Source organism: Mycobacterium scrofulaceum (assembly GCF_002086735.1).
Classification (GTDB): domain Bacteria; phylum Actinomycetota; class Actinomycetes; order Mycobacteriales; family Mycobacteriaceae; genus Mycobacterium; species Mycobacterium scrofulaceum.
On record NZ_MVIJ01000021.1, the window covers coordinates 56,983 to 98,580 of the forward strand.

At 68.7% G+C, this 41,598-nt stretch carries 40 protein-coding genes and 2 pseudogenes (1 of these 42 only partly in view); 9 read left to right on the forward strand and 33 right to left on the reverse strand.

What is annotated here, in order from left to right:
• The 3 genes in view from BST44_RS15275 to BST44_RS15285 are tightly spaced (each overlapping or abutting the next) and all read left to right on the forward strand, a layout consistent with a single transcriptional unit that may run on beyond the window.
• Positions 1-246: the 3' portion of a helix-turn-helix domain-containing protein gene (locus BST44_RS15275; RefSeq protein WP_083177948.1), read on the forward strand. Its footprint begins 231 nt before the window's first position; only the last 246 of its 477 coding nucleotides appear in the window; the start codon falls outside the window, past its left edge; the stop codon is at positions 244-246.
• The gene (locus tag BST44_RS15280; RefSeq protein WP_083177949.1) at positions 233-724 is read left to right on the forward strand and encodes a hypothetical protein; all 492 of its coding nucleotides are present in this window, start codon (positions 233-235) and stop codon (positions 722-724) included. Before BST44_RS15275 ends, BST44_RS15280 begins: the two co-directional genes overlap by 14 nt.
• The gene (locus tag BST44_RS15285) at positions 721-1,923 is read left to right on the forward strand and encodes a DUF6545 domain-containing protein (RefSeq protein ID WP_083177950.1); all 1,203 of its coding nucleotides are present in this window, start codon (positions 721-723) and stop codon (positions 1,921-1,923) included. The genes BST44_RS15280 and BST44_RS15285 overlap by 4 nt, the downstream gene beginning before the upstream one ends.
• Positions 1,924-2,001: 78 nt before the next feature.
• Here BST44_RS15285 and nuoN read toward each other — a convergent pair whose 3' ends face one another.
• The 27 genes and pseudogenes from nuoN to BST44_RS15415 form a co-directional block, all read right to left on the reverse strand.
• Positions 2,002-3,591 carry an NADH-quinone oxidoreductase subunit NuoN gene (gene nuoN, locus BST44_RS15290; RefSeq protein ID WP_083177951.1) on the reverse strand — a complete coding sequence of 530 codons (1,590 nt, stop codon included), beginning with the start codon at positions 3,589-3,591 and terminating at the stop codon, positions 2,002-2,004.
• Positions 3,591-5,165: an NADH-quinone oxidoreductase subunit M gene (locus BST44_RS15295; protein WP_167380208.1), complete on the reverse strand. Its 1,575-nt coding sequence runs from the start codon at positions 5,163-5,165 to the stop codon at positions 3,591-3,593. The genes nuoN and BST44_RS15295 overlap by 1 nt, the downstream gene beginning before the upstream one ends.
• The gene (gene nuoL / locus BST44_RS15300) at positions 5,162-7,048 is read right to left on the reverse strand and encodes an NADH-quinone oxidoreductase subunit L (RefSeq protein WP_083177953.1); all 1,887 of its coding nucleotides are present in this window, start codon (positions 7,046-7,048) and stop codon (positions 5,162-5,164) included. The genes BST44_RS15295 and nuoL overlap by 4 nt, the downstream gene beginning before the upstream one ends.
• Before the next feature lie 21 nt (positions 7,049-7,069).
• Positions 7,070-7,369, reverse strand: a complete 300-nt coding sequence (nuoK, locus tag BST44_RS15305; protein ID WP_007168303.1) for an NADH-quinone oxidoreductase subunit NuoK — start codon at positions 7,367-7,369, stop codon at positions 7,070-7,072.
• On the reverse strand, positions 7,366-8,148 hold the full coding sequence (locus BST44_RS15310; RefSeq protein WP_142274513.1) for an NADH-quinone oxidoreductase subunit J: 783 nt from the start codon (positions 8,146-8,148) through the stop codon (positions 7,366-7,368). The genes nuoK and BST44_RS15310 overlap by 4 nt, the downstream gene beginning before the upstream one ends.
• A 44-nt stretch (positions 8,149-8,192) precedes the next feature.
• Positions 8,193-8,747, reverse strand: a pseudogene (gene nuoI / locus BST44_RS15315) (NADH-quinone oxidoreductase subunit NuoI); the annotation flags it as partial.
• Positions 8,731-9,993, reverse strand: coding sequence for an NADH-quinone oxidoreductase subunit NuoH (nuoH, locus tag BST44_RS15320; RefSeq protein ID WP_167380211.1), 1,263 nt, complete (start codon positions 9,991-9,993; stop codon positions 8,731-8,733). The gene nuoH and the pseudogene nuoI, both read right to left, overlap by 17 nt.
• 8 nt (positions 9,994-10,001) lie before the next feature.
• Positions 10,002-12,365, reverse strand: coding sequence for an NADH-quinone oxidoreductase subunit G (locus BST44_RS15325; RefSeq protein WP_142274514.1), 2,364 nt, complete (start codon positions 12,363-12,365; stop codon positions 10,002-10,004).
• A gap of 79 nt (positions 12,366-12,444) precedes the next feature.
• Entirely contained in the window at positions 12,445-13,767 is a 1,323-nt protein-coding gene (gene nuoF / locus BST44_RS15330; RefSeq protein ID WP_083177958.1) for an NADH-quinone oxidoreductase subunit NuoF, read from the reverse strand.
• Positions 13,764-14,522 (reverse strand): NADH-quinone oxidoreductase subunit NuoE, encoded by a 759-nt coding sequence (nuoE, locus tag BST44_RS15335; RefSeq protein ID WP_083177959.1) that lies wholly within the window; start codon positions 14,520-14,522, stop codon positions 13,764-13,766. The genes nuoF and nuoE overlap by 4 nt, the downstream gene beginning before the upstream one ends.
• Entirely contained in the window at positions 14,519-15,856 is a 1,338-nt protein-coding gene (gene nuoD / locus BST44_RS15340; RefSeq protein WP_083177960.1) for an NADH dehydrogenase (quinone) subunit D, read from the reverse strand. Before nuoD ends, nuoE begins: the two co-directional genes overlap by 4 nt.
• A complete protein-coding gene (locus BST44_RS15345; RefSeq protein ID WP_083177961.1) occupies positions 15,856-16,563 on the reverse strand; it encodes an NADH-quinone oxidoreductase subunit C in 708 nt (235 codons plus the stop codon). Before BST44_RS15345 ends, nuoD begins: the two co-directional genes overlap by 1 nt.
• Entirely contained in the window at positions 16,560-17,114 is a 555-nt protein-coding gene (locus BST44_RS15350) for a NuoB/complex I 20 kDa subunit family protein (protein WP_083177962.1), read from the reverse strand. Before BST44_RS15350 ends, BST44_RS15345 begins: the two co-directional genes overlap by 4 nt.
• A gap of 7 nt (positions 17,115-17,121) precedes the next feature.
• A complete protein-coding gene (locus tag BST44_RS15355; RefSeq protein WP_083177963.1) occupies positions 17,122-17,499 on the reverse strand; it encodes an NADH-quinone oxidoreductase subunit A in 378 nt (125 codons plus the stop codon).
• A gap of 237 nt (positions 17,500-17,736) precedes the next feature.
• Complete coding sequence (locus BST44_RS15360) at positions 17,737-18,150, reverse strand: Rv3143 family two-component system response regulator (RefSeq protein ID WP_083177964.1); 414 nt, start codon at positions 18,148-18,150, stop codon at positions 17,737-17,739.
• Between the two features lie 30 nt (positions 18,151-18,180).
• Complete coding sequence (locus BST44_RS15365; RefSeq protein WP_208619806.1) at positions 18,181-18,717, reverse strand: YceI family protein; 537 nt, start codon at positions 18,715-18,717, stop codon at positions 18,181-18,183.
• Positions 18,718-18,762: 45 nt separating this feature from the next.
• A complete protein-coding gene (locus tag BST44_RS15370) occupies positions 18,763-19,152 on the reverse strand; it encodes a nuclear transport factor 2 family protein (RefSeq protein WP_083177966.1) in 390 nt (129 codons plus the stop codon).
• Between the two features lie 55 nt (positions 19,153-19,207).
• A complete protein-coding gene (locus BST44_RS30940; RefSeq protein WP_244184826.1) occupies positions 19,208-19,546 on the reverse strand; it encodes a DUF6285 domain-containing protein in 339 nt (112 codons plus the stop codon).
• Entirely contained in the window at positions 19,543-20,589 is a 1,047-nt protein-coding gene (locus BST44_RS15375; protein ID WP_244184827.1) for a phosphotransferase family protein, read from the reverse strand. The genes BST44_RS30940 and BST44_RS15375 overlap by 4 nt, the downstream gene beginning before the upstream one ends.
• Positions 20,586-21,821, reverse strand: coding sequence for an acyl-CoA dehydrogenase family protein (locus BST44_RS15380; protein ID WP_083177967.1), 1,236 nt, complete (start codon positions 21,819-21,821; stop codon positions 20,586-20,588). The genes BST44_RS15375 and BST44_RS15380 overlap by 4 nt, the downstream gene beginning before the upstream one ends.
• A gap of 23 nt (positions 21,822-21,844) precedes the next feature.
• Complete coding sequence (locus BST44_RS15385; RefSeq protein ID WP_083177968.1) at positions 21,845-22,459, reverse strand: TetR/AcrR family transcriptional regulator; 615 nt, start codon at positions 22,457-22,459, stop codon at positions 21,845-21,847.
• Entirely contained in the window at positions 22,459-23,355 is an 897-nt protein-coding gene (locus BST44_RS15390; RefSeq protein WP_208619807.1) for a hydroxymethylglutaryl-CoA lyase, read from the reverse strand. Before BST44_RS15390 ends, BST44_RS15385 begins: the two co-directional genes overlap by 1 nt.
• 5 nt (positions 23,356-23,360) lie before the next feature.
• Positions 23,361-24,569 carry a CaiB/BaiF CoA transferase family protein gene (locus tag BST44_RS15395; protein ID WP_083177970.1) on the reverse strand — a complete coding sequence of 403 codons (1,209 nt, stop codon included), beginning with the start codon at positions 24,567-24,569 and terminating at the stop codon, positions 23,361-23,363.
• Complete coding sequence (locus BST44_RS15400) at positions 24,566-25,747, reverse strand: alpha/beta hydrolase family protein (RefSeq protein WP_083177971.1); 1,182 nt, start codon at positions 25,745-25,747, stop codon at positions 24,566-24,568. The genes BST44_RS15395 and BST44_RS15400 overlap by 4 nt, the downstream gene beginning before the upstream one ends.
• Before the next feature lie 2 nt (positions 25,748-25,749).
• Positions 25,750-26,841, reverse strand: coding sequence for a homogentisate 1,2-dioxygenase (locus BST44_RS15405; protein ID WP_083177972.1), 1,092 nt, complete (start codon positions 26,839-26,841; stop codon positions 25,750-25,752).
• 179 nt (positions 26,842-27,020) lie between these two features.
• On the reverse strand, positions 27,021-27,992 hold the full coding sequence (locus BST44_RS15410; protein ID WP_083177973.1) for an NADPH:quinone oxidoreductase family protein: 972 nt from the start codon (positions 27,990-27,992) through the stop codon (positions 27,021-27,023).
• Positions 27,993-28,014: 22 nt separating this feature from the next.
• On the reverse strand, positions 28,015-29,013 hold the full coding sequence (locus BST44_RS15415) for an acrylyl-CoA reductase family protein (protein ID WP_083177974.1): 999 nt from the start codon (positions 29,011-29,013) through the stop codon (positions 28,015-28,017).
• Positions 29,014-29,035: 22 nt separating this feature from the next.
• On the opposite strand from BST44_RS15415, the gene BST44_RS15420 reads away from it, so the two are divergent.
• The gene (locus BST44_RS15420) at positions 29,036-29,893 is read left to right on the forward strand and encodes an oxidoreductase (RefSeq protein WP_083177975.1); all 858 of its coding nucleotides are present in this window, start codon (positions 29,036-29,038) and stop codon (positions 29,891-29,893) included.
• Positions 29,894-29,979: 86 nt separating this feature from the next.
• Here BST44_RS15420 and BST44_RS15425 read toward each other — a convergent pair whose 3' ends face one another.
• The 3 genes from BST44_RS15425 to hisN all read right to left on the reverse strand — a co-directional run bounded on the left by BST44_RS15425 (position 29,980) and on the right by hisN (position 33,491).
• Complete coding sequence (locus BST44_RS15425; RefSeq protein ID WP_083177976.1) at positions 29,980-31,185, reverse strand: acyl-CoA dehydrogenase family protein; 1,206 nt, start codon at positions 31,183-31,185, stop codon at positions 29,980-29,982.
• A gap of 32 nt (positions 31,186-31,217) precedes the next feature.
• Positions 31,218-32,627, reverse strand: a complete 1,410-nt coding sequence (locus BST44_RS15430) for an acyl-CoA dehydrogenase family protein (RefSeq protein ID WP_083177977.1) — start codon at positions 32,625-32,627, stop codon at positions 31,218-31,220.
• 84 nt (positions 32,628-32,711) lie between these two features.
• Positions 32,712-33,491 (reverse strand): histidinol-phosphatase, encoded by a 780-nt coding sequence (hisN, locus tag BST44_RS15435; protein WP_083177978.1) that lies wholly within the window; start codon positions 33,489-33,491, stop codon positions 32,712-32,714.
• A gap of 22 nt (positions 33,492-33,513) precedes the next feature.
• On the opposite strand from hisN, the gene BST44_RS15440 reads away from it, so the two are divergent.
• Entirely contained in the window at positions 33,514-33,852 is a 339-nt protein-coding gene (locus BST44_RS15440; RefSeq protein WP_083177979.1) for a hypothetical protein, read from the forward strand.
• A 6-nt stretch (positions 33,853-33,858) separates the two neighbouring features.
• Here the strand turns inward: BST44_RS15440 and BST44_RS15445 are convergent, their stop codons facing one another.
• Both BST44_RS15445 and BST44_RS15450 read right to left on the reverse strand, forming a co-directional pair.
• A complete protein-coding gene (locus tag BST44_RS15445; protein WP_083177980.1) occupies positions 33,859-34,980 on the reverse strand; it encodes a PPE family protein in 1,122 nt (373 codons plus the stop codon).
• A gap of 149 nt (positions 34,981-35,129) precedes the next feature.
• Positions 35,130-36,275, reverse strand: coding sequence for a PPE family protein (locus tag BST44_RS15450; protein ID WP_083177981.1), 1,146 nt, complete (start codon positions 36,273-36,275; stop codon positions 35,130-35,132).
• Between the two features lie 503 nt (positions 36,276-36,778).
• On the opposite strand from BST44_RS15450, the gene BST44_RS15455 reads away from it, so the two are divergent.
• A complete protein-coding gene (locus tag BST44_RS15455) occupies positions 36,779-37,576 on the forward strand; it encodes a universal stress protein (protein ID WP_083177982.1) in 798 nt (265 codons plus the stop codon).
• 30 nt (positions 37,577-37,606) lie between these two features.
• On the opposite strand, the gene BST44_RS15460 is transcribed toward BST44_RS15455, so the two are convergent.
• Positions 37,607-38,971: an FAD-dependent oxidoreductase gene (locus BST44_RS15460; protein ID WP_083177983.1), complete on the reverse strand. Its 1,365-nt coding sequence runs from the start codon at positions 38,969-38,971 to the stop codon at positions 37,607-37,609.
• A gap of 171 nt (positions 38,972-39,142) precedes the next feature.
• Here BST44_RS15460 and prfB point away from each other — a divergent pair, with 171 nt between their 5' ends.
• The 3 genes and pseudogenes from prfB to BST44_RS15475 form a co-directional block, all read left to right on the forward strand.
• A complete protein-coding gene (gene prfB / locus BST44_RS15465; RefSeq protein ID WP_083177984.1) occupies positions 39,143-40,264 on the forward strand; it encodes a peptide chain release factor 2 in 1,122 nt (373 codons plus the stop codon).
• Entirely contained in the window at positions 40,254-41,249 is a 996-nt protein-coding gene (locus tag BST44_RS15470; protein WP_083177985.1) for a mechanosensitive ion channel family protein, read from the forward strand. Before prfB ends, BST44_RS15470 begins: the two co-directional genes overlap by 11 nt.
• Positions 41,246-41,512: pseudogene (locus BST44_RS15475) on the forward strand (Rv3103c family proline-rich protein); the annotation flags it as partial. The gene BST44_RS15470 and the pseudogene BST44_RS15475, both read left to right, overlap by 4 nt.
• Positions 41,513-41,598 lie beyond the last annotated feature (86 nt).

Here is a 41,598-nt window from a genome sequence, read left to right on the forward strand (position 1 = left end):
ATCGCGGAGTTTTTCGGAGTGTCCGCGTCATATTTGATCGATGCCGAGGTTGATGAACACCTCGAAGCGCAGCTGGAATTGTTGCAAGCACTGCGCGACGCGGGGGTGCGGGATTTGGCGATGCGTGCTTCCGGGCTGACGGACGCTGCCCTCGCTAATCTGGTGGCGATGGTCGACCATGTCCGCGAGCTGGAGAAGTTGCCTCCGCTCGCGCCGGCGCCCGGGGGCGGAGATGACCACTCCTGACGACGAATTGGAGGCGCTGGTTCGCCGGATGCCGATCCCTGTCCCGTGGGACCGCCACCAGTTTGTCGACAACGTGGCGCGGATGCGGCGCCGACCGATCCGGCTAATACCGACGCCCACACCGCTGGCCGGTAGCCCATGCGGGTTGTGGTTAAAGCGCGACACCGACGACATCATCGTCCACGACATCGGCACCTCGGAGTACCACATGGACCAGATCGTCTGCCATGAAATCGGGCACATGGTGCTCGGCCACGACCAGTCCTACACCAGCGGGCCTCTCGGCTCTAGCCACCTGTGCGCCACACTGCTGCCAGACCTGGACCCGGCCGCCGTTCGCGCGGTGTTAGGCCGCACCGATTACGCCAGTGCCCAGGAACGCGACGCCGAGACGTTCGCCTCGATGCTCGTGATTGCCGCCGCCGACGCCGGTGCGCAGCGCTCGGTCATGCGCAGCGTGTTCTTCCGCGCCCGATGACCAGCACCGTACCTCCCGCGGTCGCTTGGCCGCTGATCCTGTTCATGGTGATCGTCGTGGTCACGCGCTACGTGGGTTTCAACGCGAATTTTTTTGACACCCATCTCAACAACACGCTGGCGATGTTGCTGACGGCACAGCTACTGCGCGAACACGCTGTCCAACAACTGCTGTCGGACGCTGCGCTGATCACCGTCACCACAGCACAGCAACTGGCGGCGGTGGTCCTGATCTTTGGCAGCGTGGAATTCATCGGTTTCACCATGATGTGGTCGGGACTATCTGAACCAGTCATCCGTCGCCGCCACCGCTACTACCGATGTGCGGCAGCACTATTGGTCATCGGTTATCTCGTCGCGGCAACGCGGGCCCGACTCGAGGCAAAGCCCGTCGAAGTTGCCGGCGGGTGGGACGGAGTGCTCGCCTATGGTTTCTATTCGACGATGTTCCTCGTGTTGGTCGTTCAGCTGATGCGATTGAGCATCGGGGAGCTGACCCGTCCAGGGGCGCCGCGCCGCGAACGCATCGTCGCTGCCCTTGGGGTGGCATTGGCACTGGCGATCGGATGGGTCACCGTGGAATCGTTGGTACTGCTGGTGTTTGAACAACTCGGATGGTCACACACCGGCACGTACCGGGCCGAGGTCCACGGCGTGTACTTTTTCTGGGAGGCCGTCGGATGCAGCGCGCTCGCCGCAGTCCCGTGCGTGTTCGCGATTATCGCCCGTGGCGGGCTGGATCCCGTCAGCCGACAATGGCGAAAGCTGCAGCCACTGCGGGATAATCTGCGACAGGCCGCGCCGGCAAACACTTTCGACTTGCAGCAAGATGGTGCCCGGCACCGGAAAACTACGCTGCAACTCCACCAGACCGTCGTCGAAATACGGGATCTTATTTTGCAGCTAAGACCCTACTTTCGCGACATCCCCCCGGAACAGGTCGCCCAATTCGTCGCGGCGCATTCCATCCGCTCCGCTGATCGCGACACTGCGATCTTGGCCCTGCAATTAGCCCACGCAGCCGATGCCAAAGCATCAGGAGCCCCGCAACGACTCGATGCAACCCGCGTCGTCACGTCCCGGGCAACAACCCTCGAGCAGGAAACGTGCGAACTGGTGCAGCTGGCCAAGTGGTGGCTCCCCGCCGCGGCTGCAAGCCGATCGTCGGCAACCGGGCAGGTGACGACCCGTCCTGGCTGATCCTGTGGTATCGAAAGGGCAATGGGCGATCGACAATCACCGCCGCACACACGTGGGCCGTCGGCGGCATCGCCGGAGCTAGTGCAGCAGCTGGGCGGCCTGGTCGGCCAGGTCGAGCAGCGGCTGCGGGAAGATGCCCAGAAGCACGGTGACCAAGGCGCACACCGCGATCGCGGCCTTGCTCAGGATCCCCGGCGCCACCACGTGCGGAGTGTCGTCGGTGGCGTCGGTGAAGAACATCGACACGATCACCCGCACGTAGAAGTAGGCGGCGATGCCGCTGGCGACCACACCGACGATCACCAGCGGCGCCGCGCCGCCCTGGGCGGCGGCCTTGAACACGGCGAGCTTGCTGACGAAGCCGCTCGTCAGCGGGATACCGGCGAACGCCAGCAGGAACATCGAAAACATCACGCCCACAATGGGTGAGCGCTGCCCGAGGCCCGCCCAGTGCGACAGCGTGGCGTCCTCGACGCCGTCGGCGTCGCGGATCAGGCTCACGATGGCGAACGCGCCGACGGTGCTGAAGCTGTAGGCCAACAGGTAGAACAGCGTGGACGACAGCCCGGCCTGGTTGTCGGCGATCACGCCGGTGAGGATGAACCCGACGTGGGCGACCGATGAATAGGCCAGCATGCGTTTCACGTCGGTCTGGTTCACCGCCGTGATGGTGCCCACCGCCATGGTGAGGATCGAGATGGTCCACAGCACCGGCCGCCACTGGTCGTGCAGTGGCGGCAACGCGACGTAGACCACCCGCAGCAGCGCCCCGAAGGCCGCCACCTTGGTGGCCGCCGCCATGAACCCGGTGATGGGGGTGGGCGCTCCCTGGTAGACGTCCGGAATCCACGAATGGAACGGAACCGCACCCACTTTGAACAGCAGGCCGACGGCCAGCAGTGCGACGCCCACCAGCGCCATCGAGGTGTCCCCGTGCGCCGCCAGCGCATCCCGGATGCCGGTCAGCAGCAGCGTGCCCGTCGCGCCGTACAGCAGCGCCACCCCGTACAGGAAGAACGCCGACGAGAACGCACCCAGCAGGAAATACTTCATCGCCGCCTCCTGCGACAGCAGGCGCCGATGCCGGGCCAGGCCGCACATCAGGTAGAGGGGCAGCGAAAGAACCTCGAGCGCAACGAACATCGTCAGCAGGTCGTTGGATGCCGGGAAGACCATCATGCCGCCGACGGACAGCATCAGCAGCGGGAACAGCTCCGTCTGCGCGGCGCCGGCGCGCTCCGCGTCGCGTTCGGCGTCGCTGCCCGGCACAGCGGAGGCCTGTGGGGTGAAGGAATCCAGGCCGACTGACCCACCGGCCCCCACGCCCGCGGTGACCTTGCTGTCGGCCTTCGCCTGCGTGCGTTCGGCGACGAAGATGACCGCCAGCACCGCGACCAGCAGCACCGTCCCTTGCAGGTACAGGGTCGGCCGGTCGACGGCCATCGCGCCCAGCACCGCAGTGCGGCCCGAGGCCGGAATCGACTCGGCCACTTCCACGGTCGCCAGGAACGCCGCGACCAAACCGGCCAGCGCGAGCGTCACCTGGGCACCGTAACGAGCCCGCCTCGGCAGGAACGCCTCCGCGAGGACGCCGGCCACGGCGGCGCCGAACACGATGAGCGTCGGGCACAGCAGGAAGTACTCGATGCTGGGGGTGGGCAGGGTCATCATCGCGGTCCTTCGGCGGTCCGGGGTGCCTGGTTGACCGCCGGCACGCTCGGCGCGGGGTCGTGCTGGCCGATGGTGGTCATGGTGTTCTCGACGGCGGGGTTGATGATGTCGAGCACGGGCTTCGGGTAGACGCCGAGCACGAGCAACAGCGCGATCAAGGGGGCGACGACCAGCAGTTCGCGCGCCCGCAGGTCACCGATCTTCTCGTTGCCGGACGCCACGGGTCCGGTCATCACCCGCTGGTAAAGCCAGAGCATGTAGATGGCGGACAGCACCAGCGCGGTCACGCCGAACGCGGCGGCCAGCCAGTACCGGTTGAAAGTGCCCAGCAGGACCAGGAATTCGCTGATGAAGGGTGCCAGGCCGGGCAGCGAAAGGGTGGCCATGGCCGAGACGAGGAACGTCCCCGCCAGGATCGGCGCCACCTTCTGCACCCCGCCGTAGTCGGCGATCGCCCGGCTGCCGTGCCGGGATATCAGGAAGCCGGCGATCAGGAACACCGCCGCCGTGGACAGGCCGTGGTTGAGCATGTACAGCGTCGACCCGCTCTGCCCCTGGCTGGTCATCACGAAGATGCCCAGGATGATGAACCCGAAGTGCGAGATGGAGGTGTAGGCGATCAGGCGCATGATGTCGGTCTGCCCGATCGCCACGATCGCGCCGTAGATCACCCCGATGACGGCCAGCACGACGATCAAGGGGCGGAAATACGTTGACGCGCCGGGGAAGAGCTGCAGGCAGTAGCGCAGCATGCCGAAGGTGCCGACCTTGTCCATCACCGCCATCATCAACACCGCGGTCGCCGGGGTGGCCTCCACCGCGGCGTCGGGCAGCCAGCGGTGGAACGGCCACAGCGGCGCCTTGATGGCGAACGCGAACATGAAGCCGAGGAACAGCGCCTTGAACACGGCGGAGTCGGCGCCGTAGCGGCCGGACGCCACGCCCGCCACGATCTCGCGGAAGTCGAAGGTGCCCGAGCCGTGCTGGGCGGTCACCACGTACAGCCCGATCACCGCGGCCAGCATGATCAGCCCGCCGAAGAGGTTGTACAGCAGGAACTTCACCGCCGCGCGCGAGCGTCCGGTCCCACCGCCGAAGCCCCCGATCAGGAAGTACATCGGGATGAGCATGGCCTCGAAGAACACGTAGAACAACAACACGTCAAGCGCGACCACCGAGATCAGCACCATCGACTCGATGGCCAGCGTCAACGCGACGTAGGCCTGCACCCCGCGGTTGCGTTTCTCGCCGCCGTCGTTCCAGCCGGCGATCTGCAGGACCGGGATCAGCACGGCGGTCAGCAGCACCAGCACCACGGCGATGCCGTCCACACCGAGGGAGTAGGTTGCGCCGAACGCCGGTATCCAGGAATGGCTTTCGACGAACTGGTAGGTGCTGCCGCCGGTCTTGAAGCCCAGGGTGATGACGACCGCGACCGCCAGCGTCGCGACGCCGAAGACCAGGCCGGTCCACTTGGCGAGCCGGCGCAGCCCCGGCGGCAGCAGGATCACCAGCACCGAGCCGGCCAGGGGCACCAGCCACAGGATGCTCAGCCACGGAAGGGTATTCACCACAGTTTCACCGCCAGGATCAGCGCGACCACCAGGACCGCGCCCGTCAGCATCGACAATGCGTAGTTGCGGGCGAAGCCGGTCTGCAGCCCCCGCAGGCGATTCGAAGTCCAGCCCACCAGCGCGGCCAGCGCGTTGACCGAGCCGTCCACCCCCGCGTTGTCGACGTCGACAAGCGCCTCGGTGAGCTCGGCCCCGGGGCGCATGAACACTTCCTCGTTGAAGGCGTCGCCGTAGAAGTCCCTGCGCGCGGCCGTCGTCACCGGGGACACCGCAAGCGGGGCGACCCGGGGGATTTCCGCGTTCGCGTACAACCGGTAGGCCACCGCGATCCCGATGGCGACGACGCCCAGCGCCAGGGCCGTGCTGACCCAGACCGGGAACGCATGGGTCACCTCTTCGTGTTTCCCGACCACCGGCTCGAGCCAGCGCGCCAGGGTGCCGCGCCAGGCCAGCAGCCCACCGGAGAACACCGAGCCGAAGGCGAGCAGGATCATCGGCCACGTCATCAGGGCCGGCGCCTCGTGCGGATGGGTGCCTGGGGCCCAACGCTTCTTGCCGAAGAACGTCATCAGCATCACGCGGGTCATGTAGAACGCGGTGACCCCCGCGCCCAGCAGCGCGGCCCCGCCCAGCACGTAGCCGCGGGCGTCGCCGGCGCCGAGCGCGGCCTCGACGATGGCGTCCTTGGAGAAGAAGCCCGCGAACGGCGGCACGCCGATGATCGCCAGATACCCGAGGCCGAAGGTGGCGAAGGTGATCGGCAGCGCGGCGCGCAGGCCGCCGTAGCGGCGCATGTCCTGCTCCTCGTGCATCGCGTGGATCACCGCGCCGGACCCGAGGAACAACCCGGCCTTGAAGAACCCGTGGGTGAGCAGGTGCATGATCGCAAACGCGTAGCCGGCCGGGCCCAGGCCGGCGGCCAGCACCATGTAGCCGATCTGGCTCATGGTCGACGCGGCCAGCGCGCGCTTGATGTCGTCCTTGGCGCAGCCGATGAACGCGCCGAGCAACAGCGTGACGGCGCCGACGGCGACGACGGCCGTCTGCGCGTCGGGCGCCAGGTTGTAGAGCGGGTTGGACCGCACGATCAGGTACACGCCGGCGGTCACCATCGTGGCGGCGTGGATCAGCGCGGACACCGGGGTGGGGCCCTCCATGGCGTCACCCAACCAGGCCTGCAGCGGGACCTGAGCGGACTTGGCGCACGCGCCCAACAGCAGCAGCAAGCCCATCGCGGTCAGCGCGCCGCGGCCGGCGGCGGGCGCGCCGGCGAACACGCCCGCGTAGGACAGCGTGCCGAACGTGCTGAACATCAAGAACATTCCCAGCGCCAGCCCGGCGTCGCCGACGCGGTTCATCACGAACGCCTTCTTGGCCGCGGTGGCGGCAGTCGGCTTGTGGTACCAGAAGCCGATCAGCAGGTAGGACGCCAGGCCGACGCCCTCCCAGCCCACGTAGAGCACCACATAGTTGTCGGCGACCACCAGCAGCAGCATCGAGGCCAGGAACAGGTTGAGGTAGCCGAAGAACCGCCGGCGGTCCGGGTCGTCGGCCATGTAGGCGACCGAGTAGATGTGGATCAGCGAACCGACCCCGGAGATCAGCAGCACGAAACACACGGAGAGCTGGTCGATCTGCAGCCCGAGGTCCACCTGCAGCTGGCCGACCGGGATCCAGCTGAACACCCTCTGGTGGATGACCCGGTCGTCCGCGCCGCGGCCCAGCAGCTCGCTCAGCAGGCTCAGGCCGACGCCGAAGGCGGCCAGGGCGGTGGCGCAGCCCAGCCAGTGCCCCCAGGCGTCGGTGCGTCGCCCGCCGAACAACAGGATCGCGGCACCCGCCAGCGGCAGCGCCACCAGCAGCCAGGTGTAGTGAGTCATGTTGGCCCCATATTGGCGATGTCAGCCTTTGAGTAGGTTCGCGTCGTCGACCGACGCCGATTTGCGGGCACGGAAAATCGTCATGATGATCGCCAGGCCGACGACGACCTCGCACGCGGCCACCACCATCGTGAAGAACGCGATCATCTGCCCGTCCAGGTGGCCGTGCATCCGCGCGAACGTGACGAACGCCAGGTTGACCGCGTTCAGCATCAGCTCGACGCACATGAACATCACGATGGCGTTGCGCCGCAGCAGCACGCCGGAGGCCCCGATGGTGAACAGCAGGGCCGAAAGGTAGAGGTAATTGGCCGGATTCACGACGCACCGCCTTGGGACAAACTGGCCTGCCGGGAAGGAGTCTCTTTGCCGTCGGCGCCGCGGCTGCGCAGGATCGGCGACACCGACAGCTCGGAGTACGACCCGTCCGGCAGCAGCGCGGCCATGTCGACGGCGTTGTGGCGCGCGTAGACGCCGGGGCTGGGCATCGGGGTGGGGTGACCGCCGGGCTGGAATCGCTCCTGCGAGAGCTCCCGCTGCGTCCTGCGGCGCTCGAAGCGCTCGCGGTGGGCCAGCACCATCGCCCCGATCGCGGCGGTGATCAGCAGCGCGCTGGTGAGTTCGAACGCCCACACGTACCGCGAGAAGATCAGCGCGGCAAGCCCTTCCACGTTGCCGTTGGCGTTGGCGGCGGTCAGCCCCGCGAAGCCGCCCGTCGCGGCGGAGCCGATCGCGGCGATCAGCAGGACGCCGAAGCCGACGCCGGCCAGCACCGCGGCGATGCGCTGCCCGTGCAGCGTCTCCTTCAACGATTCCGCGGAGTCGACGCCGATCAGCATCAGCACGAACAAGAACAGCATCATCACCGCGCCGGTGTAGACCACGACTTGGACCACACCCAGAAACAGCGCGTCCTGGATCATGTAGAACACGGCGAGGATGATCATGGTCATCGCCAGGAACATGGCCGAGTACACGGCGTTGACCGACAGCACCACCCCGATCGCGCCGACCAGCGCGAGCGCGCCCAGCACCCAGAACGCGACGGCCTCGCCGGTGGAGGTCCGGACGATCGTCTCGGAAGCCAGATTGGTGGCCACATTGGAGGCGAAATTGGAGGCCAGGAGCTGACCCGCGAGCCCAGTCACCTGGACTCCCCAGCCTTTTCGGTCTGGCGCAGGCCGTCGGCCGTCACGTTACCCAGGTAGTAGTCCTTGTCGGTGGCGCCGGGTGCCCGGGGGTGCGGCGGCGCGAGCATGTCCTGCAGCAGCGGCGCGAGCAGCCGGTCCTTCTCGTAGATCAGGTCGGCGCGGTTGTCGTCGGCCATCTCGTAGTCGTTGGTCATCGTCAAGGCGCGGGTCGGGCAGGCCTCGATGCACAGGCCGCAGCCGATGCAGCGCAGGTAGTTGATCTGGTACACCCGGCCGTAGCGTTCGCCGGGCGAATACCTGAGCTCCTCGGTGTTGTCCGCACCCTCGACGTAGATGGCGTCGGCCGGGCACGCCCAGGCGCACAACTCGCAACCGATGCACTTCTCCAGCCCGTCCGGGTAGCGGTTGAGCTGGTGACGGCCGTGATAGCGCGGCGCGACGGGGCCCGGCTTCTCCGGATACTCCTCGGTGACGTTCCGTTTGAACATCGATCCGAAGGTCACTCCGAATCCGGCCACGGCGTCCAAAAACTTAGCCATGCGCTTTCTCCTTGCTCGCGGCCGCCAGGGACTTCATCGGCAGCGGCGGTGTCGGGAATACCGGTGTGGCGGTCTGTCCGGCCGGCAGTTGCTTGGCCTGGCGGCGGAGCTGTTTCTCCAGCGCCCGAATCCCGGGCGCCGCGAATGGCTTTCGCAACAGCAGCACCAGCGCCGTGGCGAACACGATGCTGCTGACCACCAGGATCGGGGTCCAGTGCGCGTACCCCTGGTTCTGCAACGTGCGGATCACCGCCGCGACCAACACCCAGACCAGCGAGGCCGGGATCAGCAGCTTCCAGCCCAGCCCCATGAACTGGTCGTAGCGCAGCCGGGGCAGCGAGGCCCGCAGCCAGAAGTAGATGAACAGGAAGGTCCACATCTTGGCGGTGAACCACAGCACCGGCCACCAGCCGGTGTTGGCGCCCGCCCACATGTTGATCGGCCAGGGCGCGTGCCAGCCGCCGAAGAACAGCACGGTGGCCAGCGAGGAGACCGTCATCATGTTGACGTACTCGGCCAGCATGAACATCGCGAACTTCAGCGACGAGTACTCGGTGTGGAATCCCGCGACCAGCTCGCCCTCGGCCTCGGGCAAATCGAAAGGCGCGCGGTTGGTTTCGCCCACCATCGAGATCAGGTAGATGACGAACGACGGCAACAGCAGGAACACGTACCAGACCCGGTCCTGCGCGGCGACGATCTGCGACGTCGACATGGAGCCGGCGTAGAGGAACACCGCCGCGAACGACAGCCCCATCGCCACCTCGTAGGAGATGACCTGGGCGGTGGAGCGCACCCCGCCCAACAGCGGGTAGGTGGACCCGGACGCCCAGCCGCCGAGCACGATGCCGTACACGCCGATCGCCGACAGGCCCAGGATGAAGAGCACCGCGACCGGAAGGTCGGTGAGCTGGAGCGGGGTGCGGTGGCCGAACACCGAGACCACCGGGCCGAACGGGATGAAGGCGAACGCGGTGAACGCGGGGATGGTCGAGATCACCGGCGCCGCGAAATAGACGAACTTGTCCACGCCGCCCGGCGTGATGGTTTCCTTGAGCGCCAGCTTGATTCCGTCGGCCAGGCTCTGCAGGGTGCCCCACGGTCCCGCCCGGTTGGGCCCGGGCCGCAGCTGCATCCAGCCGAGGATCTTGCGTTCGAGCAGGATCGCGACCAACACGTTGAGCATGAGGAACACGAAGATGGCCAGCGCCTTGCCCAGCACCAGCCACCAGGTGTCGTGTCCGAAGGCGGTCAAACCGGTCATCACGGCCCCACTCCGATTTTCACTGTGCTGCCCAGGGTTACGCCAAGCCGCCGGTGCACCGCCGAACCGGGCGAGTTCAGCGGCAGCCACACCACCCGGTCCGGCATGTCGGTGACGACGAGCGGCAGGCTGATCGATCCGCGCGGCGTGCTGACGGTGACCGCGTCGCCCTCGGTGGCGCCGATCTCGGCCGCCGTGGCGGCGGACAGCCGCAGCGCGGGCTTGCGCGCGGTGCCGGCCAGATGCGGTTCGCCGTCTTGCATCCGGCCGTTGTCGAGCAGCATCCGCCAGCCGGTTAGCACCGCCTCGCCCTCACCCGGCTGGCGGGGTTGCGGCGTCGCGACGGCAGGTCCGGCCGCCCAGCCGCCGTCCCAGGTGCCCAGCGCGGACAGCTCCGCGCGGGCCGCGTCCGCGGTGGACAGCCCCAGGTAGACGCCCATCTCGTCGGCCAGCGCGTCGAGCACCTGGTGGTCGGATTGGCTGGCCTGCTCGCTGCTCCAGCGCAGCGCCGGTTCGAAGGGTCGGTAGCGGCCCTCCCAGTTGACGAAGGCGCCGGCCTTCTGCGTCGTGGGGGCGACCGGGAACACCACGTCGGCGCGCTCGGTGACGGCGCTGTGCCGCAGCTCCAGGCTGACCACGAACCCGGCGGCGTCCAGCGCGGCCAGCACCGCCTCGGGGTCGGCGAAGTCGTCGGGTTCGACACCGCCGACCAGCAACGCTCCCAGCGTCCCGTCGGCGGCGGCGGCCAGGATGCCGTCGACGTCACGCCCTGCGGCGGAGGGCAATTCGGAGACGTGCCACGCCGCGGCGATCTGCGCGCGGGCGGCCTCGTCGTCGAGCGGGCGGCCGCCCGGCAGCAGGGCGGGCAGCGCGCCGGCCTCCAGCGCGCCGCGTTCGCCTGCGCGGCGCGGCACCCACGCCAGCCGGGCGCCGGTGGCGTCGGCGAGCCGGGCGGCGGCCGACAATCCGCCGGGCACCGTGGCCAGGCGTTCGCCGACCATGATGACCGCGCCGGGGGTGGACAGCAGCTCGCCCACCTCGCCGGTGGCCAGCCCGTCCAGCGCCGCCGCTTCGCCTCCCGGGGCGGTTTGGATCAGCCGCCCGGACATCTTCACCAGCGCGCGGGTCGCGAACGGCGCAACCGCGTACACCGGCAACCCGTGCTTGCGGGCGGCCTTGCGCAGCCGCAGGAACACGATCGGCGACTCGTCCTCCGGCTCGAAGCCGACCAGCACCACCACCGGCGCCGATTCCAGACCGGAATAGCTGACGTCGCGGCGGCCGGCGATGCGCGACGCCAGGAAGTCGGCCTCCTCGGCCGAGTTCGGGCGGGCGCGGAAGTCGATGTCGTTACTGTCCAACACGATTCGGGCGAACTTGGAGTACGCGTAGGCGTCCTCGAGCGTGGCGCGGCCACCGACCAGCACGCCCGTGCGCCCGCGGGCCGCCGCCAGGCCCCGGATCGCCGTCGCCATCGCGTGCGACCACGACGCGGGCGCCAGCTCGCCGTCGGCGTCGCGGATCAGCGGGGTGGTGATCACGTCCGGCTGGGTCGCGTAGGTGAACGCCCACCGGCCCTTGTCGCAGTTCCACTCCTCGTTGACCTCCGGGTCGTCGCCGGCCAGCCGGCGCAGCACCTTGCCGCGACGGTGGTCGGTGCGCTGGGCGCACCCGGACGCGCAGTGCTCGCAGACGCTGGGGCTGGACACCAGGTCGAAAGGGCGGGCCCGGAAACGGTAGGCGCTGCCGGTCAGCGCGCCCACCGGGCAGATCTGCACCGTGTTGCCCGAAAAGTACGAGTCGAACGGCTCATTGGCGTAGATGCCGACCTGCTGCAGCGCGCCGCGCTCCTGCATGTCGATGAAGGGGTCGCCGGCGATCTGCTCGGAGAACCGCGTGCAGCGGGCGCACAGGATGCAGCGCTCGCGGTCCAGCAGCACCTGCGCGGAGATGTTGATCGGCTTGGCGAAGGTGCGCTTGACGTCGGTGAAGCGAGAATCGGTGCGGCCGTTGGACATCGCCTGGTTCTGCAGCGGGCACTCGCCGCCCTTGTCGCACATCGGGCAATCCAGCGGGTGGTTGATGAGCAGCAGCTCCATCACCCCGTGCTGGGCCTTGTCGGCGGCCTCCGACGTGAGCTGCGTGTGCACGACCATGTCGTCGGTGGCGACGGTGGTGCACGACGCCATCGGCTTGCGTTGGCCCTCGACCTCGACCAGGCACTGCCGGCACGCGCCCACCGGTTCGAGCAGCGGGTGGTCGCAGAACCGCGGGATCTGGATGCCCATCAACTCGGCGGCGCGGATCACCAAGGTGCCCTTGGGCACGCTGATTTCGTTGCCGTCGATGGTCAGCGTCACCATGTCCGGCGGACGCGCCCCGTCTTTCCCGGGGCCGTCCTTGGGGTCGCCGGTCTCGGCCTTGGCGGCACTAGTCAAAGTGTCAAGCCTTTCCGTTCAGCATGGAATCTCGGGGATCGAACGGGCAGCCACCGTCTTCGACGTGGGCCACGTATTCGTCGCGGAAGTACTTGATCGACGACATCACCGGGCTGGCGGCGCCATCGCCCAACGCGCAGAACGACTTCCCCAGGATGGTGTCGGAGATGTCCAGCAGCTTGTCGATGTCCTCGTTGGTGCCCTTACCGGTTTCCAGCCGCTCGTAGATCTGGTCCAGCCAGAAGGTGCCCTCGCGGCATGGTGTGCACTTCCCGCACGATTCGTGCTTGTAGAAGTAGGTCCAGCGCTGCACGGCGCGCACCACGCAGGTGGTCTCGTCGAAGATCTCCAGCGCCTTGGTGCCCAGCATGGAGCCGGCCGCGCCGACGCCCTCGTAGTCCAGCGGCACGTCGAGGTGCTCGTCGGTGAGCAGGGGGGTGGAGGAGCCGCCGGGCGTCCAGAACTTGAGCCGGTGCCCGGCCCGCACCCCGCCGGCGTAGGCGAGCAACTCGCGCAACGTGATACCCAGCGGGGCCTCGTACTGGCCGGGCCGGGCGACGTGGCCGGACAGCGAATACAGCGTGAAGCCGGGGGATTTCTCGCTGCCCATGGACCGGAACCAGTCGACGCCGTTGAGGATGATCGACGGCACGCTGGCGATCGTCTCGACGTTGTTGATCACCGTGGGGCAGCCGTAGAGCCCCGCCACCGCGGGGAACGGCGGCCGCAGCCGCGGCTGGCCGCGGCGGCCCTCCAGCGAATCGAGCAGCGCGGTTTCCTCGCCGCAGATGTAGGCGCCGGCGCCCGCGTGCACCACCAGCTCCAGGTCGAAACCCGAGCCGTTGATGTCGCGGCCCAGGTATCCGGCGGCGTACGCCTCGGCCACCGCGTTCTGCAGGCGGCGCAGCACCGGGAGCACCTCACCGCGCACGTAGATGAACGCATGGCTGGCCCGGATCGCGTAGGCGGCGATGATGACGCCCTCGACGAGCACGTGCGGCGTCGCCAGCATCAGCGGAATGTCTTTGCAGGTACCGGGTTCCGACTCGTCGGCGTTGACCACCAGATAGTGCGGCTTGGCGGCCGCGCCGGTGTCGCCCTGCGGGATGAACGACCACTTCGTCCCGGTCGAGAAGCCTGCGCCGCCGCGCCCGCGCAACCCGGAGTCCTTGACCATGGCGATCACGTCGTCGGGCGCCATGGCCAGCGCCTTCTTCATCCCCTCGTAGCCGTCATGGCGGCGGTAGGTCGCAAGAGTCCACGACTCGGGGTCGTCCCAGAACCTGCTGATCACCGGGGTGAGCGGCGTGGCCTGCGAGGTGGTCATGACTGGCTCCCGGGCGGCGTCGGCGCCTGCATGCCGTGTTCCTTCGCCACCTTCACGCCCGCCAAAGTGGCCTCACCCGCGCCGCCCTGGCCCTGGTCGGGCCGTTCGTCGGGCAGGCCGGCCAGGATGCGCGAGGTCTCGCGGAAGGCGCACAGCGGCGCGCCGCGCGTGGGCGGCTTGGGGTCACCCGAGCGCAGCGAGTCGACGAGCTCGCGCGCCGACTCGGGGGTCTGGTTGTCGTAGAACTCCCAGTTGACCATCACCACCGGCGCGTAGTCGCACGCGGCGTTGCACTCGATGTGTTGCAGCGTGACCGACCCGTCGGGCGTGGTCTCGTCGTTGCCGATGCCCAAATGTTCCTTCAGGGCATCGAATACGGCGTCGCCGCCCATGATCGCGCACAGCGTGTTGGTGCAGACCCCGACCAGGTAGTCGCCCGTGGGCCCGCGGCGGTACATCGTGTAGAAGCTGGCCACCGCCGACACCTCGGCGCCGGTCAGCCCCAGCTGCTCGCCGCAGAACTCCAGGCCGGCCGGGGTCAGGTAGGAGTCCTCGGCCTGCACCAGGTGCAGCAACGGCAGCAGCGCCGAGCGCTTGTTGGGGTAGCGGCCGATGATCTCCTTGGCGTCGACCTCCAGCCGTGCGCGAACCTCCGGTGAATACGATTGCGGCGCACCCTCGGTGACGAACGCGTTGGGTTCCTCCGGCGGCGGACCGAGCCGGATGAACACCGGCTGTCCCTGCGGGCCGGTCATCGGTCCACCCCGCCCATGACCGGGTCGATGCTGGCGACCGCGGTGATCAGGTCGGCCACCATGCCGCCCTCGCACATCGCCGCGACCGACTGCAGGTTGGTGAACGAGGGGTCCCGGTAGTGCACCCGGTAGGGGCGGGTGCCGCCGTCGCTCACCATGTGCACGCCCAGCTCGCCGCGCGGCGACTCCACCGCGGTGTAGACCTGGCCCGCCGGCACCCGGATGCCCTCGGTGACCAGCTTGAAGTGGTGGATCAGCGCCTCCATCGAGCTGCCCATGATCTTGGCGATGTGCTCTTCTGAGTTGCCCATGCCGTCGGGTCCCACCTTCAGGTCCGCCGGCCAGGCGATCTTGCGGTCGGAGACCATGATCGGGCCCGGCTTCAGCTTGTCCAGACACTGCTCGACGATCTTGATCGACTCCCACATCTCGTTGACGCGAATCATGTAGCGCCCGTAAGCATCACACGTGTCGGCGGTCATCACGTCGAATTCGTAGTTTTCATATCCGCAGTAAGGTTCGCTCTTGCGCAGGTCGTGCGGCAGCCCGGTGGCGCGCAGGATGGGCCCGGTGATGCCCAGCGCCATGCACCCGGTCAGGTCCAGGTAGCCGACGTCGCAGGTGCGCGCCTTCCAGATGGCGTTCTCGTTGAGCAGGTCGCCCATTTCGCGCAGCACCTGGCGCAGCGGCTTGAGGGCCTCGGCGACGTCGGACTCGGCGCCCGGCGGCAGGTCCTGCGCCACGCCCCCCGGCCGGATGTAGGCGCTGTTCATCCGCAACCCGGAGATCTTCTCGAACAGGGTCAGGACGATCTCGCGGCCGCGGAAGCCGACGAACATCGGCGTCATCGCGCCCAGTTCCATGCCGCCGGTGGCCAGCGCGACCAGGTGCGAGGAGATCCGGTTGAGTTCCATCATCATCACCCGGATGACGTTGACCCGTTCGGGGATCGCGTCGGTGATGCCGAGCAGCTTCTCCACGCCCAGGCAGTACGCCGTTTCGTTGAAAAACGGTGACAGGTAATCCATTCGGGTCACGAAGGTGACGCCCTGGGTCCAGTAGCGGTATTCGAGGTTCTTCTCGATCCCGGTGTGCAGGTACCCGATTCCGCAGCGGACATCGGTGACCGTTTCGCCCTCGATCTCCAGGATCAGCCGCAGCACCCCGTGGGTGGACGGGTGCTGGGGCCCCATGTTGACGACGATCCGCTCGCCGGGGTCCGCGTTGCGGGCGGCGTCGACGATCTGGTCCCAGTCCTGGCCGCCGGCGACCAAGACGGTCTCCGGGCTTTCCGCGCCGCCGCCACCGTTGGCCGAGTCAGTGATTGTGCTCATCAGTTGTACGCTCTCCGCTCGTCGGGCGGGGGTATCTGCGCTCCCTTGTATTCCACCGGGATGCCGCCCAGCGGATAGTCCTTGCGCTGCGGGTGGCCATGCCAGTCGTCGGGCATCTCGATGCGGGTCAGCGACGGGTGTCCGTCGAAGATGATGCCGAAGAAGTCGTAGGTCTCGCGCTCGTGCCAGTCGGTGGTCGGATAGACCTTGTACAGCGAGGGAATGTGCGGATCACCGTCGGGCGCAGCCACTTCCAGGCGGACGCGGCGATTGTGCGTGATCGACTGCAACGGGTACACCGCGTGCAGTTCGCGACCCGTCTCGTGCGGGTAGTGCACCCCGCTGACGCCCAGGCACATCTCGAAACGCAGCTCCGGCTCGTCGCGCAGGTGCTGGGCCACCCCGGGCAGCGCCTCGCGGCGCACGTGCAGCGTCAGCTCGTCGCGGTAGACCACGACTTTCTCGATCGCGTCGGAGAATTCGACCCCGGAGCCCTGCAGGGCCTCGGCCAGTTTGTCGACCACGTCGTCGAAGTAGCGGCCGTAGGGGCGGGGGCTGCTGCCGGGGAGCATGACCTCGCGCACCAGGCGCCCGTAGCCGGACGTGTCGCCCGTGCCCTTGGCCCCGAACATGCCGCGGCGCACGTCGATCACTTCTTCGTCGGCCTGGCTGATCGCCTCGTGGGGGTGCTGGTCCGGCGAGCTCATCGCAGCAGCCCGCGCATCTCGATGGTGGGCCGGGCCGACAGCGCCGCCTGCTCGGCCTCGGCGATGGCTTCCGCCCGGTTGACACCCAGCGGCATCTGCTGAATCTTCTCGTGCAGCTTGAGGATTGCGTGCAGCAGCATCTCCGGCCGCGGCGGGCAACCGGGCAGGTAGATGTCCACCGGGACCACGTGGTCGACGCCCTGCACGATCGCGTAGTTGTTGAACATCCCGCCCGACGACGCGCACACGCCCATGGCCAGCACCCACTTGGGTTCGCCCATCTGGTCGTAGATCTGCCGCAGCACCGGCGCCATCTTCTGGCTCACCCGCCCGGCCACGATCATCAGGTCGGCCTGCCGCGGTGTCGCCGAGAACCGCTCCATGCCGAACCGCGCGATGTCGAATCTTGGCCCGGCGGTTGCCATCATCTCGATGGCACAGCACGCCAACCCGAACGTCGCCGGCCACAACGAGTTCTTGCGGACATAGCCGGCCACCTTCTCGACCGTCGACAGCAGAATCCCACCGGGAAGCTGTTCCTCGAGACCCACGTCTACCTCAATCCCACGTCAGGCCGCCGCGGCGCCACACATAGGCGTACGCCACGAAAACCGTGAGCATGAACACCACCATCTCGACCAACGCGAACGTTCCCAGCGCGTCGTAACTGATCGCCCAGGGATACAAGAACACGATTTCGATGTCGAAGACGATAAAAAGCATTGCGGTCAGGTAATACTTCACCGGGAACCGCTGGCCGGGCGTCGCATGCGGGCCACTCACCGATGTTTCGGTGGGCTCGATGCCACATTCGTAGGGCGCCATCTTCGACTTGTTGTAGCGCGACGGGCCGGCCAGGCTCGCGATGACCACGGACCCCACGGCGAAGGCCGCGGCTATGGCTCCGAGCACCAGGATGGGTATGTAGACGTTCAACTCGCTCCAAGATCTCCTCGTACGGGTCGCCGTGCGGCGGCCGGGCGGGGGGCCGGGCTGCTGTGACGTACGCGGGCTGCGGCACGTCACAGTGACCTTCACAACATAGCGTCGCGAAGACGAGTGTGCTTTGCCGGGGTGGGGGTATTCGTCTCGTTTTTGTGTCGCCGCAACCGGGCGGCCCGCCGCCGGTCGCGACCGGGGTCACGCCGGCGCGTATCGACGCAGGTGAGGGCGCTAGCGGGTGGGGGTGCGGAGCAGCCCGAGCACGGTGCGCCCCAGCACGATGGGGTCGACGGGATGCGGCACGGCGGCTTCGGCGCGCGACCAGCTGGCCAGCCAGGCGTCGTCCGGACGGCCGGTGAGCACCAGGATCGGCGGGCACGTCGTGAGTTCGTCTTTGAGTTGCTTGGCGATTCCCATGCCGCCGGTGGGGGTGGCCTCACCGTCCAGAATGGCCAAGTCGATGCCGCCCTCGTCCATCTTCTGCACCACCATCGGGGCGGTCGCCACCTCGAGGTAGGTCAGCTCGGGCAGGTCCGGATGCAGATGCCTGCCCAGCGCCCGGATCACTTGTTCGCGGGTTTTGGCGTTATCGCTGTAGACCAGGATCCGCAGGGCAACGCTGGATTCGGGGCTCGAGTCGGACACGGTGCAGATGCTACTGGTGCCGCACCGGCTTCACTGGGCAGCCCGCGCGAAGACGGCTTCCGCCGCCGCCGTCGCCGTCTTGCCGATCATGCCGAGCCGGTTCCAGCCCAGGTCGAACTGGGTGCGATCGACCTTGGTCGCCCCGGCGACCCGGATCGAGCCGTCGTCGAGCTCGGTGATCGTGGCCGACAGGGGCAGCGGCGCGGTGATGCCCTTGACGGTGAAGGCGGCGCGCAGGTCGGCGGCCCGGCCCTTGGTGGGGTGCACCGCGGTGACGACGACGCTGATCTCACCGAAGCGCTCGACGTCGAAGAAGTCGGGCGAGCGCAAATGCTTGTCGCGACGGCCGATGCCGGTGTCCAGGGAGGCGGCACGGATGTCCAGGCGGCCGAAAACCGCTCCCTTGCCCGTCAGTTGGCCGTCGCCGCTGAACTCGGTGAAGCGGCCCTTGACGGTGAGCAATCCCCACAGGTTGGCGATCTTGAACGTGATGGCCGAGCGGTCCGGGACGAGATTCCACACGCCGGCCAGGTCGGGATCGTTGAGAAGTGTTTCCAAAGTCGTCATCGTCACCCCCATCTGTCATGGCGAATCTGGTGGCGAATCTAACGCCTAATCGAGCAGCGGCGCGATCTCTGCGGGGTCGAAGTACTCGTCGATCCGGTCGAGCCGGCCGCCGCCACCCACCGTGATCACGATGCAGACGCGCATCGAGATCGACTGGCCGGCATGGCCGGTGGCGTGCAGGATGTGCTGCTGGACGAAGCCGCCCTCGAAGAACCGCCGGTCCAGGATTTGATAGCGGCGCTCGGTGGTCGCGCCGATGAACCAGTCGATGACCCGCAGCGCGCGGGCCTTTCCGTCATCGCGGCGCGCGCCGACCCGCCAGACGGCGATGTCGTCGCTCCACATCCGGTCGACCGCCGCGAAGTCGCCCTGCTCGATCGCCGCGAACAGGCGGTCGGCGGCGTCCGCCACGACTTCGGGGCTCGCAGTGGTCATGTCATGGGCTCCTCTTCTGATTGCCCGCTCTTGGAGGTCCGCTCTTGGAGGTCCGCTATTGAATGTCGTAGCCGGGGTGGGCGACGGCCACCCGCCGCCGCACCAGCGTGCGCAGGCAGGCGGTGACCTCCCGGTCCCGCCCGTCCAGCTCGCCGGCCCGGATCGCGGCGGCCAGCTCCTCCTCGTCGGCGAACCCCAGGTCGGCCAGCGCGTCGCGGGATTCGGCCTCGCTCTCGTCGAGCAGTTCGCGCTCCACGATGCGCAGCGCGTTCGCGGCCACCCTGGCGTGGAAGTTCACCTGCCCGCTGGTCGCCGCCCGCACGTCGCTCTCCAAGAATTCGGCCACCGCGGCCACCAGCTCGGCGGCCAGTGGGCGGCCGTACGCGCCGATCATCGGAGGTCCCCCGATTGCCTGGCTTCTCCTCGCGCCGCTCCGCGGCGCGCATCGTCGCCCGGCGCTCCTTCGAGCAGGTCGAGCAGGTCCCATTCGGTCTCGCACACGCGGCGACCGATCGTGGCCAGCTCCACCGAGCGGAACTGGCCGGTCAGATGCCGCTCCGCCTGGTAGCGGCAGATGACACCCCAGCGCAGCGTGGCCAGCACCAGCCACCAGTGAAACGCCACCCGGTCGACGCTAGCCCCGCCGGCCTCCTCGTAGGCGTGCAGGAAGCTCTCGACGCTGCCGAGGCCGCCGGCGCCGAGGCTGGCCGGGGCGCCGAACCGCCAGGCCCGGATGCAGAACCAGGCCAGGTCGTCGTACGGGTCGCCGCGGTGCACCAGCTCCCAGTCGAGGACGGCGGCGAGGCGGGAGCCGTCGACGATGAGGTTGCCCATCCGGTAGTCCCCGTGCACCAGGACGTCCGCCGACGGTTCCGGCCGGTTGCGCTCGAGCCAGCGAAAGGCCCATTCGAAGGTGGCCGTGGTGTCGCCCATGGCGTCGAGCCGCTCGCGCCACTGCGCGAGCGGGTCTTCGCGGGCCAGACCGGGGATGTCGGGGTCGGCGCGGTGGATGGCCGCCAGGGCCTGCGCGCATTGCCGCAGCAGCCCGGTGCGGGCCGCCTGCCCGCCCGCCGCGTCGAGCTGACGCTGAATGCGCCGCACGATCGTCTCGCCCGCGATCTCGTCGCAAATGAGGAACGGATTGCCCAGCGCGGCAATCGAATCGGCGGCGATGAGGACGTGGGGGACCGGCGCGCCGGCGGCAGCGGCGGCGGCCTGTGCCCTCGCCTCCAACTCCATGCCGGCGTGCACGTCGTCGGGTGCGCCGGTGCGCAGGATCAGCGCTTGCCGACGGCCCGCCGCGACGGCGTCGAACGCCCACGTCGAGCGGCTGGCGCCCCCGGTCAGCGCGCGCAGGTCGGTCACCGCGACATCGGCGCCCAGGATCGGCGCCAGCACGGTGGCGAGTTGGGCGGCCAGCTCCTCGGTCGGCGTCACTTGCCAAACTTAAACAGCCGCTGCGCCACCCGGCGAATCTGGATCTCCTCGGCTCCCTCGGTAATGCGGTAGCGACGGTGGTGGCGGTAGATGTGCTCGAACGGCTCGTGCCGGCTGTAGCCCAGTCCGCCGAAGATCTGCATCGCCCGGTCCGCGGCGTCGCAGACGAGCCGGTTGGCCCGGTAGTTGGCCATCGACACCTTGTCCGAGACCTCCATGTGGTGGTCGCGGTCCAGATGCCAGGCGGCGTAGGCGACCAGCAGCCGCACCATCTGGGCCTCGGTCTGCAATTCGGCCAGCGGCCACTGCACGGCCTGGTTCACCGACAGCGGCTTGCCGAACACGGTGCGTTTGCCGGCGTATTCGGCGGCGCGGTCGATGCAGTATTGCGCGGCACCCAGGCTGCTGGCGGCCTGGCGGATCCTGTTCTCGTGCAGGAACGTTTGCGCCACCTCCAGGCCGCGATCCACCTCACCGAGCACCGCGTCGGCGGGCACCCGGACGTCGGTCAGCCGGACCTCGCCGTGATCGGTCGGCATGTTGAACGTCCACCAGTAGTAGGGGACCTCGAACCCGGGCGCGTCCGTCGGCACCAGGAACGCCGTGATGCCGCGCGCCTGGCCTGGCTCGCCCGACGTGCGGGCGAACACCAGGTCGTGGGTCGCCCGGTGGACGCCGGTGTTGAACCGCTTGGACCCGTTGATCACCCACCCGTCGCCGTCGCCCTGCGCGCGGGTCTCCAGCCAGGTGGCGTCCGAGCCGTGCTCCGGCTCGGTCAGCCCGAACGCCATGGACCGCTCCCCGGTGATCAGCGCCTCGGACCATCCCCGCCGTTGCTCGTCGGTGCCGAATCGCTCCATCATGATCACCTGCGGGAAGTTTCCGACGATCGAGGACTCGTTCTGCAGGTCGTTGTGCAGGCCGAGGCCCTTGTGCGCCAGATGTTCCCGGATGACGGCCATGTCGACGTTGGTGCCGTCCCGGCCACCCAGCGAGGAAGGCAGCCCGTAGCGCAGCCAGCCCGCCTTGTCGGCGCGCCTGCGCATCTCGGCGAGCAGGTCCTCCCACTCGCGGGTCGGGATGCCGTCGTTGTCCCAGTCGGTACGGGCGTGTTCGCGCCGCTTGTCGAAGTACTGGATGTGCTCGCGCTCCAGCGGTTTGATCTCGGCCTCGATGAACTCGTCCATCGCGGCGAGCAGACCCGGAAGGTGTTCGGGGAGTGTGAAATCCACGGTCGTCTCCTTTGGGGGAAGGCTCAAGCGCCGTACAGGGTTTTCTTCCAGATCGTCGCCAGGGTGGCGATGGCGTCCTCGTCGCTGATCTTGATGCCCAGGTTGGAGGGGCCGACGAAGACGGTGGTGAAGTTCTCGAACAGCAGGGCGATGGCCGCCGCGGTGTGTTGTGGATCGAGCTCGGTTCCGTAGCCCTGTTCCTGGGCGCGGCGCACGGAGGCGGCGACGATGTCCATGCCGAAGCGGCGGAACTCGTTCTGGACTGCCGCGAAGCGCCGCTGGGTGGCGGCCAGCTGGGCCACGGCGATCATGATGCCGATGTTCTGCTTGAACATGTTCCAGTACCCGGTGACCACCGAGGTGAAGAACGCGTCGTCGTCGGGTGATTCGGGTGGCTGAAGGCTCAACCCGGACGGCGTCACCACGTCGTGCAGAAACGATTCCGCCAGGGCCGCGAGCAGGTCTTCCTTGTCGTCGAAGTACCGGTAGAACACCGCGGGTGACTTGCCCGCGGCCGACGTGATGTCGGCGAGCGTGGTGCCGTGGAAACCGCGCTCGGCGAACAACTTCCGGGCGGCCTGCTCGATCGCCTGCCGGGTCTGGCGGCCCTTGGCGGTCAGCGCGTCCGGGCCGGCCATCACGTCCGCATCCGGTCGCCGGCGCGCAGCAGCGCGCTCGGCAGGTCATGGCCCACAGCGGCTTTGGCGACGCCGGCCGCGGCGATCGCGGCCTGCAGGTCGACGTCGACGTCGATGCCGCTGTCGCGCAGCAGGTACACCAGGTCCTCGGTGGCGATGTTGCCGGTGGCGCCCGGCGCGAACGGGCAGCCGCCCAGCCCGCCCACCGAGGCGTCCAGCCGGGTCACCCCCGAGCTCACCGCGGCGTAGGCGCTGGCCAGCCCGGAGCCGCGGGTGTTGTGGAAGTGGCCGCCCAATGGCATCTCGCCGATCACCGGACGCAGTTGGGCGATCAGCGAACTCACCCGCCCCGGGGTGGTGGTGCCGATCGTGTCGGCGATCGACAGGCGGTCGGCGCCGCGGTCGCGGGCGGCCGCGGCGATGTCCAGCACCCGCTGGGGCGGGGTGGGGCCCTCGAACGGCGAGTCCCACGCGGTGGCGATCACCACCTCGACGGTGACGGGAAAGCTGGAGGCAGCGCCGTGTGCGATCGCGACGATCTCGGCGATCTGATCGGTGGCCTGGGCGCTGGTGCGCCCGACGTTGGCCTGGCTGAACGTGTCGTCGGCGGCCACCACGTACTCGATCGAGCGCAGGCCGGCGGCCACGGCCCGCTTGGCCCCGTTCGGGCTGGCGACCAGGGCGGAGAACTCGATGTCGGGGTAGTCGCGCAGGTGGGCGGCGAGCTCGGCGGCGTCGGCCATCGACGGCACCTTCGTCGGCGAGACGAACGCCGTGGCCTCGACCTCGCGGACCCCGGTCGCGGCGACGGCGGCCAGCAGTTCCAGCTTGGCCGACAACGGGATCGGCGCTTCGATCTGCAGGCCGTCGCGCAGCGCGACCTCGCGGATGACCACGTGCGTCACAGCACCTCCTCGGCGCGCAGTTCCTCGAGCTCTCCGGCGGTCATGCCGAGCAGCCCGCGGTAGACGTCGTCGTTGTGCTGGCCGGGGCGCGCCGGCCCGGCACTGCGGACCCGGCCCGGCGATTCCGAGAGCACCGGCACGACGCCCGGCCCCAGCACGTTGCGCCCGAGTCTTTCGTCGAAGTGGTCGACCAGCATGCCGCGGGCCCGCAGCTGTGGGTCGTCGACCACCTCCGCGACCGTGTTGATCGGGCCGGCGATCACCCCTGCGGCACTGAGGGTTTCGATGATGTCATCGGGTTGGCGTCGCGCGGCCCACGCGCCGATGATCTCGTCGAGCTCGTCCTGGTTGCGGCCGCGAGCGCCGTGCGTGGCGAACCGGTCGTCGGTCGCCAGCTCCGGGCGGCCCATCGCCTTGCACAGCCGGGCGAAGACGGTGTCCTGGTTGGCGGCGATCACCACCCACGAGCCGTCGGCGCTGCGGTAGATGTTGCTCGGCGCGATGCCGTCGAGCCGGGTGCCCGACGGCCCGCGCACCACACCGCCGACGTCGTAGTCGGGGATCGTGGATTCCTGTACCGCCAAACAGGATTCGGTCAGCGCGACGTCCACGACCTGGCCGCGCCCGGTGATGCCGCGACGGTACAGCGCCGCCAGCGCGCCCTGGGCGCCGAACATGCCGGCCAGGGTGTCTCCCAGCGAGAGCGCGAGCCGCGGCGGTGGACCGCCGGGGAAGCCGTTGAGGTGGCGCAGCCCGCTGGCCGCCTCGGCCACCGACGCGTAGCCGGCCTTGTGCGCGTCGGGCCCCGTCTGCCCGTAGCCGGACACCCGGACCAGGATGATGCCCGGGTTGCGGGCGCTGAGCACGTCGTAACCCAGGTCCCATTTCTCCAGCGTCCCGGGGCGAAAGTTCTCCACGACGATGTCGGACTTTTCGACGAGGTCCAAGAAGAGCTCGCGGCCGCGCGGGCGGCGCAGGTCGAGCGTGACCGCCCTCTTGTTGCGCGCGTGCACCGTCCAGAAGACGTGTTGCCCGTCCACCTCGGCCTGGCCCCAGGTGCGCAGCGGGTCCGGGGCGCCGGGGGGTTCCACCTTGATCACGTCGGCACCCAGGTCGCCCAGCAGCCGCCCGGCGAAGGGGCCCGCGATCAAGGTGCCCAGCTCGAGCACCCGGACGCCGTCCAGCGGACCCGCCGGTGCCGTCATTCTTTGCCTGCGAAGTCGTGGCGGACCAGCCAGTCGGTGACGACGTCGACCGCCGCGCGGAGCTTGTCGCGCTGGTCGGGACCTGCGTAATAGTGTGTGGCGCCGGGGATTTCGTGCATCTCCTTGTCGTGATGCCCGATCGCGTTGAAGAGCCGCCGGGTGTGGCTGGGTGTGCACGCGTCGTCGGCCAGGTTGCCGATCACCAACGCCGGGATCGTGATGTCGGCGCCGCACGCCACCCCGTCGCCGCGGGCGTCGTCGTAGCTCCACTGCGAGAGCCAGCCGCGCAACGTGGAGAAGCGGGCCAATCCGACCGGGCTCATGTTCACCAGTTGAGGATCCCCCAGGTAGCACGTTCCCGGGGTGCGTTCGTTGGGATCGACTGTCGGGTCCAGCCAGCGCGGGTCGGCCATGGTGCCGTGCACGACGAAACAGAACTCGTCGTCCCCGCGGCCGGCCGCCTTCAGCTCCGCGAGCTTGGCCTTGACCCACGCGGTGATCCGGCGGTTGCGCAGCACCTGCGCGTTGCGGTAGCGCGCCAGGAAGTCCTGGCTGTAGGGCGGCTGGTTCGGGTTGTCCGGGTTGTACAGGTCCAGCTCCGGATCGCGCTTGGTGGGGTCGGATTCGTCGAGGATCGACGCGTCGAGCCACTCGGTCAGCGTGCCGTGCCGGCTGATGTGCGCGGCCAACAGCATGATGCCGTCGGCGGGGGTCAGGTCGAGGGCGGTCAGGTCGGGGCCGTCGCCGGATGGGCTCGACGTGATGGTCGGGTGCTGGGCCTGCTGCTGGTAGAACACCGACAGCGACCCGCCGCCGCTCCACCCGGCGAGCACGACCTTCTGATAACCCAGCCGCTTCTTGGCGTCCTTGATGCACTCGCCGAGGTCCTCGACCACCTTCTCCATCAGCAGCGCCGAGTCGGTGCCCCGAAACCGGCTGTTGCAGTAGATGACGTGGTGGCCGGCCCGGGCCAGCGCGTTGATCATGGGCAGGTAAGCGCCGCCGCCGATCGGGTGCATGAACACCAGCACGGTGTCCGACGCCTTGTCCTTCGGCCTGAGCAGGTAGCTCTCCAGCACGGTGATCTCCGCCAGGCCGCCGTAGACGTCGCGGACGGCGGAATTGTTCTGGAAGGCAATGAGATAGGGGATGCGTTCGTATTCGTGGCGCGGTGTCATGGTCAGTGTTGTCCTAGGTCGTGCGCCAGCACCTCGGCCGACGGGGTCAGGCGCCGGCGGGTGTCGACGGCGATCACTTGCCAATCGACGCGGGAGTACTCGTCGAACTTGCGGCGCGCCCGCTCCCGCGCCTTCTCCGGTGCGCCGTGGTGAACGCCTTGCGGCGCATGGGAAATCAGACCGGGTGGCATCGGGATTCCGTAGAGCGAGCCGCCGTGGAAGAAGGCGATCTCGTCGTAGTCGACGTTGCGGTGATACCACGGTGTGCGCTCGGTGCCCTGCACGCCTTCGGCCGGCTTCGGCAGGAAATTCATCACGTAGACACCCGTCGCCTGCATGAACAGGTGCACCGTCGGCGGCAGGTGGACACTGTCGGAGGTGACGACGTTGTAGTCGGCGATGTTGAACGTGAACGGGAAATTGTCCCCGCGCCAGCCCTCGATGTCGAGCGGGTTGTGTTGGTAGAACAGCATCGTCGGCCCGCCCTCGTGGATGAGCCGGACCTCGTATTCGTCGCGCCCGTCGTCGTCGATCGGCGCCGGGTCGGGGATGGTGGCCTGCGACGGGTCGAACGGGAAGTGCCGGCCCAGCGGCCCGGGCGGCGGCACCCGGAACTCGTCGGTGGCCTCGACCATCAGCATCGTCGTCGGACCGTCGGGCACCTGCCGCCAGGTGCACGCCTTCGGCAGGTAGACCCAGTCGCCCGCCGAATAGCGCAGCGGCCCGAACTCGGTCTCCAGCAGGCCGTCGCCCTGATGCACGAAGCACAGCAGGTCGCCGTCGACGTGGCGCGCGTAGAACGGCATCGGCTCGTGGCGCCGGCTCAACAGGATCCGGCAGTCGGCGTTGCTGAACATCAGCAGGGGACCGCCGTCGGCGTCGGTGGCGTCACTGGGTTTGAGCTCGCCGGCCAGCACGTCGACCGGGCGCAGCGGGCCGACCGACCGGAAGGCGGTGGGGTCGTGGCGGCGGTAGAGGTTCGCCGTGCGGCCGGCGAATCCGCCCCGGCCCAGCTCGTCGTCCTTGAGCCCGTCGAGGTCGGCATGCAGGCGGCGCGGTGTCTTGCCTTTTCGCAAGTGGACGAAGGATTCCATGGGTGACCCCCGGCTCGGCGGCGACAGTGCGGCACAAAACTGAAAGTGACATTACTTTTCGTTTCACGCTCCCACAAGGGCCTGTCGGCCCGTTCGCGAGACATAATCCGTTGCGGACCGCGTCGGCGTGTCGTCGCTGACGGTTATGTGTCGCGGATAGGCCGGGGCCTAAACGCCCGTCAGTCGCGGACGCGCACCACGACCTTGCCCCTGGCGGTGCGGTTCTCCAACGACGCGACCGCGGCGGCGGCCTGGTCGAGGGGATAGACCTCCGGGTTGGGGGCGGCCAGCCGGCCCGAGCTGAGCAACTCCTCCAGCCCGGCCCACTGCTCGGCCAGCGCGTTCGGGTGCGTCGCCGTCCAGGCGCCCCAGCCCACGCCGACCACGTCGATGTTGTTGAGCAGCAACCGATTCACCTTCACCGTCGGGATGTCCCCGCCGGTGAAGCCGACGACCAGCAGCCGCCCGCCCGGGGCCAGCGAGCGCAGCGAATCGGTGAACCGGTCACCGCCGACCGGGTCGAGCACGACGTCGACGCCGCGGCCGCCGGTGAGCTCCTTGACGGCGTCCTTGAACCCGTCGGCCAGCACCACATCGGTGGCCCCGGCCGCGGTCGCGACGTCCGCCTTGTCCTCGGTGCTGACGACCGCGATGGTGCGCGACGCCCCCAGCAACGAGGCCAGCCGCAGCGTCGATGTCCCGATGCCCCCGGCGGCGCCGTGCACCAGCACCGTCTCACCCTCGGCCAGCCGGCCGCGCACCGTCAGGGCGAAGTACACGGTCAGGTCGTTGAACAGCAGGCCGGCGCCCGCCTCGAAGCTCACGTTGTCGGGGAGCTTGAACACCCGGTCGGGCTGCAGGATCGCGACTTCCGCCATGCCGCCGGACAGCATCGTGAGTCCGACGACCCGGTCCCCGGCCTGCACGTGCGCGCCGTCCGGCGCCGAGCGCACCACGCCGGCGATCTCGGCGCCCAGCACGAACGGCGGCTCGGGGCGGTACTGGTAGAGGCCCCGGGTCAGCAGGGCGTCGGGGAAGGCGGCACCGGCGGCGTGCACCTCGACGACCACGCCGTCACCCGACGGTTCGTCGACGTCGGCCACCTCGATCGCGTCCGGACCGTCCAGCCGAGTCACCCGTGCAGCGCGCATGGTCGGACAGCCTACTGCCGGCTCAGAAGCCGTCGGCGACCCGCACCACCGCGCGCCCGGTGAACTTGCCGGCGCGCACCTGGTCCAGTACCTCGACGACGTCGCGGACGTCGACGTCGCGGGTGAGCGCGTCGAGGTGACGCGGGCGCAGCGAATCGCCCAGCAGCGCCCACAGTTTGCGGCGCGGGCCGATCGGCATCTGCACCGAGTCCATTCCCAGCAGGGCGATGCCGCGCAGGATGAACGGCATCACGGTGGTGTGCAGCGCCGGACCGCCCGTCAGGCCGCTACAGGCCACCGCCCCGCCGTAGTCGACGGCGCTGAGCACGTCGGCCAGCGTCGCGCCGCCGACGCAATCCACCGCGCCCACCCAGCGCGCCTTGGCCAACGGTCGCGGCTTGGCGTCGGGATCCTCCGGCAGCCGGCCGATAACCTCGGCGGCGCCAAGCTCTTTCAGCAGTCCGGTCGCGCTCTCCTTGCCGGTGGAGGCGACCACCCGATAGCCCTTGGCGGCCAACAGGTCGACGCTGACCGAGCCCACGCCGCCGGAGGCGCCGGTGACGACGACCGACCCGGCCCCGGGTTGCAGGCCCCAGTCGATCAACGCCTGCACGCTCATCGCGGCGGTGAAGCCGGCGGTCCCGATCGCGGCGCCCTCGCGCGGGCTCAACGCGCCGAGCGCGACGACGTGGTCGGCCGGCAGCCGCGCGTATTCGGCGTAGCCGCCGTGGTGGCCGGTGCCGATCGCGTACCCGTGGGCCAGCACCTGCTCGCCGACGGCGAAGTCGGGGGAGTCCGACTCGACGACCTCGCCGGCCAGGTCGATGCCCGGCACCACGGGGTAGCTGCGCACCACGCCACCGCGCGGGGTCAATGCCAGCGCGTCCTTGTAGTTCACGCTCGAATACAGCACCCGGATCGTCACCTCACCGGGCGGCAGGTCCGACTGGCTCAGCGTCTCGACCGACGCGGTTATCCGGTCACCATCTTCGCGGGCGACGAGCGCCTGAAACGTGTCCATGCCTCGACGCTAACCTCACCGTATGGATTCCTTTCCACTCGGTCGCTTTTCGGTCTCCCGGATCGGGTTCGGCGCCATGCAGTTACCCGGCCCGAACGTGTTCGGGCCGCCGCGGGACCGCGACGCGGCGCTGGCCGTGCTGCGGCGGGCGGTCGAACTCGGCGTCGACCACATCGACACCGCCCAGTTCTACGGCCCCGACGTCGCCAACGAGCTCATCCGAGAGGCGCTGCATCCCTACTCCGAGAACCTGGCCCTGGTGAGCAAGGTCGGTGGGCGTCGCGACGACAGCGGCGGCTGGCTGCCGGTCGACGCACCGGCCGACTTGCGCCGCGACATCGAGACCAACCTGCGGTCCCTCGGCGTCGAGCAACTGGCCGCGGTCAACCTGCGCCTGTTCGAAAGCGATGGGCCGGATCAGCTCTTCGACGACCAGCTTTCGGTCATGATCTCCGCGCGCGACGACGGGCTGATCGGCGGCATCGGGCTGAGCAACGTCAACCGCGAACACCTGCTGCATGCCCTGAACCGCACCGAAATCGCCTGTGTGCAAAACGCTTACAACCTGTTGGATCGGTCGTCGGAGCCCGTGCTGCGGGAGTGCACGGCGCGCGGCATCGCCTTCGTTCCGTTCTTCCCGCTCGGGGCCGCGTTCGTGCAGCCGAACCCGGTGCTCACTCACCAATCGGTGGCCGACACCGCCGAGCGGCTCGGGTGCACGCCGGCGCAGGTCGCGCTCGCGTGGACGCTGAGCGTGGCGCCCAACGTGCTGCTGATCCCCGGCACCTCGTCGGTGCGGCACCTGGAGGAGAACCTGGCGGTCGCCTCCGTCGAGCTGGACGAGGACACCCGCGAAAGGCTGAACGCGGTCGCGGCGTGAACTTTCGCCGAACGTGAACTCGTTGCGAAAAATCGGCGAGATTTTCGCAGTGGTTGCACACTCGGCGCCGTCGGTCGCAACGAGACCTATTTGAGCTCGGCCGACGACAGGCCCAGCAGGCGGCGGGCGACCACCAGCTGCTGGATCTGTTGGGTGCCCTCGAAGATGTCCAGGATCTTGGAGTCGCGGGCCCACTTCTCCAGCATTGACTGCTCGGAATAGCCTGCGGTACCGGCCAATTCGACGGACTTGAGGGTGACGTCGCTGGCCATCCGGCCGGCCTTCGCCTTGCTCATCGACGCCTCTTTGGAGTTGGGGATCTTGTTGTCGGCCTGCCAGGCCGCGCGCAGCGCGAGCAGATAGGCGGACTCCCAGTCGGCCTCCATCCGCAGGAACTCGGCCGCCGCCGCGCTCTGGACGTGCGACGGCTTGTCGTACGAGATCTCCACGCCGGCCTCGGTGAGGATCTTGCGGATCTCCTCGAGCGCGGCGCGGCCGACACCGATGGCCATGGCCGCCACGATCGGGCGGGTGTTGTCGAAGGTCTCCATCACCCCCGAAAATCCCTTGCCCTCCTCGATTTCCGGGTTGCCGAGCAGGTTCTCCTTGGGGATACGGACGTTGTCGAACCGGATCGCCGCGGTGTCGGAACCCTTGATGCCCAGCTTGCGTTCGAGGCGCTCGACGGTGACGCCGGGATGCTCGCGCGGAACGATGAACGACTTGATGGCCGCGCGGCCCTTCGACTTGTCCAGTGTGGCCCACACCACGATGTGGGTGGCCCGCGAACCGGCGGTGACGTAGATCTTTTCGCCGTTGATGACGTACTCGTCGCCGTCCAGCTTGGCGGTGGTCGACACCGCCGCCGAGTCCGACCCGAAGCCCGGTTCGGTGATGGCCATCGCCGCCCACACCTTGCCCAGGCGTTCCAGCTGTTCTTCGGTGGCGACGGCGGAGATGGCCGCGTTGCCCAGCCCCTGGTAGGGGACCGACAACATCATCGCGACGTCACCCCAGCAGGCCTCCAGCGTCTGCAGGAGCGCCGCCATGTTGGCGCCGTTGTGGTTTTGGTCCCTGTCCTTGTTTTCGTCGCCCAGGTTGTCGGCCCCGGCGAATTCGATCGATTCCGAGGCGCCCGCGAAGAGGTTGTAGAGCGTGTCCAGTTCGACCGGGTAGGCGTGTTCGGCGAGGTCGTACTTGCGGGCGATCGGCCGCATCAGCTCGGCCGCGCCCTGATGGGTCTTCACGGCGACCGCTTGCAGCTTGCGGGGCAGTTCCAGATTGATTGCCATGATTGGTCTTTCAGCTCGAGTGGACTAGCGATCTAGATGACGACGACGCCCTCGGCCACGCCGATGGCCCGCAGATCGCGGTACCAGCGCTCGACCGGGTGTTCTTTGGTGAAGCCGTGGCCGCCGAGCAGCTGCACGCCGTCCAGGCCGATCTGCATGCCCTTGTCGGCGCCCAGCCGCTTGGCCAGCGCCGCCTCGCGAACGAAGGGCAGGCCCTGTTCGGCGCGCGCGGCGCCGCGCCAGGTGATCAGCCGCAGCCCATCCAGCTCGATGGCGATGTTGGCGCACATGAACGCCACGGCCTGACGATGGGCGATCGGTTCGCCGAAGGCCTCGCGCTCCTTGACGTAGGGCACCACGTAGTCGAGCACCGCGTGCGAGGTGCCCACCGCCAGCGCCGCCCAGCCCAACCGGGCCAGCGCGATCGCCTCGGAGTAGTCCTCGTCCGTTGCCTCATCTTCGCCGAGCCGCGCGCCCAGGGGGACACAGACCCCGGAAAGCTCCACGTGGCCCAGGGCCGCCGCGCGGACGCCCATGCTCGGATCCGGCTTGACGGTAAGGCCTTTCGTCGACGACTCGACGATGAACAGGGCCGGCCTGCCCTCCAGCTGGGCGCCGACGACGAACAGCTCCGCGTCGGCCGCCGCGGGCACCAACGACTTGACGCCGTCGAGCCGGTAGCCGCTCGGCGTGCGCACCGCGGTGGTCGTCAGGCGGGTGGGGTCGAACAGCGGTTGCGGCTCGGCGATCGCGACGCAGGCCTGCGGGACGTTCTCGCCGGCGAACTCGGGCAGGTAGGTGGCCTGCTGGTCCGCGCTGCCCCAGTGGGTCAGCGCGGAGGCGACGCCCCCGGGGGCCAGGATCGGCAACGCTAGACCCATGTCGCCGTAGGCCAGTGCCTCGGCCACCAGCACGTTGGTCACGCTGGAGCGGTGGGCGGCGATGCCGTCGAAGTCCTCGGGGATGTTGATCGCGGTGATGCCCAGCTCGGCGGCCTTGGCGATCAGGTCGGGCGGGTAGGTCGCCGCCTCGTCGGCGTCGGGGGCCGCGGGCCGCAGCACCTCCTCGGCGAACTCGGTGAGCGTCTCGACGATCATCTTCTGGTCGTCGTCGGGCGTCAGGTCGAAGTAGTCCTTGCCGCTCGACTTGAGCCGGGTCGGTCCGCTGCGCACGTTCTGCAGCCGCTTGAACTGGCGGGAGGCGGCGGCCGCGGTGGAGAAGACGGTCTTGGTGCCGTATTGCAGCCCCCGGTTGACCGGATCACGCAGCCGGTATTTGTCCAGGAATTCCTGGCCCATCAGCGGCGTGAGCAGCGCGATGGCGATGTCGACGCCCGTGCGCTTGTGTGGTTGCAGCCCGACCCCGCTGGGGTGGTCTTTCCGCTTCTGGCGGGCGCGGGCGGATTTGGAAGTCTTCGGTGAACCGGAACGAGTGTCGGTCATGTCGGCAGCCTGTAGTAGTTGGGGCAGTGCGGATGACCCGATCTTACTCCGGAGTAAGATCACGGAGAACACTTGTTAACTAATTCACAGGACCAGCGATTCCAGCACGCGTTCGTGCAGCGGCCCGTTCGTCGCCACGGCGCTGCCGCGGTGCGGTCCGGCGACGCCGTCCAGGCCGGTCATCGTCCCGCCCGCCTCGCGCACCAGGATGTCGAGCGCGGCGAGGTCCCACACCGAGACTTCGGGTTCGGCGGCGATGTCGACGGCCCCCTCAGCCACCAGGCAATAGGACAGGAAGTCCCCGAACGCGCGCACTCGCCACACGGCGTCGGTCAGCGCGACGAAGCGCTCCCGCAGGCCCCGCTGAGCCCAGCCGGACAGGCTGGAAAACGAAAGGCTGGCCGAATCCAGTTGCGCCACTGACGAAACCGACAACCGTCGGGGCGGTGCGCCGTTCACCGCGACGAAGGCGCCGCGGTCGCGCGCGGCCCACCAACGACGCTGCAGCGCCGGCGCGCTGACGACGCCGACCGCGGGCACCCCGTCGTCGAGCATCGCGATCAGGCTGGCCCACACCGGCACGCCGCGTACGAAGTTCTTGGTGCCGTCGATGGGGTCGATGATCCACTGCCGTCCGGAAAAGGTGGGGGTTCCGCCGAACTCCTCGCCGACGATGCTCTCGCCCGGCCGCTCGCGCCCCAGCGCCTCGCGCAGTTCGGTCTCCACCGCGCGGTCGGCGTCGGTCACCGGGGTCAGGTCCGGTTTCGTGTCGACGTGCAGGTCGAGCGCCCCGAACCGGGCCGAGGTGAGCGCGTCCGCACGGTCGGCAAGCGCCAGCGCCAACGCCAGATCGTCTCGACTCATGACGCAGTCCTACCATGGCCGGATGTGGGAATTCGGTGTGCTGCTCCTGCTGGTGGCCGTGCTCGCGGTCTTCCTCGCCCAGCGGTTCCTGCCCCGCGGCCCCCGCGGCGAGGTGCTGAACGGCACGCTGCTGGTGACCGGGGTGAGCCCGCGGCCGGAGGCCACCGGTGAACAGTTCGTCACCATCTCCGGTGTGATCAACGGCCCCACCGTCAGCGAGCACGCGGTGTATCAGCGCATGGCGGTCGACGTCGACCACTGGCCGACCATGGGCCAGTTGTTTCCCGTGGTGTATTCGCCGAAGAATCCGGACAATTGGAGGTTCGCGCCTCCCGCGCCGCCCGAGTCGCCCCCGGTGTAACGTCCGTCAGCCGGCCGCCGGCGGCCGCGCCATCACCGTGATCCGGGCGCCGTACCGCGGGACGACGACCGTGGCCCGTGAGGCCGTCCCGCCCGATAACCCGGGCACCCCCGGTAGGGCGGTTCCGGACACGGCTGACTCTGCGGTCCCGGACCGTCCGGGGAAGTCACCGCCCGGCAACGCCGTCAGGGGACTGCTCGGTGCTGTCCAGCTCGCGGGCACCGACATCGAGCCGATGGTTCCGGCGCGGGCAAGCGCGGCGGTGACGTCGCCGAGGCCCGCTCCAAGCCCCGGGGCGGCACCGCCCGGCTGGGGGGCGGCCGTGAGCAGTGGGGCGAGCGCGGTCGGCGCGGCCGCTCCGAGGTTGGGCAAGATGCCCAAATCGCTCTCGGCGCCGACGATGCCGGTGACGAACGCCTGCTCATAGTCGACGGCTTTCATGGTCGCGATGAAGGTGACGATGGCGTCGAGCGCGGTGAAGTCCTCGGGGATGATCGGGTTCGCCGGCAGAGTCGACGCCGCCGAAACCGACTGCGACACCGGGGCAACGGCGCTGTTGACCGCTTTGCTGACCGCGGCGCTCTGTGCGGTCGTTGCGGTCGGGGTGGTCGCCCGGCGGGGGGAGGGGAACGCCGGCAACTGGGTCGCCGCCGCGGAGGAGGCGGCATAGCCGGACATCGCGGTGGCGTCCTGGGCCCAATAATCGGCATACTGCGCCTCGGTGGCGGCGATCGCCGCGGCATTCTGGCCGAAGAAGTTGGTCGCCACCAGGGTCGCCAGCTGGGTGCGGTTGGCCGTGACGGCTACGGGCGGCACCGTCATCGCGAAAGCCTGTTCGTAGGCCGCCGCAGCAGCCCGGGCCTGCATGGCCGTCTGCTTCGCCAGATCGGCGGTCGCATGCAGCCAATACGCATAGGGGACGGCCGCCGCCGACATCGATTCGGCGGCGTGGCCGCGCCAGTGCAAACTGGTCAGGCCACACAGCACGGATTCATAGGTGGCGGCGGTGATGTCCAACTCGGCTGAGAGCGAGTCCCAGCTTCCCGCGGCCGCCAACATCGGGCCTGCGCCGGGCCCGCTGTACATTCGCCAGGAGTTGATCTCCGGCGGCAGGAAAGCGAAATCCATCGTCGGTCACTTTCGTCGGCTGAGATGTGCAATCCGCCTGGTGGGCAATGGCTTTGGTTGGCCGACGTCGCCTGTGGCGCGACGTCAAGACATGAGTGCGATGGGTCGTTCGGCATTCGCCGAAGGACCGGCCTCGGGCTAGCGGTGTGTCATCCGGCGGCGGGCGGGCGTGGCATCACCGTGAGCCGGACGCCGTACCGGGGCGGCACACCCACGCCGGCGGAGCGCGACAGCGCGCCGCCCGGCATCCCGGGAAGACCCGGATAGCCGGACGCGGTTACCTCGTCGGTGCCGGGAAGAGTCGTCAGCCCGGCCGGTTCCAGCGCGGCGATATGGGTGGTTGACGGTGCGGACCAGCTCGCCGGCACGGACATCGGCCCGATGTTGTTGGCGCGGGCAAGGGTTGCGCTGATGTTGCCCAGGCCCGCGCCGCCGCCAAGGCTCGATGCGGCTCCGGCGATCGGGGGGGCCGCGGTCAACGCCGGGGCCACATCGGACGCCGTCGCGAGCTTGGGCAGGATGCCCAGGTTCTTCTCGGCCCCGATGACGCCGGACGCGAATGCCTCGATGTAGTAGGTGGCGTTGACCGTCGAGTAGCTGGCCAGGATGCCGTCGAGCACGGTGAAGTCCTCGGGGACGATGGGGTTCGTCGGCAGGGTGGCGGCCGCCTGCAGATTCGGCGCCGCGCTGATGACCTGTGACACCGGGGTGGTGGCCGCGGCGCCGTTGACGGCCCGGGTGACCGACGCGGTCTGCGCGGTCAGTCCGGCCTCGTTGGTCGAGTTGCTCGGGGAGGCGAACCGCGGCAATTGCGTCGCCGCCGACGACGAGCTCGCGTAGCCGGACATCGCGGTCGCGTCCTGGGCCCAATATTCGGCGTACTGCACCTCGGTGGCCGCGATCGCCGCGGTGTTCTGCCCCAGGACGTTCGTCGCGACCAGCGATGACATTTGGGTGCGGTTGGCCGTGACCGCGGGCGGGGGGACGGTCATCGCGTAAGCCTGTTCATAGGCCGCCGCGGCCGCCCGGACCTGCATGGCCGTCTGCTTCGTCTGCTCGGCGGCCGTTTGCAGCCAACCCACATAGTGCGCGGCGGCGAGCGCCATCGCCTCCGAGGCCGAGCCGCTCCACTGCAAGCTCAGGGCCGATAGGACCGATTCGTAGTACTCGGCCGTGGTGGCCAATTCGGCGGACAGCGAGTCCCAGCTGCCCGCGGCGGCCAGCATCGGGCCGGACCCGGGGCCACTGTACATCCGGGTAGAGTTGATCTCTGGCGGTAAGAAGGCGAAATCCATTGTGTCACAGCTCCTTAAACAGGTTTGATGTTCAGTCGCGCGGCGAGCGGCGCGACGTCGATTGGCCGGGTCGAGTACGGGACGAAGCGGCGGTGACGAGGGCGGTGTACGCCTTGGCGGGCAGCTTCGTGTTCATCACGGTGCAGGTGGGGCGCGCGCACGGGGCATCTGAAGCGACCTTCGGCTCTTTGGCTCGTCAAAAGTCGCAAGCGCCGCTGGAAAAGGGCGGATTTCCGCTGAATTCGTGGCAATCGAGCAGGCAGGGTTAACTGGGCATTTGGTTGGTGGACAGCCGGCGTTAATTCACGCAGGTCGAAATCGAGACCGCTTGAAACACTTGACGGCTGACGTCTGACGGCCCATGTCTGATTGCAGCTCCTCGGGGGCCTGCAATTCCCGGCAATTTCGGGACCAATGCCCCTGGGGGAGAGGTCTTCCCGGCCCTAACGTGAGGGCTGAGCGACGTGAAATTGCCCGCCTACAGCTCAGCAGAGGAGACAGCGATGAGCAATAGCTATCCGGCTCCGGCGGTCGTGGTGGGCGTGGACGGATCGAGGGCGGCTGAGCAGGCGGGCCTGTGGGCGATCGACGAGGCGGTCAGCCGAGACATCCCGATGCGACTGGTCTACGTCGTCGATCCGCGGGACGCGGCCACACCCCCTGCCCGCGAGGCGCGGCTCGCCGCCGCGCGGACGGCGCTGGCCGACGCCCAGCGGGCCGTGGAGGTCACCGGCGCCCCGGTCAAAATCGAGACCGACATCGTGTGCGGACGGCCGCTCACCAAGCTGCTGGAGGAGTCGAGGTCGGCGGCCATGATGTGCGTCGGTTCCATCGGACTCACCCACGCCCGTCATGGCGGGACCTCCGTCGCGACCGCGCTGGCCCGCTCCGCGGGGTGTCCGGTGGCGGTGATCCATCAGCCGGCCAGGCGGTCGGCGGCCCCGAAGGTCGGCACCGTCCTGGCCGAGGTCGACAACGGCGTGGTGCTGCGGCACGCGTTCGAGGAGGCGAGGCTGCGCGAAGCCGGGCTGCGCGCACTCTGGGTGTGCCGGGGCGAGGATAAGCGTGATGCCGACGAGGGGACGAGCTCGGCCCGGGCGCAACTGATTCGACGGCTGGGGCGATGGACGCGGCTGTACCCCGACGTGCGGGCGGAGTCCGCGATCGTGCGCGGCAGTGTGCAGCAATACCTCCGCGCCCATCCCGAAGCGGGCCTGTTGCTGGTCACCGACTCCCATGCCGCCGAGGATCTGTGCAACGCCGGGCACTCCGTGCTGGCGATCCGGTCGAGCAACCTGTGACGGCGGGAAGGCGAGGGCGTCGCGTCGTGATCAGCCGTGGCTGATCCGCAGTAGCTCGGCGAGGTTGGGCAGCTTGACGCGGGGGCGCCCGTGCGGCTCACCGGCGGAACGTTCGTGACGGTCGATGATCTGCCAATGGGCGGAGGTGACCAGCTTGGGCTGGCGTGACGCGAGCCAGTCGGCCAGCTTGTCGGCGTGATCATCGGGGAAATCCGCCAGGCCGTCTCCCGCGCGGCCCAGATCGGCCAGCAGGGTGTCGACGGTCTCCTGGGAGTCCTTCTTGTTGGTGCCGATGACACCGGTCGGTCCCCGCTTGATCCAGCCCACGACGTACTCGTTGCGGCTGCCCTGGACCCGGCCGCCGGTGTTCGGGATGGTCGCGGTTCGGTCGTCGAAGGGCAGCCCCGGAGTGGGCACGCCGCGGTAACCGACGGACCGCACCACCAGCTGGACCGGCAGCTCCTCGCGCTCACCGGTGTCCTTGGCGGACACCCGCCCGTTCGCGTCGGTGACCAGTTCGTTGCGGCCCAGCACGATGCTCTCCACCCTGCCGTCGCCCTTGATCTCGATCGGCGAAGTCATGAACCGGAACACGATTCGACGATGGCCGGGCCGCGGCGCGCGCGCGGCGTAGTCGCGCAGCACCTTGACGTTCAGCTTCGTCGTCTTGTCCGCGGCGGCCTCGTCCTCCTCGGTGATGCCCTCCAGCTGCGCGGGATCGACGATCACGTCGACCCCCTCCAGATCCGCCAGCTCGCGCAGCTCGAGCGTGGTGAACGCGGTCTGCAGCGGCCCGCGCCGGCCGAGGACCACCACTTCCTCGACGCCGCAGGGCCGCAGCGACTCGAGCGCGTGGTCGGCGATGTCGGTGATCCCGAGCACGTCGGGATCGGTGACCAGGATGCGTGCCACGTCGAGGGCCACGTTGCCGTTGCCGACGACCACGGCCCGCGCGCCCGAGAGGTCGGGCGTCGCCGCCTCGAAGTTGGGGTGCGCGTTGTACCAGCCGACGAAGTCGACGGCGGCGACGCTGCCCGGCAGCTCCTCGCCGGGAATGTTGAGCGCGCGGTCGGACTGCGCCCCGACGGCGTAGACGACGGCGTCGTAGCGTTCGGCCAGCTCGGCGGCCTGCACGTGTTCCCCCACCAGCACGTTGCCGAAGAACCGGAAGCGGGGATCCTCGGCGGTCTTCTCGAACTGCTTGCTGATCGACTTGATCTTCGGGTGATCGGGCGCGACACCCGAGCGCACCAGCCCCCACGGGGTCGGCAACATCTCGAGCATGTCGACGGCGATATCGATGTCTTCGGCCGCGTCGGCCGCTTTGAGCAGGGACGACGCGGCGAAGAATCCCGACGGTCCGGAGCCGACGATGGCAACGTGGTATGGGCGCATACTCGACCTTCTATTCGTGCCCGGTTAGCGCCGGGGGCTCCCAAAACAGGCCGGCGCGCAGCGCGGGGTGCACATGATCGTGACTCGATGCTAAACGCATGACCGCTGGTCGTGGCCCGAGCACTCGCCGGGAGCCGGGGCGGTTGGCGGGCCCCGGTAACGTTGTCCGCTGTGGAACCCGACCGTCAAGCCGACATCGCCGCCCTTGACTCCACCCTGACCACGGTGGAGCGGGTGCTCGATGTGGACGGTCTGCGCAGCCGCATCGAGAAGCTCGAACACGAGGCGTCCGATCCCCAGCTCTGGGACGACCAGGCCCGCGCGCAGCGAGTGACCAGCGAGCTGTCCCACGCTCAAGGCGAGCTGCGCCGGATCGAGGAGTTGCGCCGCCGCCTCGACGACTTGCCGATTCTCTACGAGTTGGCGGCCGAAGAAGCGGAAGGCGCCGCCAGCAAGACAGAAGCTCTCGCCGAGGCGGACGCCGAGCTGAAGGCGCTGCGCGCCGATATCGAGGCCACCGAGGTGCGCACCCTGCTTTCGGGTGAGTACGACGAGCGTGAGGCGCTGGTCACCATCCGCTCGGGCGCGGGCGGGGTGGACGCCGCCGACTGGGCCGAGATGCTGATGCGGATGTACATGCGATGGGCCGAGCAGCACAAGTATCCCGTCGAGGTGTTCGACACCTCCTACGCCGAGGAGGCGGGCATCAAGAGCGCGACGTTCGCGGTGCACGCCCCGTTCGCCTACGGCACCTTGTCCGTCGAGCAGGGCACCCACCGGCTGGTGCGGATCAGTCCGTTCGACAACCAAAGTCGACGTCAGACGTCGTTCGCCGAAGTCGAGGTGCTGCCGGTGGTGGACACCACCGACCACATCGACATCCCGGAAGGCGATGTGCGGGTTGACGTTTACCGCTCCAGCGGGCCCGGCGGCCAGTCGGTGAACACCACCGACTCGGCGGTTCGTTTAACCCACATCCCAACGGGTATCGTCGTGACTTGCCAGAACGAAAAATCGCAACTGCAGAACAAGATCTCGGCGATGCGGGTGCTTCAAGCAAAGTTGTTGGAGCGCAAGCGTTCCGAAGAACGCGCGGAGCTGGACGCACTCAAGGGTGAAGGCGGCAGTTCGTGGGGCAACCAGATGCGCTCCTACGTTTTGCACCCGTATCAAATGGTCAAGGATCTGCGGACCGAGTACGAGGTCGGCAATCCGGCGGCCGTCCTGGATGGAGACATCGACGGGTTCCTGGAAGCGGGAATCCGGTGGCGTAACCGAAAAGATGACAGCTAACACAACCCTTCTCGCCTCGTTCGCGACGATAAAGGCCCTGGGCTGGCACGCCTTCTGGCGTGGCGAGATCGGGCAATGGATCATCACCCGCGGTCTGCGGATCGTGATGGTGCTGATCGCGGCGGTGCTGGCGGCCCGGTTCGTCAACTGGGTGGCGCAGCAGGTGACCCGTCAGCTCAACCTGGGATTCGCCGCGAGCGACGCGCTGGTGCCCTCGGAAGCGTCCAAGCACCGTCAGGCCCTGGCCTCGGTGATCTCCTGGGTGTCGGTGGTCATCATCGGAATCTGGGTCATGATGCAGATCGCCAACGTGCTGCAGTTCTCGGTCGGGGGGCTGGTCGCGCCGGCCACCGTCGTCGGCGCGGCGCTGGGTTTCGGCGCACAGCAGCTGGTGAGGGACCTGCTGTCCGGCTTCTTCATCCTCGCGGAGCGGCAGTACGGTTTCGGCGACCTGGTCACCCTGACCGTCGTGGCGGCCACGGAGGCCAGCGGCACCGTCGAGAACGTGACGTTGCGGGTGACCCGGCTGCGCTCACCGGACGGCGAGGTGCTGACCATCCCCAACGGCCAGATCGTCAAGGTGGTCAACCTGTCCAAGGACTGGGCGCGCGCGGTGGTCGACATCCCGGTGTCCACCAGCGCCGACCTGAACCGGGTCAACGAGGTCTTGCACCAGGAATGCGATCGCGCCATGGACAACCCGTTGCTGGGGGACCTGCTGCTGGATGCCCCCACCGTCATGGGCGTCGAGAGCATCGAACTCGACACCGTCACGCTGCGTCTGGTGGCCCGCACCCTGCCCGGCAAGCAGTTCGAGGCCGGCCGGCAGTTGCGCGTCCTGGTCATCCGCGCGCTGGCCCGCGTCGGCATCGTGACCTCCGCGGACGCGACGGTGGGCCTGGTGGAGGACCCGGCCGTGCCGGCCGCGCAGGCCGCCGAAGGGCAGACCGACGATGACGTCAAAGGTGCGGTGCAGAAGCGTTGAAGTTCACCCTGAGCCTCTTCGAGAAGCGCAGCGATGACACGGATGCCGACCGTCGCTGGCCGCACTACATGTTCGGCGGGCGGGTCCGCACGTCGACCCTCGTGTTGATCGTCGCCTTCTTCGCCGTGTGGTGGGTCTACGACACCTACCGCCCGCAACCGGCGCCCAAGCCGCCGGCGCAGCAAGTCGTACCGCCGGGCTTCGTGCCCGACCCGAACTACACCTGGGTGCCGCGCAGCCGCGTGCAGCTGCCGCCGCCCACCCCCACCCAGGCTCTTATACACAACTGACGCAGCCGGCGAAGGGGTAGGGGTTGATAAAGGGGGTGGGCGGATGATTAAAAAAAAAA

Bases quoted from the DNA above. Each gene is read 5' to 3' on its own strand.
- BST44_RS15280 (WP_083177949.1), top strand. From the start codon at position 233: ATGACCACTCCTGACGACGAATTGGAGGCGCTGGTTCGCCGGATGCCG.
- BST44_RS15285 (WP_083177950.1), top strand. From the start codon at position 721: ATGACCAGCACCGTACCTCCCGCGGTCGCTTGGCCGCTGATCCTGTTC.
- nuoN (WP_083177951.1), bottom strand. From the start codon at position 3,591: ATGACCCTGCCCACCCCCAGCATCGAGTACTTCCTGCTGTGCCCGACG.
- nuoL (WP_083177953.1), bottom strand. From the start codon at position 7,048: ATGACTCACTACACCTGGCTGCTGGTGGCGCTGCCGCTGGCGGGTGCC.
- BST44_RS15325 (WP_142274514.1), bottom strand. From the start codon at position 12,365: ATGGTGACGCTGACCATCGACGGCAACGAAATCAGCGTGCCCAAGGGC.
- nuoF (WP_083177958.1), bottom strand. From the start codon at position 13,767: ATGACCACCTCGCAGGCCACGCCGCTCACCCCGGTGATCAGCAGGTTC.
- nuoE (WP_083177959.1), bottom strand. From the start codon at position 14,522: ATGACCGGCCCGCAGGGACAGCCGGTGTTCATCCGGCTCGGTCCGCCG.
- nuoD (WP_083177960.1), bottom strand. From the start codon at position 15,856: ATGAGCACAATCACTGACTCGGCCAACGGTGGCGGCGGCGCGGAAAGC.
- BST44_RS15345 (WP_083177961.1), bottom strand. From the start codon at position 16,563: ATGAGCTCGCCGGACCAGCACCCCCACGAGGCGATCAGCCAGGCCGAC.
- BST44_RS15365 (WP_208619806.1), bottom strand. From the start codon at position 18,717: ATGACGACTTTGGAAACACTTCTCAACGATCCCGACCTGGCCGGCGTG.
- BST44_RS15370 (WP_083177966.1), bottom strand. From the start codon at position 19,152: ATGACCACTGCGAGCCCCGAAGTCGTGGCGGACGCCGCCGACCGCCTG.
- BST44_RS30940 (WP_244184826.1), bottom strand. From the start codon at position 19,546: ATGATCGGCGCGTACGGCCGCCCACTGGCCGCCGAGCTGGTGGCCGCG.
- BST44_RS15385 (WP_083177968.1), bottom strand. From the start codon at position 22,459: ATGGCCGGCCCGGACGCGCTGACCGCCAAGGGCCGCCAGACCCGGCAG.
- BST44_RS15395 (WP_083177970.1), bottom strand. From the start codon at position 24,569: ATGACGGCACCGGCGGGTCCGCTGGACGGCGTCCGGGTGCTCGAGCTG.
- BST44_RS15400 (WP_083177971.1), bottom strand. From the start codon at position 25,747: ATGACACCGCGCCACGAATACGAACGCATCCCCTATCTCATTGCCTTC.
- BST44_RS15405 (WP_083177972.1), bottom strand. From the start codon at position 26,841: ATGGAATCCTTCGTCCACTTGCGAAAAGGCAAGACACCGCGCCGCCTG.
- BST44_RS15410 (WP_083177973.1), bottom strand. From the start codon at position 27,992: ATGCGCGCTGCACGGGTGACTCGGCTGGACGGTCCGGACGCGATCGAG.
- BST44_RS15415 (WP_083177974.1), bottom strand. From the start codon at position 29,013: ATGGACACGTTTCAGGCGCTCGTCGCCCGCGAAGATGGTGACCGGATA.
- BST44_RS15420 (WP_083177975.1), top strand. From the start codon at position 29,036: ATGGATTCCTTTCCACTCGGTCGCTTTTCGGTCTCCCGGATCGGGTTC.
- BST44_RS15425 (WP_083177976.1), bottom strand. From the start codon at position 31,185: ATGGCAATCAATCTGGAACTGCCCCGCAAGCTGCAAGCGGTCGCCGTG.
- BST44_RS15430 (WP_083177977.1), bottom strand. From the start codon at position 32,627: ATGACCGACACTCGTTCCGGTTCACCGAAGACTTCCAAATCCGCCCGC.
- hisN (WP_083177978.1), bottom strand. From the start codon at position 33,491: ATGAGTCGAGACGATCTGGCGTTGGCGCTGGCGCTTGCCGACCGTGCG.
- BST44_RS15440 (WP_083177979.1), top strand. From the start codon at position 33,514: ATGTGGGAATTCGGTGTGCTGCTCCTGCTGGTGGCCGTGCTCGCGGTC.
- BST44_RS15445 (WP_083177980.1), bottom strand. From the start codon at position 34,980: ATGGATTTCGCTTTCCTGCCGCCGGAGATCAACTCCTGGCGAATGTAC.
- BST44_RS15450 (WP_083177981.1), bottom strand. From the start codon at position 36,275: ATGGATTTCGCCTTCTTACCGCCAGAGATCAACTCTACCCGGATGTAC.
- BST44_RS15455 (WP_083177982.1), top strand. From the start codon at position 36,779: ATGAGCAATAGCTATCCGGCTCCGGCGGTCGTGGTGGGCGTGGACGGA.
- BST44_RS15460 (WP_083177983.1), bottom strand. From the start codon at position 38,971: ATGCGCCCATACCACGTTGCCATCGTCGGCTCCGGACCGTCGGGATTC.
- BST44_RS15470 (WP_083177985.1), top strand. From the start codon at position 40,254: ATGACAGCTAACACAACCCTTCTCGCCTCGTTCGCGACGATAAAGGCC.